Source organism: Pseudohongiella nitratireducens (genome assembly GCF_001642735.1).
GTDB classification, from domain to species: Bacteria; Pseudomonadota; Gammaproteobacteria; order Pseudomonadales; family Pseudohongiellaceae; genus Pseudohongiella; species Pseudohongiella nitratireducens.
Genome location: NZ_LWHM01000031.1, coordinates 115,343 through 173,013, shown reverse-complemented (window position 1 = coordinate 173,013; position 57,671 = coordinate 115,343). Strand labels below are relative to the sequence as shown.

Below are 57,671 nucleotides of genomic sequence, written 5' to 3'. Positions count from 1 at the left end.
CGCCGCTGGAAGGCGTGGTTGTCAGCGATCACTGTCACGGCGACTGCGGCGACCATGTGCCATTGATTAACTCCCCCTGGCTTGCCGGAACCGGCCTTGCTTTACTGGTGATTGTGGTTGTGGCGCTTGCGATCCATTTCTCTGCTGCATTGTTCCGGGGTATCAAAATGCGTCGTCGACTCAAAATGCTGACGACACCGGACAAAGGTTTTCAACGGGTGAATACCGGTGTTGCGGCTGTGTTCACGTTAGGCTGGTGGCGGCCAGAGGTCTATGTCAGCAGTGCGCTGTTATCGCATTGTCAGGAACAGGACTTGTCGGTCATCCTCGCGCACGAAAAGGCACATTTAATGCGTCGTGATAATCTGGCTCTGCTATTGGTCAGAGTGTTCACGCTAATGTTGCCAAGGCGCTGGCAGTCGGATGTTCTGGCGGATATGCACCTGCTTTGTGAGCAGGCTTGTGACTTTGTTTCAGCCAGGCGCCATAAGCCTGTGCAGGTCGCCGAGACACTGGTGCGCATTGGCCGGTTGCTGAAATCGCAAAGCTCCCGATACGAAGCGCTGACCAGTCATTTTGATGGTAGTGATCTGGAGCTTCGGGTGCAGGCGTTGCTGGATATTTCTCAGCGCAAGCGACTTGCCAACTGGCAGCTGGGTATGCTGCTCGGCCTGACAGCGATCCTGCTTTACTGTGCACTCAGTCCCTTACATCATGGTGTTGAATGGCTCATCGAGCTGCTGGAAACGTATGGGAGCTAGTGCAAATTTTCCCTGAAATCTGGATATTTGCGGTATCGCGCATTGGCCCGGCATTTTACTTTGTCGATGTGACCATGGCGGTATTGGAGAATTGTGTGATGTCTTTCAGGTCAAAACTGCTTTTTCTGATGTTAGCAGCCGGTGTTACTTTGCATTCGGCTGTGGCTCAGGATATGCAGTCCCAGCCTGAAGGCGAAACGGCTCCTACTTTTGACAGCATTTTTCAACGTACAGTCGAGCAGATTGAACTGGATCGAACTTTTCGCTGGCTGGAAGAGCAGCGGGATGATATGTCGCGTCGCGTTTCTCTGGTAGGTCGCAACCTGGATGACTGGCTGGCAGGAGAGGTTGTCGGTGAACGGACTAATGAGAGTTATGTCCGATTGAAACTGAATCAGCGGGTCGGACACAAAGATACCTATTATTCGAATGTGCGAATCAGTGGCAGGGTGGATCTGCCCCGGGCGTCAGAGCGCTGGAAACTGATTTTCGAGTCGGAAACACAGGAGAATAATTCGCTGCGTGATCAGCGTCTGAGTAACATCAATGCATCATCGTTTACAGGGGGCTTCAGCTATGAGCACCCTGAACGTAATGGCTGGCGTTTCAACCATGATGTCGGATTGAAAGCCAGAATACCGCTGGATCCATTTTATCGTTTCCGAATCCGTTTTGACCGGGATATCAGCGAAGAGTGGTATGCCGGAATTAATACCAAGCTATTTTACTTTCATAACGACGGTTGGGGGCAGGACTCGCGCTTTTATCTGAACCGTATTTTCAACCCTTCGCTCAATCTCAGAATTCAGACTGAGGTCAATTACCGGCATAAAGAGCGTTTGACTGAATTTGGACAGTCGCTTTCTCTGCATCATCAGCTAGGAGATCTGGAGACGTTGACTTATGAGATGGGTTTGATCGGTCAGAACAGGCCGATCTCAAAAGTCGATAACTACTACATGCAGATGGTGTATCGTCGGGCTGTGTATGAAGACTGGCTGGTGATGGAGCTGGTGCCGCAGCTGATCAGTGAGGAGCACCATAACTGGGATATTGATCCGCGTGTTCAGTTAAACCTGGAAGTTTACTTTTTTGATCCCTCCCAGGCTTCAAACCGGGTTTCTCAATAACGCACCCCGGTTATTCGCAATCATCAGTGATGATTCAGCAGCTATCTTGCAGCAATGTTTATGTTGCAGTTATGTTAGAGGGCGTCGTTACCAGATTCGCCGGTGCGGATACGAATGCTTTGCTCCAGGGCTGTGACGAAGATTTTACCATCGCCAATATGGCCAGTGTTTGCAGCTTTGCAAATAGCTTCGATAGCCATCTCTACCTGATCATCAGCGACAGCAACCTCCACCTTGGATTTGGGCAGGAAATCGACAACATACTCAGCGCCGCGATACAGTTCAGTATGCCCTTTCTGACGGCCGAACCCTTTCACTTCTGTCATTGTCATGCCATTGACGCCGATTTCAGATAACGCTTCACGCACGTCGTCGGATTTGAATGGTTTAATAATGGCGGTAATCAGTTTCATCCTGCATCTCCGGCGAGGCAATAATTGCTTTCAAGGGTGCGAACTTTAGCATGAACAGCCAGATTAGACCAAGCAAGTCATCGTTGCGGTCAAGGAATATACTCAAGGGCAGGGGCGGATAGTGGAACCTTGAGAGAGTCGAGCCAGCGTCCCAGGTCCTGCCAGTCCAGCTGGAAGACATGACTGCCGTTATTGATGAGTTCTGCGTCCACGTTGGCGTTGGCGCGAGTCAGCCGTAGCATCATGCCCGGCAGTTGCTCATCCCAGTTAAAGGTGTCGCCCTCTGCAATGCGCAGATAGATAGGAAGATCGTGCAGGTTGTCAAACTCAAGTCCTGGTCGTAGCACGCCGGGGGCCGCAATCACGCCAAGGTACTGAGTTGGCTCTTGCGTGGCAATTTCCAGGGCGGCAGAGCCGCCCGATGACACCCCGACCAGCAGGGATTTGCCATACATCACTTTTTCGTCTTTTTGTAATTTGGCAATTACCTTGGGGATGCGCTTGGCATTTTCTCCCGTGAAAGGTTTGCTGTCTGGTGAGACGGGTACTGCGATAGCCCAGCCGTGCTCAGCCAGTTTGCGCCCGAGCCAGAACTGGGCGCGGGCAATGTACTCGTTGCCCGTGCCCCCGGAAATCAGAATAGTCAGTGGCCATGGCCCGTCACCGTGATCGTCAGGTTCAAACAAAAAAACCTTTATGTCACTGCCGTCATCCAGCGTGATGTTCAACAGCCTTTCGGTAGCACTGGCTGGTGATGAATAGATCAGCGTGAGCAGTGCTATTGAAAAAAGTGCTGTCAGTATTTGTTTCGGTACGACTTTCATGAAAATTGGTATCACACGGTACGCTGTAAATTGAAGAAACGAATTACTCAGTAAAAAAAGCAAAATAAATAAAAAAAATATCAAGTCGTCATGCTATAAAATTCATAAATCACAACATGTGTCACATGGCGTAGCCGTGTATCAGGCCTGAAACTAAGCCATGACTTGCAAACTTAGATTAACAGATCAGAATTGCATAGACAGGGCAGAAACGACCAATCACACTCGACATTCGATAGCCGACCGGATTTTGCCTATAGGCCGATGACTTCCATGCGTTCACTTTGTGAGACGACGACACGAACGCCATCTGTCGTGATAAAGAAGTCGTCGTGCAGATCTTTTCGTCTGACCCGGTAGACCACTGGAGAGGCACTGCCTGAATCGTGCAGTAAAATGGTGAGTTCTTGTTGTTGTTCTCGCCAGCTCCAAAGCGTCCATGCCATGGCGCTGACCAAAATTGTTGTCATGACGATCCAAAACAGGATGGTAAGCCGGTTCTTGCGACTGGCCTGTTTCTGCGTCATTTGTTCGGCCTGGCCCAGGAAAGCGGTGACTTTGGTGCTGCCTGAAGCCTGTTCCGATTGTCTGCCCGATGCAGCAGAATGATTTGCTGCTCTTCGGCGATAACGCAGGTAAATAACAGCGACCACCATGACGAGCAGGGTAATCAGCAATTTGCTTAGCATAACTGTTTCGCTGTCTGATTCGAAGGGCGCATCATACCTTTGTCAACGCCCTGGCGCCAGTCTGCAGGATTGTCGCCAGCCGGTCATGCTGACATAATCTCAGGAAAAACAGGTCATAGGGGTGCAGGTGTATGCAGGAACATCAAACCGGTGTCTGGCGGAAGTTGCTGGGAGGGCTCTGTTTACTGGGCAGTCTGTGCTGTCTGCTGGCAGCGCTGGCGACAGTAATTAACCTGGGCTTTATATTCATGCGCCCTGATTCCATTTCAGTGGCCAATACCTTTGTTGGCCAGTTTGTCGTCATTGTGGCTGCGTTAGTCCTGTCCCGCTGGCTTTTCCGCACGGGTCGACAGCTGCTTAGCAGTGGTGGGAACATGGGCGGAGACGCGTTATAATCGCCGTTTTTTACGGCGCCGATGCAATGACCTCTGGCAAGCAACTGAAGACACTCGATGGTTTCCGTGAAACCTATGGCGGTTGTGTGGCCAGTATTGGCAAGTTTGACGGGGTTCATCGTGGGCATTTGCAGATTGTCAGACAGCTAAATGCGCATGCGCAACAATATAATGTGCCTTCGCTGGTCATTGTGATTGAACCGCACCCGGAAGAGTTTTTTGCTGAAGACGTCCGCGATTGCCCGCCCCGGTTGAGTGAGGCTGCTGAGAAGGTAGATTTACTTAAGAACGCCGAGGCCGACCTGATTTATCTGCTGCGCTTTGACGAGGCCTTGTGTCAGCTTTCGCCGGAGGCCTATGTTACTGAGATACTGGCAGAAACGCTTAATGTTCAGTGTTTGATTATCGGCAATGATTTCCGTTTTGGGCATCAGCGTCGGGGCGACTATGCACTCCTGCAGGTGATGGGAGAACAGCATGGCTTCTCGGTGGTGGAGACCGAGAGCGTACAGCTCGGTGAACAGCGGATCAGCAGTACGTTTATCCGCGAATGCCTGGCGAAGGCCGACTTCCGGACTGTCGAAGCGGCCCTGGGCCGAGCCTACAGTATTGGTGGGCGTGTCATGAAAGGGCGCCAGTTAGGCCGACAGCTCGGTTTTCCGACTGCCAACCTGGCATTGAATCGACGTAATATTCCGCTGCACGGGGTCTATGCCTGCTGCTGCGAGATCCGCACAGCAACGGGTCAGGAACAGTCTGTGCGCGGAGTTGCAAATATCGGCTACCGGCCGACGGTGGAAAAGCAGGGCGAAGCCATGCTGGAAGTTCACCTGCTGGATTTTGAACAGGATATATATGATGCCGATATGACGGTGACGTTTTGTCATCTGGTCAGACCGGAACAGAAATTTGACTCTCTCGAGCAGTTGCAGGCTCAGATTGCCCGTGACATTGAGGCTGCTAAAGCCTGGTTTGCCACACAATCGGCCGATGCTGACTCTGAACCAACAAGTGATGTGAAATGAGTGACTATAAACAGACCCTGAATTTGCCCAATACCGACTTTCCGATGAAAGCCAGCCTGTCTCAACGTGAGCCGGGTATGCTGAAGCGCTGGCAGGACATGAACCTGTACCAGGAAATTCGTCGCGTCAGTAAAGGTCGTCCCTCTTTCATTCTTCATGATGGCCCTCCTTACGCCAACGGTGATCTTCACTTGGGTCATTCAGTAAACAAAACGCTGAAAGACATCATCGTCAAGGCCCGAACGCTGGCTGGTTATGACGCGCCTTATGTGCCGGGCTGGGACTGTCATGGTCTGCCGATCGAGCACAACGTCGAGAAAAAGAAAGGCAAAGCTGGCCAGAAGATCTCTTATGCCGATTTCCGCAAGGCCTGCCGTGATTATGCCAGTCGCCAGGTAGATAACCAGATGAAAGATTTCGTGCGTCTGGGCGTAATTGGTGACTGGGAAAACCCCTACCTGACCATGAACTTTGATACCGAGGCGAACATCGTTCGCGCTCTGGGTCGAATCGTCGAAAACGGTCACCTGGTGAAAGGGTTCAAACCGGTTTACTGGAGTGTGGTCGGCGCGTCGGCGCTGGCCGAGGCCGAGGTTGAGTACCAGGATAAAACATCCTTTGCCATAGATGTGCGTTTTCCACTGGTGGATGCGGCTGCCTGGCTGTCTGCATTTGGCGCTGACAGCAATACCCTGGCAGCGCTGCCATCATCGCTGGTTATCTGGACGACAACACCGTGGACATTGCCCTCCAACCAGGCTGTCAGCCTTAATGCAGACCTGGAATACAGCCTGGTCAAAGTGAACGTGCCGCCCAGTGCGGGTGATGACAGTGAAGGCGCTGAACCGGATACCTCTGTCGCCTTGCAGAATGCCGGGCAGGGCGATGAGTTGCTGGTTCTGGCTACAGATATGGTCGAATCAGTTATGCAGCGCTACGGCATCGAGAGCTGGGAAACGATTGGTATTGCCCGTGGTAATGCGCTGGAAAGCAAGTTGCTGCAACACCCCTTTGTCGACAAGCAGGTTCCCGTGCTGCTGGGCGACCATGTGACAACCGATGCCGGTACCGGTGCCGTACATACGGCTCCCGATCACGGTATGGAAGACTTTGTTGTCGGCCAGGCCTATGGGCTGAAGACACTGAACTTGGTTGATGAAAACGGTGTTTTTGCCGACGCGGCAGGTGAGCTGGCCGGTGTGCATGTCTACAAGGCGGATGAGCAGGTGCTGGATATTCTGCGCCGCGAATCAGCACTGGTGCACATGGAAAAAATCCACCATAGCTATCCGCACTGCTGGCGCACCAAAACACCGCTGATCTATCGGGCAACACCGCAGTGGTTCATCAGCATGACAGAGAATGGTCTGCTGGATAAATCACTGGCAGCTGTCGAGGGCGTGCAATGGATTCCAGATTGGGGTAAAGCCCGTATTGAACTGATGCTCAAAGGCAGCCCTGACTGGTGTGTATCGCGTCAGCGCACCTGGGGCGTGCCGATCACGCTGTTTGTTGCCAAAGCCGATGGCAGTCTGCACCCGGAAACTCCCCGTTTAATCGAGGAAGTCGCCAAACGCATTGAAGCGGAAGGTATTGAAGCCTGGTTTGAGCTGGATGCTGCCGAGTTACTGGGTGATGAGGCGGATCAGTACAACAAAGTCAGCGATACTCTGGATGTCTGGTTTGATTCGGGTGTGACGCACTTTTCAGTACTGGCACAGCGGGAAGAGTTGTCGTTCCCGGCCGATCTGTACCTGGAAGGGTCCGATCAGCACCGCGGCTGGTTTCAGTCCTCGCTGAAAACCTCGATCGCAATGAACGGTGTGGCACCTTACCGCCAGGTATTGACGCACGGTTTTACGGTGGACTCCAAGGGCTACAAAATGTCCAAGTCGCTGGGAAATACGATTTCTCCCCAGGAAATCTTTAACCAGTATGGCGCGGATATCCTGCGACTCTGGGTGGCGGCGACGGATTACCGTGGTGAGATCCCCATGTCCCAGGAGATCCTCAAGCGTATTGCCGATGCCTATCGACGTATCCGCAACACCGCACGGTTTATGCTCGCCAACATGAGTGGTTTTGAACCGACCCAGGATGTGGTGGCAGCTGAAGACATGCTGGCACTGGATCACTGGATCTGCCGGCGTGCCCAGCAGCTTCGCGACGAAGTCATGGCCGAATATGAGCAATATCAGTTCCTCAACTTGTACCAGAAAATACACCATTTCTGTGTCATCGAACTGGGCAGTTTCTACCTGGATATCGTTAAGGATCGCCAGTACACCACCAAGGGTGACAGTCTGGCGCGACGCTCTACACAGACAGCGATGTATCACGTTAGCGAAATACTGGTGCGTCTGATCGCTCCTGTGCTGAGTTTCACAGCTGACGAAATCTGGCAGTCGTTACCGGGCGAGCGTCCGGCATCGGTATTCTTGTCACTGTTTGCTGACGGCTTGCCGACACTGGCGCCTCACGGTGAGTTTGATGATGCTTACTGGACCAAGGTGATGGCGGTGAAAACCGCGGTAAACAAAGAACTTGAGCGTCAGCGTGCCGAGAAACGTGTCGGTGCGGCGTTGTCTGCGGAAGTGGTATTGTACTGTGATGAAAGCCTGAAAGCCGAATTGACCCGGCTCGGTGATGAGCTGCGCTTTGTGCTGATTGTCTCCGCTGCCACGGTTGAAGATGCCGCAACCGCTAACGGTGCCGATGCAGTGGCAACGGAAGTGGAAGGGCTGACAATCCGTGTGACAGCCAGCGACAGCGAGAAATGCGTACGTTGCTGGCATCACCGTCCCGATGTGGGCAGTGATGAAGCTCATCCTGAGCTGTGCCAGCGCTGTGTTACCAATATTGATGGTGACGGGGAAGAACGTCTCTATGCCTGAACAAACGCAACTGGCTGAAATTTCTGCTGGCGCCCGGGTTACCCTGAATTTTGAGCTGGCGCTGACAGATGGCGAAGTCATCGATAGTAACTACGGCCGTGATCCGGTTACTTTTGTGATTGGTGACGGCAATATGCTGCCGGGGTTTGAAGCCGCCCTGGAGGGACTTTCCCAGGGCGACAGCGTGGAAATCACGCTGGCCCCGGAAATGGCTTTTGGTGCCGTTAATCCGGAAAACGTACAAAGCATGCCAAGACAACGCTTTTCGGGCCTGCTGGCCAATACCACAGACCCTGTACAGGAAGGCACGGTGCTGTCCTTTACCGATGCCAATGGCAATGACATGCCGGGTATTGTCAGGCAGATCGGTGAACTGAATATCGTCATCGATTTTAATCATCCGCTGGCCGGACATGATATTGTGTTTAAAGCGGATATCCATGCGGTCATTCCGCCGGGTACGCAAACAGTCAATATCCAGTCCGTCTGACGGCAGGAGCAAGCAGGTTTTATGTCCGATATGGCTAATGAATCGACAGTGTCAGCAGTTTCTCATCACACACCCGGACAGCAACCGTCCGGCGATGCACAAATTCGCCTGGCCAACCCGCGTGGTTTTTGTGCCGGTGTGGATCGTGCCATTGATATTGTGAATCGGGCGCTGGATGTTTATGGCGCGCCAATCTATGTACGGCATGAAGTGGTTCACAACAAGTTTGTGGTCGATACCTTGCGCAAGCGCGGTGCCATCTTTGTGGATGAGCTTGAAGACGTCCCGGTGACAGATGAGCGTGGTCGCCAGCCTATCGTGATATTCAGTGCCCATGGGGTGTCCAAAGCGGTTGTGCTGGAGGCAGAAAGTCGCGGCTTTAAGATCTTCGATGCTACCTGCCCGCTGGTCACCAAAGTCCACCTTGAAGTGGCCAAGTTCAGTAAAGAAGGGCGTGAATGCATCCTGATCGGTCATGCCCGTCATCCGGAAGTGGAGGGCACCATGGGGCAGTATGATCGTTCCAATGGTGGTGAGATCTATCTGGTCGAGTCCGTGGAAGATGTGCAAACACTGGCGGTCAAAGATGCCTCAAAACTGGCTTATGTCACGCAGACCACTCTGTCGATGGACGATACGGCAAAAGTGATTGATGCACTGCGTGATCGCTTCCCGTTGATTGAAGGGCCGCGCAAAAAAGATATCTGTTACGCCACGCAAAACCGTCAGGATGCGGTCAAACAGCTGGCGCTGGAATGCGAGCTGTTGCTGGTGGTCGGTTCCCCCAATAGTTCCAACTCCAATCGTCTGCGCGAACTGGCTGAACGGATGGGGTGTGAATCCTACCTGATTGACCGTGTGGGTGATTTGAAGACGGAGTGGTTTGCAGGAAAATCCCGCTTTGGTATTACCGCCGGCGCTTCCGCACCCGAAGTACTGGTCAAAGAAGTCGTTGAGAAATTGCATGAGATCACCGGTACAGCCCCTAAAGAGCTGCCCGGTGTCGAGGAAAATATCGTTTTCCGTATGCCGCGTGAGCTGGCCCACTCCCCGCAAAGCTAATCCCTCACAGCTAAGCCAGCTCAGCGATGAACTGACCTGGACGAGGGCGAGTGTCCGGTCCGGGGATCAGTCACTGCCCTGGGCTGCCTGCTTGGCTTCCTCCGCGCGGGCACCTGACAGAATTCCCATCAGTGCATAGTTGCCTTCATGACAGGCGTACTCAAATATCGGGCCGTCACTGGCTGTGTAGTTGATGATGGCCGTCCAGGGGCGCTCCCATGTGGTTGGATCTTCGACGGTAAACTGGTACTGCAGTACATCATCCGAGGTTCGGGTGTAGCGCTCGGTAAAGACTCGGTTCTTGCCGGCACCACGAAACAGGCTGTCATCGGAAAAATTTTTCGTTTCCACCACCAGGGTGTCACCTTCCCACCAGCCGCGTGAGTCCCCGTGCCAGAGCTCAATCCGCTCATCCAGTGCCGGTTTTTCCGTTAGGGGAATCACACGCACATCGTGGATCATCTCCTGGATGATAGCGACAGTGTCTTCGCTTTGAATGACTTGATAATAACTGTTGTAGCCCGCCATGATGTAGGGCATGCCCCATGTGATACAACGTTCCTGCAAGGGGCGCCCCTGGTATGAGTCGGTTGGACTGATGCGGCCACTGCGACGTTCAGCCGCCCTGGCTTTGCCTTCTTCCGTCAACGGTGGAATGCGTCCATTCGGTGGATCGACAATCAGGGAGGTTCGGTTTTCCAGATTTCGGTCTGCCATCCAGGCGGCATCGTAATTGCCTGTTGCCGGGTCATAGGACTCGACTTCTCCACTGATAACAGCATTTAAAAAACCATCACCAAACAGGGCATCACCGCCGCTGTCCAGAATTTCCTGAGCCTGTTGCTGCAGGTCTTCAAACTCTTCCGGAGACAGTGTGGCCTTGTTACCAAATATCTCCGGGCGCTCCAGAGGCGTACTGCTGTTGTTCGCCCACACACCTTGCAGGTCTGGATGGCCATGGGGTGTACGTGGTACTTCATAATTTTCCTGCGCCCAGGCTGTTGCCCCGAGTGTCAGCGTCATTGCTGTTACGGTCACTAGCGTCGATAGTGACTTCCTGTCGTTATGACAGGTCTTATTGGTAGCGTTCACATCCTGCATGATCAACCTCCTCTGCGGCTTAAGGTGCCGGGTTGATGTTGTCGATGGAAAAGGGCAGCCCTTTTGGTGCTCTGCGATCTTCAGGGGCATCTTTGTTGAGGTAGCCATAGATAAGCTCCTCGGAAAATTCGACGCACTTGAATTCCAGCAATTGTGCATTGGCTTCCTGGCGACGATACAGCGGAAAACTCATTGTCCAGGGACGGGTATAGGTCACCGGGTCACGAATTTCCGCCTCGTACATAATCAGGTGTTCACCCTGTGGTGTGTAACGTTCGATGACTTCCAGTTGATCACTGTGGTGATTGCCGGCATGGTCGAACCAGGTGTAGGGCATAAAATCAGTCACACGAATGACCAGTGTGTCACCTTCCCAGTGTCCTCGGGAGTGTCCCATCCAGGCCGGAACCGGGCCATCAAAATCCGGCTGATCCATATAGACGATACGCATGGCGCTGGCAAACTCGTAGGCCATGGCAATATGGTCATCTGACTGAACAATCTGAAACGGGAAGGGCAGGTAATTGGCGCGTGGTACGCCTGGCATATAGCATTTAACCAGTGGGTCCAGGGCCAACCAGTCTGCCTGGTTGGCATTCCGTGTTGCCAGGCCCTCTTCGGTATATGGCAGTGGGCCGCCCTCAACAACACCCAGTGAAGCGGGGGCGGCGCCCCAGGCTCCCATTTGCCAGTCTGGTGGTGCTTTCGCAGCTGAGGGTTCAATGTTCCAGTGCGCCCGGCTCATGGATTGCCAGAGTCCGCTCAAGTCGGGTTTGCCATCCGGGGTGCGTGGGATGTCATCAGCAAAGGAGTGCGCTGAGGTGCCTGAAACGGTGCCTATACAGCAGATGAAGGCCAGGTTGGCCAGCAATCGGGGCATATTGTCTCTCCGGTCGTATCTACCGGGGTTAAAACGATCAGCGCCGTTGCTGTGGCAACTCATGGCGGTGAGGTTTTAAGTACTTCCGGCAATTTGATTTAATTATTAGTGTTTATAGCCGATCGGATCCTGCATTAATCACTATCACACGAGACTGGTGTGAAATCAATATGGATCGGTTCGGCTGCAAGTAGCGGCCGACAAATTGCCAAGTCGTAGCACCTGTCGTGTAATGGCGCGCAGGAAGATTCCATTGTCACGATCGATCAGGGTGAAGCGTCTGGACGCCCTCGTGATGGCCGTATAGATAAGCTCGCGGGTCATGACCGGGTTATCGGCACCTGGCAGAATGAGTGCGGTATGAGCAAACTCGGACCCCTGGGATTTATGCACGGTCATGGCAAATACGGTGTCCACCTGGGGCAGTCGGTTGGGCGACACCCAGCGAACACCCTGGGGGCGCTTCGGATCAGGGAAGGCCACACTCAGGCGTGCCGGTGAGTGACGCGTAGCCGGGTACCAGAGGGTGATACCAATATCACCGTTCATCAGGCCAAGGCTGTAATCATTGCGGGTCATCATGACGGGGCGCCCCGCATACCAGCGACTGGGTTGCCCGGTATTGTCCAGGTGCAATCGCTGAATCAGGTGACGAGATGCCAGGTGTGCTTCGATGCGGGTATTCAACCCGGCAACGCCGGTCGGCCCCTGTCGCAATACGGCGAGTAACTGAAATCGGGAGTAGGCATCCAGCACCTGCTGCGCCCAGTGATCGATTTCTGCCTGATCAGGACTGCGGTTATCAGAGCTGACTGGCTGCCCGCTCTGCATCACGCCCAGGTAATATCCAAAGCCTTGCTCGGTATCAGTGACCAGCCGGGCCAGGACAGCGTCCTGACTATCACGGGAAACCACCAGCCGAGTCAGTTCAGGGTACCTGCCGTCGAAGCAGGTTAACGATGACGGATCGCCATGGTTCACTTTTATGGCTACCTCACCGATGCCCGGAATCCTGCCAAAGCGGTGACTGAAACGCAGCATGGTGATGGCCTGGTCCAGTGGGTAGCCCTGCTGGTCCAGTCCTGCATCAGGAATGGTTTGCCGCGTTGCCTGGTAAAGCCATTGCGCTGTGGCAGGCAGGTAATGCATCTGCATGGCACGCTGGCAGAGGCTGCCCAGTACCGCGCCGGCTTCCACGGATGCCAACTGATCCTTGTCGCCGAGTAGCACCAGGCGACAGCTTGGCAGCAGGGCGGATATCAGCCGGGCCATCATTTCGACATCCACCATGGAGGCTTCATCAATCACCACCACATCAGCAGGTAAGGGGTGTGCTGCATGGTACTTAAACTCCCGGCTGCCAGCTTTAGGGCCAAGCAACTGGTGAATGGTGGTGACCCGTCCCGGAATGGCTTCGGCGTTAGCCAGCTTGCTGCGCTGGGCGTTGATGGAATCACTGAGCCGCACAGCAGCTTTGCCAGTGGGGGCTGCCAGTTTGATACGCAACGGGTTGCCTTTTTCCTGCAGGTCAGTCAGGGCAGCCAACAGCCTGACCACAGTTGTTGTCTTGCCTGTGCCCGGACCGCCGGTAATGATAGAGAAGGGCACGCGTATCGACTGGGCGCAGGCAATCTTTTGCCAGTCGACGGAAGTATTTGCTGAAGTGTCGGTGGTTGTATTGTCCGGAAAGAGGTCGTTCAGTACCTGCAGAATCTGAGTGGTATCCGGGGCAGCATTATCCGCTGAGAGCCTCTGGCTGATGCCGGTAATAATGTCCTGTTCGTACTGCCACATCCGTCGCAGGTATAGCAGGGGGCGCTCAGGTTCGGTGGTATTCAGTACAAGGGGGGAACCTGGCTCTTCAAGTCCGGATAATGACGACAGCGATAACGCCTCTACCCATTCAGCCAGTTGTAGTCCTGACAGCAGCGCGGCGGGGTTGGGCTGGTACTCCGGTAAAGATGGGTTGCTGTCCACCGGGGAAAGCAAAATGCCTTCAGGTGCTTTCAGGCATCGTGCCAGATCCAGGCAGACATGCCCCTGGCCGGCATAAAGACTGACCAGTGCCACACTCAAAAAAATCAGCGCTTTATTCTGATCCTCATTGCCATGACCCTCAACGTCGGGCAGATTCTGGCAGACAAACCGGGCCAGCTCCAAGTCAAGTCGGCGCAGCCAGCCGGCTGCTGTCCACTCGACCAGTAAGGTGTCCACAGACGTGAGAGTCAGGTGATTATGCTGTGCTGACACAATGCTCATGAGGCAGATTCCCCTTTCTCGCTTTGCTCCGCAGGCTCCCTTTGCTTTCCAGACACTTCATGTTTCTCAGGCTGCGTGCGCTGTGACAGTGATTGCCCCAGGAAGACGGCGTTCAGTTTCTCGATGAACCTGTTGTCAGGCTTGTCAGCAAAGAGCCCCTGTGTGTCTGATTGCCAGCCACGCAGGAAAAAATACAGTGCGCCACCGATGTCAGACTCATAGTCATAATCCGCTTTGCGGTAACTGAGCAAACGATGCAGGGCAAGCAGGTACAGGGCGTACTGCACATCATAACGTTTATCTAATATTTCTCTGGCCATGGAGTCTGAGTGATAATCCGTGTTTTGGCCACCCAGCCAGTTGGATTTCCAGTCCACTACAAAGTATTTTTCCTGATAGCTGAATACCAGGTCAATAAAGCCTTTCATCATGCCATTAAGATCGATTGCTGACAGTGCGGGCCTGGGCTGACCCGGTAGCAGATATTGTTGGCATAGCTGATCAATATCCTGCGTGCTGACGTTATCAACGGGAAATAAAAACTCCAGTTCGACCTGAAAGGTATCGATATCAGCCATGCTCAAAGGCAGTTTCTCTCCAGGCAAGGTGAACGGCATCTGCAGGAAGCCATTAAGCCAGGTGTCTACTCGATCCAGTTCGTCCTGCCAGCCGTGCCTTGCCAGCCTTTGCTCAAGGTAGGTACGGCGTGGGTCCGATTCCGTTAAGGCGTTGCTTATACCGTAATCAAACGACCACTCCAATAATTCGTGAAGCAACGTGCCGGCTTCAGCGCCGCGGTGCATGCCATGCAAGCCCGGCAAGGTGGTCGTAAATGTGTTGCCTGCTTTCTCCTCTGACCTTTCGCGTAACGCCAGATCTTGCTGGGCTTCCTGCTCTTCGCGTTGCTGGTCAATCATTGCCTGCTCGGGCTCCGGTTGTGTCTTACCGCCTTTCTTTAAGGCAGAGTAGCTGGCAATCCACCAGTGATCGGCAATTGGTCGGCTGACACGTCTGGCTTTTTTAAGTGGTGCCGAGGCCTTGTGCCACGCCTGTAATGTTGTATGCTCTCCGCTGCCATCTGTCAGGCCTTCAGCATTCAGGCTTTCAGGTGTCGGATTCTCTGCAGCAAAACTTTCCACAACAATACCTGGGTGCCTGCTCGCCAGTTGCTGGAGAGCCTGGTTAAGCAGAGTGTCATCACTGACCAGCTGTGCACCCTTAATGTCGAGCTGACTCTTGAACAAGTAACCCAAAGCGGTACCGGGCAAGGATGAGGTTTTGGCATTCGCTTGTTGCCCAACGGAGCCGCAACCCAGCCAGAGAGCATGTTCAGCACGCGTCAGGGCTACGTAGAGCAGGCGCAGGTCTTCAGCCAGCTGTTCTCGCTGCATGATGTCGGTTGCTTCTTCACTGTTTCTCGCATCAAGCTCGATTCTGCGCGCCGCACCTGGTTCGCCAGGAATCTGTGCGATATGCGCCCTTGGGCTTCTGGTACCCTGAAAAGGCGGCGAGCAGATAAAGGGTAAAAACACCAGGGGGTATTGCAGGCCTTTTGATTTGTGGATAGTGATGATGCGGATCAAATCATCATCACTTTCCAGTCTTAGCAGTTCCTCTTTCGTGTGGTTTTGCAGGACATCGCTGTAATGACGGATAAGTGCCTGGGTACCCTGGTGCTGTCGACTGGCTTTTTGCAGGTATTCGGCCAGGTGGAGCAGGTTGGTCAGCGTGCGGGCGCCATTCAAGGGGTCTTCAAGCTGGCGCCGGTCGATGGCGTAGTCATGAATGAAGCGTCGGAGCATTGCCAGCACTCCCTGCGTTTGCCAGATACGCTCAAATTCCCTGAAGCGCTCCATCTGGGATTCCCACTGAATCTCGTCAGTCAGCAGCTGCTGCATTTCCTTGAGGCTGAGCCGTAATGTGCTGGTCGCTAATGCTGCACGCACCCGGGATTCGTTGCCTGGCTGCGCACAGGCACGCAGCCAGTGCCAGACATCTTCCGCTTCCTGCGTGCTGAAGACACTGTCCTGGATAGACAGGAAGACCGATGCCAGCCCTGCTTGTTGTAATGCCTCCTGGATCAGCCGGGCTTCGTTGCGGTTTCTGACCAGCAAGGCAATGTCACGCGGCTGAATGGCCCGTCGGGATTTAGTGCTAACGTCAACGTCAGATTGTCTGGTCGCATCTTCGGCAAAGTGGCAACGAGCTTCGTCCAGTAAAAGCGTCTTGATCGTGGCGACGCAGCGCTGTGCCATCGCCTCCTGGTACAGCGATCGGCTTAGCACGCCTTTTTCCTGTTGGTCAGCCCGAGCATGCCAGAATGTCAGGACGGCAGGTGCTTTGGGGTGAACCAGTGTCTCTTGCAAACCGTTGGCCCTGACCGGGTGAAAGGGCAGCGGATTGTCAGTGGGCTGCCGGAACAAAAACGCACCCTGGGGGCTGTCTTCTGCCGACTCAAACAGGCAGTTAACACTGTCTACCAGCGACTGGCTGGAGCGAAAGTTAGTGCCCAGGCTATACAGCCTGTCGCCACAAAGCTGCTTGGCGTAAAGGTAGGTATGGATGTCCGCGTTTCGGAAAGAGTAAATCGCCTGTTTAGGGTCGCCAATCAGCACCAGAGAGGTATCAGCCGCGTTTTGATCCATGCGATAAATACATTGAATAATCCGGAACTGTACTGGATCGGTATCCTGGAATTCGTCGATCATGGCTGCGGGTAAACGCCGCCGGAGCTGCTCTGCCAGCAGACCACCATGTGGGCCCTGCAAGGCGCGATCCAGCTGCAGCAGCAAGTCGTCATAGCCCATTTCACCCTGGCTCTGCATATGTTCCAGGCGTGCCTGATTCAGCCACTTGGCGGCGTGCAGTGACACACTGCTGCGCACATCGCGTTTGATGTTCTCGGGTGAGTATTGGGATTTAACAGCCAGCCAGTCTGCCAGGAGATCAAACACCTTGTGGCAAGGTGGATCTCCCTGGTTTTTATTCAGGTTCCAGTTGCCGGTGGCAAAGCGGAACAGCACATTAGGGGCTTCGCTGCCGGTGCTTGCCCAGTCATGTATTTCCTGCATGCGGGCAGCAAAGGTGTCATCGTTTTTAAAGCCCCGGTAAGTGGTGCCACTGAGTTTGTGCCGGTAAGGCGCAATCAGTTCAACCAGTGAGTCATGTTGAGCAAGCCAGGCCTTGCGTGCTGTGTTTTCGGCATCGATGATGTGCTGCAGCATGCTGGATAGCGTTTTCAGTTCCTCGGCAATTGATAGCGCTGGCGTTACCGGGATGCCATCGAGGGTAACGTGATTAAGGTTCTGATTCAGTAATGGTTCCACATACGACTTCAGGTCTTCCGGAGAGGTGAAAACACGGCTGACCAGGGCAGCACTGTTATCATCCAGGTGATAGAAAACCTGGCGCCAGTAATCCTTGCAAAGCGCCAGGTTCAGTTCAGCGATATCGGTTAACAGTGTCTGCTGAAAAAGGCTTTGAGTGCGAAACGCATACTCTTTCAGAATGCGCAGGCACCAGCTGTGAATGGTGCTGATAAACGACTGATCCATGTTCTGCGCCGCCAGCGACAAACGCTGTGCATACTCTTGCCAATGCGTCTGGTCATACTGGCTGCGTAAGCTGACCAGCATGCTGTCATCATTCAGGTTGTCATCAGCAAAGTAGCGTGCCGCTTCAGTCAATCTGGCGCGGACACGGTCCCGAAGTTCCTCAGCCGCGGCATCAGTGAACGTCATCACCAGAATCTGGTCGGTGGCCAGTGGTATGCGCTCTGGCTCATCAGTGCCATTGCCAAGGATCAAACGGGTATAAAGCAGAGCGATAGTGAAAGTTTTACCCGTGCCCGCACTGGCTTCAATCAGGCTGCTGCCACGTAGTGGAAAAGCAAAGACATCCAGTGTCTGCATCAGGGTACCTCTGCCTTGTTCAGTTGTGCCCGGCTGTGGTGCCAGTGTTCACACATAGCCCGGTACAGTGACTGACTGTGGGCATACAGCAGGCTGTCTTCAACCGGCAGTATATCAGTTGCCGGGCCTGATGCTTCCTCGGCACGATAGGGTGTGGTGGCAGCCAGTAAACTGTCAAAATCAGGCCAGAGCCGTTGTAATGCGTAGCTGTTTTGTACGGCTGGAAAACTGCGGTCGTTTCCGGCATTGCCTTCATAGGCGATTCTGGCATCGTATGTGGATAGGCTCTCTGTGCTCTTCTCTGACCCGGCATCTGTCCCTGCATCTTTCTTTGCATCTGTTGCCGTACCGTCAATCAGGGCACAGCTGGCAATCAGGGCACAGCTGGTTGCTGGCTCAGCAACGAGTGGTGCCTGAAGGTTGCTGGCATAGAGCATCATTAATGTCTGCAGCTCTTGTCTGGCTTGTTCCGGGGTTAGCGGTAGCAGTGCCGAGCTGGATTCGGCAGATACCAGCCAGGTTGTCACGGGGCCATTGAGCTGGCAAGCCAGATGGTATGGCCAGTGCCGGGCAATATAGTGCCACTTGGGCTTGCCTTTGTTGCCTTGTTTCCCTGCCCAGATGCTACTGCCCGTGTTGACCAGTCGAATAGCTGTAGCGGTATCATCACTGGCAGCCCAGACATCAGCAATACTGTCTTCAAGTTGAATATGGCCTTGTTCAGCTTGCACAGAGACTGTCAGGGAGAGTCTGCGACTATGTCTGGACAGCAGTTCATGTATCTGCTCAAGCGTATGGCTGATGGTGTGAGCGATCTGCTGTTTAACTTCCCGGTCAAATGGTGGCAGCGGTAAGGTGCCACTTGCCTGAATCTGATCCATCATGCGGTTGAGTGTACTCGCTGATTGCGTTGCTGACTCAGCCAGACGGTAGATGCTTTGTTCGAGTATTGACTGGTTTACCTGCCACCTTTCCAGATTGCTGAGAGAGAAGGGTTCATCTATCGATTGCTCTTCGTCTGGTTTGGCAAAGTTAACGTGCAGACACTGCCGGAAAAATTCCTGGGCAGGGTTACGCATCATTTGACTGAGCTCGGCCAGTCCAATGGAAATGGGCTCCTGGGCCTGGGTGCTGCTTTCAGCTGAAGCTGACTCGTCCTGCGCCGGTTGATGCACTGCGTCGCTGGCTATTTCAGGTGGTTCCCATTCCCGGGCAAAGGTGCTCAGTTGACTGTCGAGGTCAAAGTAGCGGGCACTGAATGGCTGCAAGGGGTAACTGTGGGTCACTGCTTCCAACAGCCGCTGGCCGCGCGTGTCTGTTAAATAGTCCCGTAACTGGGCGACCAGCACCGAAGGAGGGCAGAATGCATTGTCGGTAATGCTATAGGCACTCCAGGAAATATACAGGTGCTCGCGTGCTGAGAGCATGGCCTCAAGAAACAGATACCGGTCATCTTCACGCCGTGAGCGATCCCCTGGCCGGTAATCGTCCCGCATCAAGTCAAAATCAGAATAAGTGACCTGTCGTGGGTAATCCGCATCATTCATCCCCAGCAGACAGATACGGCGGAAGGGGATGGCACGCATGGGCATCAGGGAGGCGAAGTTAAGTGACCCACTCAAAAAGCGTTGACTGAGTTCGCGTTGTTCAAACAGGTCCTGCAGGTGGTCATGAACAATGCTGACTTCAATGGCGTCGTCGAAGGCTGCCAGCTCAGAGGTTGCCTGCCATTGCTCCAGGCGTTTAGCGATACGGTTAAGAGCGGCCTGATCCGCGTCATCGCTGACTGTGAAGAAAGTCTGCATCAGCTGATGGATACGCTCAACCCAGGTCGTGACCTGAGCAGGCTGAAGAAATAACTGCCAGAGGTGCTCTAGTTCACTGATCAGGTGGGCCAGTTTGCCGACAGATGCGGCACCCAGTCCCCCAACTTCTGTATAGGGTTCAACGCTCTGCCAGCTTTCCCGGCTGCCACTGGCGTAACCGAGCAGCATACGTTTAAGTCCGAACAGCCAGGTGTTCAGCGTCAGGGTATCGGGGTTGTATTCCGCTGCGAAGCCGTGAGTGATGCGATGCTCGGCGTTGAAGCCCCAGCGCACTCCAGCGCCTTCAATCCACTGGTTGAGCAGGGCGATATCTTCTTCGCTCAGCCCAAAGGCCTGACGCAATGCCGGTACATCGAGAAGGTCCAGGACGTCGGTAACGGGTAGCCGTGAATGGGCAATGTTGAGCAGCATTTCGAATGCTTGCATCAGCAATGACTGACTGCGCTGCCCCTGGTCGCTGATGGAAAATGGGATATAACGCTCGTCATGGTGATCTATGCCAGCAAATACGGCCTGAATGTGAGGTGCAAACTCATTGATATCAGGCACCATCACCAGAATGTCCCGGGGTTTCAGGGTTGGGTCTGCTTCCAGCCAGCTTAGCAACTGGTCCTGCAGGACCTCCACCTCACGTTGTTTGCCGTGAGCCAGGTGAAAGCTCAGGCCTGCTTCGCTGTGAGGGCTTTGCGCCAGCGTCATTGCCTCGGTGACTGAGCGCAGGTGATAAATATCCGATTGGACCTGACCGAGTAATGTGGACTCTTCAGGTGGTTCGAATACATCAATGGACAGCTCGTTCTCGTGAAACATTGACTCGTAGTGTTTGCGTTCGTCGTGCTCATCGAGAAGCCGTATGTAATCCCGCCCTTGCTTGCCCCAACTGGCCAGTAACGGGTTACTTTGCAGATACTGTGTGTCCTGGCTCAACAGATCACTGGTCTGATATTGCTGTTTGTGTGCCTGGCGGCGAAAAGGTTTGGCAAACCAGCGTTGGGCCTGCACCGGGTCAATGATATCTCCCCAGTAAAACTGACAGGGGTTGTGCACGAAGAGCAGTACCTGGGTAAACGCGGACAATGCAGACAGCACCTCAAGGCTTTGCCGGGGCAACGAGGACAGGCCAAACACCACGATGCGCCGGGGCAGACCCTGGGGGCGGTTGCCCTGTTCAGCCAGTTGCTTGCAGACATTCAAAAAATGCTGATGGATTTGGGCGCGGCTGCTGAGCGCGTCAATTGTCTTGTCATCGTTAGCAACCCCTGAAGCACTGCCGTGAATATCGTTAACAATGCTTCGCCATAATGCTGGCTGCCAGGATTCGCTCTCGGGAATGGCCTGCCAGGTTTCCCGGCGGGTGTACTGGTCATCTCCGGCGGACCATTCGCTCAGCCAGTCAGCACGATAGACCTGGTACTGATCCAGCAGGTCAGCCAGTCGTCCGGCAAGCTGGAAGCGTTTGCGGCCATCCGAGCTATCTGCCAGGAAGTACTTGAGTGCGGCAAATGTCGGCTCTGTCAGCAGATCGGGCAATAAGCGGAAAATACGCCAGGTCAGTTGATCTTTGTCATAAGGGGATTGCGCGGGCAGGTTGCCTAACACTGATCTATAGGCCTGCCAGTGATATCGGCCGGGCAGGGTGATCTCCATGGCGGCAGCAATACCACAGCCGGGTTGGTCTGCATCCGGGTTCTTAGCCAGAGACAGCTGCAGCCACTGGGCAATGCCGTTACTCTGAACCAGCATTACCTCATTTTCCAAGGGTTCAAGTGGATGTTTACGTAACCAGTCCACCAGCAGGCTGCGCAGGCTTTCGATGCGGTTGCTGTGCAGCACCATGAAGCCAGATTCAATGTTGTTTGCGTCGTCTACAGCCATGCGATGTGATCGTCCTTAATACCAGCGGGTTGCCGAGGTTAAATATCCCTGACAACCCGCCCCAGTATAAAGACTTTATCGCCATTTGTGTGCAGAAGCTTACTGACTGGCCTCGTCGCGGCGGGCCCCCGCAAGGACACCTGGCAGAGCATAGTTGCCTTCATGACAGGCATACTCATAGATTGGCTCATCGTCCGGGCGCGCATTCATCACCAGTTCCCCTTGCCAGGGTTCGCTGAAGACAGTGGGATCCTCAACAGTAAACTGATAAAGAATCTGGTCTTCGGAGGTTCGAGTCAAACGCTCAGTGACAGACAGTTCCGCATTGGCGCCATAAATACGGTGTTGTGGGTGGAAACCCTGCGTTTCAATGACCAGGGTATCGCCTTCCCAGTGCCCCACTGAATCGCCCATCCACTTGTCCAGTTCAGGCCGGTGCTCTCCGTGTAGCCTGATGATACGGGCATCATGGATCATTTCAGCCAGAATCATCACATAGTCGTCCGTCTGCACGATCTGATAGTTATTGTTATACATCACCGGCAGCATGGGAGGACCGGAATGGGTACCAAAGGAAATCAGGCAACGTTCAGACAAAGGGCGTCCTTCCGGGCCATCGTTACGGGAGACACCTTCGGGCAGGTTGCCAAACATGGCACTGCGAGCCCCTTCAGCAAAAGGAATCTGACCACTGGCCGGACTGACAATAATAGAGGAGCGGTATTCGCCGTTGATTTGCAGCAACTGGCTGCCGACGTCTTTCCAGAACTCATTGTAACCGTCATCGGTGTCTCCGTCGTTGCTGCCCTGAGCGCCGGCCCCGGCTTCCCGGTCTGGATCGCTGGGCGCATATTCTGAATCAATGAATTCGGCATGATCGCTTTCCCAGGCACGGGCCTCAGCCTCTGAGAGAATCAGCGTCTCACCCAGTTCCCGGTCGCGGGTCAGTGGTGTCAGCGTGCGGTTGCTCCAGACACCTTGCAGGTCTGGCTGCCCGTTACCAAGCCTGGGAATGCCTTCATCTGCCGTTGCCATACCGGGCAGCAGTACAGCCAGGCTGATGCTTGATGTTATTGCAAGCTTTTGAAAACTATCAAATATGCTTGTTGTTTTTATCTCTGCTACGTCATTGTTATTATGAAACACCTTACCTCCCTCCATGGGATAGTTGTGATTTATACCGAGCGGTAAGTCAGATCTTGGTCTTTATGACAAAAGTTGTCAAATTATCAGCAGTCTCGTTACGTTTCAGACAAACTTTGCTGCAATTGCGGGCGGCGCCCCCTTGACAATATCTGTATACTCGCTCGGTTGTCATCAGAACATATAATATAAAAAGGGGATTGCTGTTTTGTCTTTACCGTTCCGTGTATCGCTGGCAGGCATGCTGGCATTAACGGTCGCACAGGCCGTTAATGCGCAAAATGCTGACAGTCAGGCGAACGAACCCGTTGCCAGAGTCGGCCAGGAGCTGCGCATATCACTGACCCGCGCACCTGATAATGTAGACATCGACCTGGATGGTCGCCTTAATGATGCGGTATGGAATACCGCGACGTCTTATGGCGGTATGGGCACGGTTGAGCCGGAAACATTGCTGCCATCTCCTTACGATACGCAAATCAAGACGTTCTATACCGATGATGGAATCTATATTGGTGTTGAGATGGAGCAGCCGTCTGAAACCTTGATTCGACGTATTACGGGCCGTGATAACCGGAATGTAAACCGGGACAGAATCTCCATTACCCTCGATAGTTCAGGTGAAGGCCAATACGGATACTGGGTGAGCCTGGCACTGGGTGATAATCAGCTAGACGGTACTATCCTCCCGGAGCGACAGTACAACAGTCAGTGGGACGGGGCCTGGTTTGGCGCCACCGCTGAAACTGAGAATGGCTGGTCAGCAGAGTTCTATGTCCCCTGGGGGCAACTGGCAATGCCATCGCGTGAAGGTGCCCGACAGATCGGTTTTTATGCAGAGCGGGTTATTGCCCACCTGAACCAGAATTCTTCCTGGCCGACTATTGCCAAATCAGACCCGATTTTTCTGAGTAATTTTCCGCTACTGGAACTGGAAGGGGTGAACCCTCAGCAACAGTGGAGTTTATTCCCTTCAGTGGCTTCTACCTATGACGAAGTGGATTCAAGCTGGAAGCACAGAGCCGGTGCGGACGTTTTCTGGCGTCCATCGAGCAACTTCCAGCTCACCGCCACCTTGAATCCTGACTTTGGTTCCGCCGAAGCGGATGACGTGGATGTTAACCTGACCGCGAATGAAACCTTTTTCCCGGATAAACGTCTGTTTTTCCAGGAAGGCCAGGAAATCTTTAACGTCACATCACGGGCCAATGGCAGTTCCGGTAAGCGTTTTACCATTCTCAACACGCGCCGCATCGGTGGGCGACCCAGACAACCGGATGACCTGCCACCGGGTACTGGATTATCGCAGCGTCAACGAACCGTCAATGCGGATCTGTTAGGTGCCGTCAAAGCAACCGGGCAGGCCGGCAGTTTCCGCTATGGTGTGCTGGCGGCCTCTGAAGATGATACTAATTTTGATGTGGCTGGTCAGACTGTTGAACAAACCGGTCGTGATTTTACTGCCTTTCGTATGCTGTATGAAGATAACGGCAACAATACGGGCGCAGCGTATCGCAGTCTGGGTTACATTGGCACGCTGGTTGGGCATGAGGAGTCAGATGCAGAAGTTCATGCCGTGGATTACCGCTACCTGACCCAGGGCGGTATCTGGAGTTTTGATGGTGCCGTTGTTAACTCCGACTCCGGTGATCATGGTGAAGGCTATGGTGCCTATACGGATATTGTGTATACCCCTCGTCAGGGTTTCACTCACACGCTGAACCTGACTTATCTCGATGACACCATTGATGTGAACGACTTTGGTTACCAGGAAAGAAACAATGTCTGGGAAGCCTGGTATCGTTTTTCCTGGGTCAAAACCGGTTTGACGCGAGTCCGCGATATTCGGGTAAGCCCATTCCTGCGTTATGAAGAAAACCTCGATGGTGATCGCACCAATAATGCGATTCCTGTGGTGAGTACAACGGTTACCCTGAATAACCTGGATAAGGTCGACTTCAGTTTCATGTACTTCCCCAAGCGATACGATGATCGTAACAGCTTTGGTAATGGAACGTTTGCAACACGTGAGCGTGTAAATTCAAATATCAGCTACAGCACAAACACGGCATTGCCGTTTAGCTGGAAAGTTGGTGTCGGACGTTCTGAAGAGCTGGCGGGCGGTAACAGCGAGAAATATGACGCATCGTTCAACTGGCGTGCTATGGATAATCTCAATTTTTCTGTTGAGGGTACCTATCAGGATCGGGATGGCTGGTTACTGCACCAGGGTGATCAACGCTTCACGGCCTTTAAAACCAGTCAGTGGGAAACCGGTTTGCGCATGGAGTATTATCTGACTGCGAAACAGCAGTTCAGTGCCGGTATGCAGTGGGTAGGCATTAAAGCCCTGGGGGATCGCTACTTCATATTACCTGCTGATGCACCTACCCGGAACCGTGACTTGATCGAAGTGCCTCAGCACGCTTCTACGCCAGGTGATTTCTCAATCTCGCAAATGAACTTCCAGATGCGATATCGTTGGGAAATCGCGCCGTTGTCTGATCTGTTTATTGTCTATACAAGAAATGCTAACCGACGTGAAGGTGTGTATGACTTCAGTGATCAGTTTGATGATGCCTGGCAGAACCCCTTGCTGAGTCAGTTGGTAATAAAACTTCGGTACAGACTAGGTACTTGATGTATTAGGTATTTGATGAAAGAGATCTGATCGATTGGATTGCTCTTAAAAAAGGCCAGTGACGAAAAGTGTCAGCTGGCCTTTTTTTGTTTGCCGTGGTTTGGATCGAGGGCGTTATAGTGCCTTGATCTCTGCAAGTTTGTCTTGTAACGCTGCCATAGCACGTTCAGTAGATTCTTTTCTTTCTCTTTCTTTTTCAACCAGTTCGGCCGGCGCTTTGGCAACAAATTTTTCATTGCCGAGCTTGCTGCTGATACCCTGCATGGTTTTTTCCAGCTTGGCAATTTCCTTGTTCAGACGCGCAATTTCCTCGTCTTTATCAATCAGGTCAGCCAGTGGTACCAGAATTTCCATGTCCTGGTGAAGCTGGGTGGCGCTTGCCGGCACTGTTTCTCCGTCTTCAACAGCCCGTAGCTCGGTGAGCTTGGCCAGTTTCAACAAGGTTGCCTGGTTTTCTGCCAGTCGGCGACGATCCGCTTCACTGGTGTTGCGTAACAGGGCAGCAAAAGCCTTGCCGGGTGGAATGTTCATTTCACCACGGATGTTACGAATACCAACGATGACGCCTTTGACCCATTCGATATCCGCTTCAGCACTTTCGTTGATTAATGCCTCGTTGGCCATGGGGTAGGGCTGCAGCATGATGCTGTCGCCATCCTGGCGCTGTCCGGTCAGCGTGGCGATCTTCTGCCAGATCTCTTCGGTGATGAACGGCATCAGCGGGTGCACCATGCGCAGGCTGCTTTCCAGAACCGTCAGCAGCGTTAAGCGAGCGGCACGAGCGCGCTCTGGCTGGTTGTCAGCATCCCAGAGAACCGGCTTGGACAGTTCAACGTACCAGTCGCAGTACTCGTTCCAGAAGAAGTCGTAGATCGCCTGTGACATCAAATCAAATCGGTAGCTGGCCATGTGCTCATGAGCCTGGGTCACAGTCTGTTGCAAGCGTGACAGGATCCAGCGATCCGCCAGGCTGAGGTTCGGGTCTGACTGTAGTGACTGAACGTCTTGCGGTGTGAACTGAATGCCTTTTTCTTCGGTATTCATGATCACATAGCGCGAGGCATTCCAGATCTTGTTGCAGAAGTTACGGAAACCTTCCATGCGGCCGACGTCAAATTTGATGTCGCGCCCTGTCGACGCCAGTGAATAATAGGTATAGCGCAGTGCATCGGTGCCATATCCCACAATCCCGTCCGGGAATTCATCGCGAGTCGCTTTTTCGATTTTCTTCTGCAGTTGTGGCTGCATCAGACCTTCGGTGCGTTTCGCGATCAGGTCGTCCAGGCTGATACCGTCGATCAGGTCGATCGGGTCGAGTACATTACCTTTGGACTTGGACATCTTCTGACCTTGTCCATCACGAATCAGGCCGTGGATGTACACCTTTTTGAAAGGGATCTCGCCGGTAAACTTCAGGGTCATCATGATCATCCGGGCCACCCAGAAGAAAATGATGTCGAAGCCAGTCACCAGCACGTCCGTGGAATGGAATGTTTTCAGAGTTTCCGGATCATCTGGCCAGCCCAGCGTCGAAAAGGTCCACAACGCTGACGAGAACCAGGTGTCCAGAACGTCTTCGTCCTGTTCCAGTGCCAGGTCATCTGCCAGCTTGTATTTGCTGCGTACTTCCGCCTCGCTGCGCCCGACATAGATATTGCCGTCTGCGTCATACCAGGCCGGAATACGGTGCCCCCACCACAACTGCCGGGAAATACACCAGTCCTGCAGGTCACGCATCCATGAGAAATAGGTGTTCTCCCAGTTTTTGGGAACAAACTCGATATCACCGTCTTCCACGGCTTTGATGGCAGGTTTGGCCAGTTCCTGAACAGCAACGTACCACTGATTGGTCAGGTAAGGCTCAATCACCACGCCACTGCGATCACCGCGAGGCACTTTCAGCTTGTGAGGCTCGACTTTGACCAGCAGGCCAGCGGCTTCCATATCAGCGACCAGTTTTTTACGGGCATCAAAACGGTCCAGGTCGCGGTAGGCCTCCGGGGCGTTGTCATTGATAGCCGCATCAATGGTGAAGATGTTGATCATGGGCAGATCATGGCGCTTGCCAACTTCATAATCGTTGAAGTCGTGGGCCGGGGTGATTTTTACACAGCCGGTACCAAACTCCGGGTCGACGTAATCATCACCTACAATTGGGATACGTCGGTCACACAAGGGCAGGTCAACAAACTTGCCGATCAGTGACTTGAAACGGGGATCTTCGGGGCTGACAGCAACCGCTGTGTCACCCAGCAGGGTTTCCGGACGAGTGGTGGCTATTTCAATATAGTCTTTGCCATCGTCAGTGGTGGCACCATCAGCCAGTGGGTATTTGAAGTACCAGAAATGCCCGTCTTCTTCTTCGTTGATGACTTCCAGGTCGGAAACGGCGGTGTGCAGTTTCGGGTCCCAGTTCACCAGGCGGTTGCCGCGATAAATCAGGCCTTCGTCAAACAGGCGAACAAACACTTCTTCCACGGCTGCAGACAGACCCTCGTCCATGGTGAAGCGCTCACGTGACCAGTCAATGGAGCCACCCAGGCGACGGATTTGCTGAGTAATGATACCGCCGGACTGCTCTTTCCACTTCCAGACTTCGTCGTTGAACGTTTCTCGGCCCAGATCGGTGCGCTTGACGCCGTCTTTTTCCAGGCGCCGCTCCACCACCATTTGCGTGGCAATGCCGGCATGGTCAGTACCGACCTGCCAGAGGGTGTTCTTGCCCATCATGCGCTGGTAGCGGATCAGGGCGTCCATGATGGCATTCTGAAAACCATGCCCCATGTGCAAACGACCGGTGACATTGGGTGGGGGAATCACGATGCTGTAGGATTCACCCTGGCCGCTGGGGGTGAAGTAGCCACCTTTTTCCCAGGTCTCATACCATTGTTGTTCAATTTGCTGGGGTTGATACGTCTTATCCATGGTCCTGTCTGATCAGCTCCGTCGGCTTTGTTAGTGGCCCCTGCGCTAGAGCCACTAAGCTTTACGCAAGACCCACCAGGTCGGGAAGAAAGTGATGCCACCACGACCATTAACAGGCGCGGTTCAACAACATTCCGGGAAATCCGTCAAGTATACCCGATGAGCCGCCATGGTGCATGTATGCTGCGAGGTTCAGCTGTCCTGGAGATTAATGATTCTGCCGTCAGCTGCATCCGCATCAGCCTGGTCATGGGTGACCAGCACGGCCGGCAACCCGGCTTTTGTCAGCGCATCAAAAACCAGCTTGCGGATTTCTTGTCGCAAGTCAGTATCCAGGCTGCTGAAAGGTTCGTCCAGCAACACGGCTTGCGGTTGCGAAAATAACAGCCGCTGCAGTGCAACACGCGTTTTCTGGCCACCTGATAAGGTTTCCGGGTCGCGTTGCTCATAGCCTGCCAAACCCAGCTGCATTAATGCGGCGCTGACTTTTTCCTGTTTATCCCTGGTGCTGGCAGGCATGGCAAATACCAGGTTCTGGGCAATAGACAGATGGGGGAAGAGCAGGGGATCCTGAAAAAGCAGGCCGGCGCCGCGCTGCTCAGGAGGGAGCTGGTCAATGCGCCGGTTGCCCAGATGGACCTGGCCCTCGAGTTTAAATTCGGGCGTGAGAAAGCCGGCAATGGCAGCGAGCAGACTGGATTTGCCGGAGCCGGATGGCCCCATCACGGTCAGTATCTCCCCCGGGGCAATCTGCGTATCCAGTTTCAGCAGACATTTCTGTTGCAGATACAGCGTCAGCTGCTTTAGCTGTAGAGACTGCATGGTCATTGCATAAACCCTTTCATGCCGCGGCGGTTTTTCCAAATCAGCCTGGGGAGTAATAACGCTGTGGCAAAGCCTAGCACAGGTAACGCCGCCTGGATCAGTGCCCAGACAGCGATGGTACTGCGGCTGCCACCTGCTGCCATGGTCATCGCTTCGGTGGTGATTGTGTTGACACGGCCGCCCCCGGCCAACAGTGTCGGTAAATAAAGTCCGTTGCTGACAGCAAAACCAATGGCCAGAGAACTGAGCAAAGCAGCGATCAGCATCGGTAATTTGATACGCAGGAAAAAACGTGCGGGTGTGATGCGTAACGATGCCGCCAGCATGGGCCAGCGTTTGTCCAGCCCCCGGTAAGCGTCAGCCAGTGACAAATACATGTATGGAATAACAAAAACCAGGTGAGCCAGGACAACCGTCAGCAAACCGGGTGGGATCTGCATCTTCTCCAGCCACACGGTGTAACCAAACAGAAAAGCGATCTGCGGCGTTAACAAAGGCAGATAAAGCAAGCGGCTGATGATGTGGTGGTGATTTACTCTGGTAAGAGCATTCCCATGAGTACCGGTGCCGATATGAACCCGGGCAGAGCTCACCTGCTGTTCCAGGGTGAGCACGATCAGAACAAAAGCAATAAGGACAGTGGTCACAGCGATGGTCACTGTCGTTGCCAGCGAATCCCATAACAAGGGCAGCTGCGCACGCCAGTGTCCAAGAGTCAGACTGTCAGGAAAGCTGTCGGGAAATCGCCAGCGCCCCGCAAAAGCCTGAATGATCAGTATGACTAATGCCAGGGTCAGCATGGAAAACGTGACAATAAATCCGGTACGCCCCAGCAATGCCAGTGGGCGAGCCCCAAAGTCACGCTGCCCTGATTGCTGGTAATACGCCAGAACCCGGCTGATCATTCGCTCCCCAAGTATCCAGAGGCCGATCGTAGCGGCTGTGATAGCCACTTGCAGCAAGGCGCCTGCCGAGGCCAGGTTACGTAGTGACAGGTCCGGGTCATTAAACCATGACAGGGTGCGTACACTGAGTGGCGCCGGCAATGATGGCCCAAGTATCAGGGCAACTTCCACGGAAGTGGAGGCGTAGGCAATGACAGCAAAAATCGGCAGTCTCAAGGCCGGGTACAGTGCGGGCGCAACGGTCCACAGCCAGGCCGTAGAGCGTTGATATCCCAACGAGCGCGCCACGGCCAGTCGTTGGTCGGCCTGGATCGCCGGCAGGGCAGCCAATGCCATTAATAGCAGAAACGGCACTTCCTTCATGATCAGTGCCAGCGTCATGGTGAGTGCCCAGGGGTCATTGATTATCAGCAAGTCGGGTGGTCGCTCCCAGCCGCTGACGAGGGGAGAAACCAGCCGGAATAAAAAACCCGAAGGAGTCAGCAGGAAGGCGATGCCAAATGCTGCTGCGACATGCGGAAATGCCAGCAGAGGGGCTGTCATCCGGCGTATCCAGTTCAATGTTCTGCCACCGCTGGTGGTAGCCAGAAAACTGAACACAATGATAAAGGCGATCAAGGCAGACAAGAGGCCCGGTATCACACTGAGCAGTACACTGTGAAAAAGGCCGGGTGTACTAAATAAGGATTGCCATGCTTGCAGCGACAACGCCTGCTGATCAGCAGCAGAGGAGTACCCGATGCTGGGGAGTAATACACCGGCGAGTCCGACCAGCACCGGTATCGCCAGAAAAATGAGTAAAAGCCAGGGAGCCAATGCCTGCGCAGCTTTCAGGTCTTTAGTTGACACCATAACGCCGCATCCATGCAGTCTCCAGTGCAGGCATCCAGTCCGGGTGTGGCTCCGACAATACGTTGCCTCTTTCACCTTCCGGCAGTGCAGCCGGATGTGATTGTGTCATTGCCGCGAAAGCCTGGCGTTGTCTGGCTGTCAGCATCTTGGGATCAAGCACACTGGTGCTGCCCAGATGCTCGGGGTCCTGCGCGCGAAGCTGGGCTTGCGGAGACAGCAGGAAATTGGCGACCACCATAGCGGCCTCCGGGTTGGTCGCATTGAAAGGAATGGCAACAAAACTGACATTGGCCAGGGTGCCGGTACGCATTGTATAGCTGCGAATGCTGTCAGGCAGCTCTCCCCGCTGAACGCGGTTGACCGGATCATTCGGGTTAAAGCTGAAAGCCAGCAAGGTTTCCCCATCGGCTAACAGACGTCTCATTTCAGGACCATTGGCAGGAAAGGTTCGACCACGGCGCAATAAATGCGGATGCAATTGATCGAGGAATGCCCACAGCGGTGCAGTGACTGCGTCAAAGTCAGTCTCGGTAACTGGCTGCTGTAGTGCCTCCGGCTGCGTGCTGAGTTCTGCCAGCGCCTGTTTCAGAAAGGTTGAGCCGAGAAAATCCGGTGGTTTTGGATAGGTGAATTCACCCGGGTTTGCCCTGGCCCAGCGCAGCAGTTCCTGCATGTTGCGGGGAGGAACCTCCAGGTAGTCGCTGTCATAATAAAATACCAGGTGTGCACGTAACCAGGGTGATTCGTATCCTTCGACCGGTACAGAAAAGTCGTGTCGCATTTCCGGGTTTGCGTCGGCATTGACCAGTCGAAAGTTGGGCAACTGCTCCGCCCAGGGGCCATACAGCAGGTTGTTGGTTTTCATGCTGGCAAAATTTTCGCCATTGATCCACAGCAGGTCGACTGCGCCGTTTTCTGTGTTACCGGCTTCCTTCTCTGCCAGGACACGAGAAACGGACGTGGCGGTATCACGGATTTTTACGTGGTTAAGAACAATGTCGAACTCTGCCTCAACCTGCTCAGCGACCCATGCCAGGTAAGCATTGTTGCGCTGTTCACCACCCCAGGCGTGGAAGTAGACAGACTGTCCCTGAGCTCGACTGACTGTGTTTTGCCAGGTTGCGTTTTCGTCTGCAAACACCCTCGGCATCGTTGCCCAGAAAATTATCGCGGCGATCGTTGCTATCGTAACTATGGCAGCCAGCGTCGCTTTTGCAACGACAGTAGCAATGGCTGCTTGTGTGCAACGCTGGTGGTTCATGCCGGCTGGCCTGTGCTGGCGATGACGCCAAGGCGTTTGGCGCGTCGCTGTGACTGCAGTTGATTGAGTTGAGGCCCAAGTACCGTTTGATGAAACTTGTCGCAGCCGATGCACAGGTTTGCATACTCATTGCCTGTCGGGGTTTGCGTATGACAGGCATTCAGGAAATCGTTTTCCTGCCAGCCGTCATCCAGTCCCATCAATTGTGGCTGTCCCTGGTTGATGGCCTGAATAGCAGGCAGCTCAGCGACGCTGTAGAGGATCTCTGTCAATGGCTCTTCGGCGAGGTTGCCCAGTGGTGTGGCAGTCTTGATACAACAGGGGTAGACATTGCCGTCCGGGTCGATTGAAACCTCAGAGCCGCTTTTGCCCTGCTGCAGAAAGCCCAGACCGCCTGACCAGGCGTTACAGAAATTATCTGCCATAGTCGCCTTAGACAGGTCATTGCGCCAGGCACGCCCTCTGGGCCAGAGCTTGCCAATCCAGCTTTCGTCGGTGGCGCCGAATAAAGTATAGACGGGTGTTGAATCTGCATCACTGAGGCGTCGCTGAGCATGTTCCGCCATACTGATCATGCCCGCAGATTCAAACATATCACGGAGCTTTTCGATCAGGGGCTGGCGTTTTTCACCCTGCATGCCAACATGATAATCATCCATACCGGCTGCTGAGACTGACCAGACACCCCGGTCGAGCAGTTCAGCAAGGATTTTTTCAGTCAGCAGGTCGCCAGTGGTCTGAACGATGACTTTAACGCCGCCTTTGTCCCTATATTTATCTTGAATCGCTTCCAGCGTGGGGTAAAGCACATTTTCCCGGACAGGGTCAGTCAGCACATCACCACCAGAAAGAATAATCCGGCCTGTGCGATATACTGCTTCATCACCTGATGCCTCCGCATCCAGAAAACGCATGCTGTCAGGTAAGTTGGCAATAATCCTGGGGGCATTGTCCCGTGCTTCGCTGACAACCTGATCAAGTTCATCCCGGACGTAAGGGTGAAAGCGATCGTCATAGCAGTGTTTGCAGCGGCGGTGACAGTGCCAGCAAAGCACGTAATATATGGATTCCATCTGTATCAGGACCTTGTTGTGATTTTTGCAGGTGACCGCAGCAATACCCGCATTCTTTCAGTATGGCTGGTATTTATGTTGCCGAAAGCTCAATGCGACCAACGGTACTACAATCATGGCACTGCCCAGCAGGAAACCCAAGCCCGGTGTTTCAGCAAAAGCCAGCCAGCCGATCAGTATCGCCCAGATCAGACCAGTGTACTCGGCGCTGGTCACTGCGTTGGCGGCAACATGGCGGTATGCCAGTAGTACGGTCCAGTTATAGCAAATGATCAGCACACCTGAAGTCAAGGCAAAGATGGCCAGGTCGGGGCGGAACCCGGGGGCTGTCAATTGCCATTCGATTCCGAAAAATATGGCTGACAAGGGCAGCATCAGGAGTGCATTAATCAGCAATTGCTGCACAGAGGTCTGGTTATCCGGCAACAGGCGAACCAGCACGGAATTAAGCGCCATTGATAGGGCGCCACCCAGCGCCGCCAGAGCGCCCCAGCCGAAATTCAACGGCTGCAGTATCACCAGGGTACCGATCAAACCGCTGGCGACTGCGCTGATGCTGAGCAGGGTCAGGCGCTCTTTGAAGCCGAGCCAGGCAAACAGCATGATCAGCAGGGGTGCCAGGTAGAATACAGCATTGGCTGTTGCCAGGGGTAAAGTCGTCAGGGCAATGACCATACAAAACACCCCGAGCAGACTCAGAGCCGCCCGTATCAGGTGAATACCAAACCCCTGTGGCAATGAACGCCAGCTAAAATGCCTGGAAAAAGGCAGTAACACACCAACAGTCAGTACCGTTCGCAAGAACATGAACTGAAAAACCGGGACGCCTGCCCCCATTATCTTGATGACGACATCGGAAAGGACCGCCAGCGCGTTTCCCACAATAAGCAGGATGATGGCACTGCGCAGCGTATGACCGGTCATACTGTAAACCCTCGCTGTCCGGCAGACAGCTGCTGCACAGTGCCTGGTCGGTCAGTTCAGTTGCTTTGTCGTTTAAGGTACTCGACCAATAATGGTACCGGGCGTCCAGTGGCTCCTTTTTGTGCGCCACTGTTCCAGGCTGTGCCGGCAATATCGAGGTGGGCCCAGTTGAAGTTTTCCGTGAACCGTGACAGGAAACACGCCGCAGTGATGGTGCCGGCGCGTGGGCCGCCAATATTGGCAATATCGGCAAAGTTGGAATCCAGCAACGATTGATACTCATCATCCAGTGGCAGCTGCCATACCGTATCGCGGACGTCCTGGCCCAGGGCAAACAGTTCCTGTGCCAGGGCTTCGTTATTACTCAGCATGGCGGTGTTCACATTACCGAAGGTAGCCACGGCAGCGCCGGTCAGGGTGGCGACATCAATAACGGATTTTGGCTTGAAACGCTCAGCGTATGTCAGGGCATCACACAGTACCAGGCGACCTTCGGCATCAGTGTTGAGCACCTCGATGGTTTTGCCTGACATGCTGGTGACCACGTCACCGGGTTTGGTTGCCTGGTTGCCGGGCATATTCTCAGCGGCAGCTACAACAGCCACCACATTGATTGGCAGGTTCAGTTCTGCGACAGCATTCATGGTGCCAATGACGGATGCGGCGCCACACATGTCAAACTTCATCTCATCCATGCCAGCGCCGGGTTTCAGGCTGATGCCGCCAGTATCGAAGGTAATGCCTTTGCCCACCAGGCAGTATGGCTTTTCGGTCGTGCTCTTGGCACCTTTGTGTTCGATGACGATTAATCTGGATTCTTCTTTCGAGCCATGACCCACTGAGAGCAGTGAACCCATGCCTAAACGTTCCATCTGTTTTTCGGTCAGGGCTTTGACTTTCAGTGATTTGTACTTAAGACCCATTTCCGTGGCAGTTTGGGCCAGAAAAGAAGGCGTACAGATGTTGCCAGGCAGATTCCCCAGTTCCCGGGCTGTCGACATACCCAGGCTGATGGCTTCACCAAGATCAATGGCCGCGCTTTGTGCTTTGCGTGGCATCTGGTCACAGGGCATCACCTGAACAGTGGTGAGTTTGGCTGGTGTGGCCTTTTTGCTTTTGGTGCGGTCGTACTGATAGGCAGTATTACCTGCTTCCTGGACCAAACGGGTGATGGTCCAGTCAATTTCACGATCTGTCGGTTGAAATCCGCTGGCAGACACAGTCGCTGTTTTGGCGGCAGTTTTCGCCAGAGCTGACACTGCGGCGCGGATCGCTTTGATACTGCTTTTTGCGTCGAACTTATCAGGCGCTCCACCGCCGACCAGCAATAAGCGGCTGGCAAACAGGTCATCGGTGAGGCTGATGACTGCAGTTTCTGCGAGTTTGCCAGAGAAGTCACCGGACTTGCGTACTTTGTCGACCACTGTCTGGATACCAGCCACGGCTTTAAGCGTGGTATCAGCCAGTGAACCGTCATCCAGCACGTTAACGATGAGGCAGTCGGTTTTCTTGTGGCGGTTTTTTTCAGTGAGCAACTGAAACTTCATAGCAATTGGCCTTCTTAAGTCTATCTACTGAAACGAATAAATTACTGTCATGCTAGATAAAAATGCCTGCCAAGGCAATACAGGCACCGGTTGGTGTACTTTGCGACGCGGGACGATTAAAATTGGCGGCTCATTTTGCCGTCAATGGTGTGGAGAGATCATGGCACGCGTAAAAGTCAGTATGCCGGAAGAGTTTCTGTTCAGTATGGAATATGCCGTACGGTTCAGTGATCTCGATTATGCACGGCATCTCAACAGTGTTGCCATGGTGCATATCCTGCACGAAGCGCGTTTGCAGTTCCTGGCCAGTCTGGGCCTGACAGAGGCCAATATCTTTGGTCTGGGTATGGTTGTTACCGATCTGGGTATTGATTACCGCTCCGAGTCCTTTGCCAATGACGTGCTGGTCATAGAGGTAGGGGTTCATCGTTTCAACAAATACGGATGCGATATCTGCTTTCAGGTGACCAACTCGGCCCTGGAGCGGGTGGTGTGTAACGCGAAACAGGGCGTTGTATTCTTCGATTTCGATAAACACAAAATAGCGGCTGTGCCGCCAGCGTTTAAAAGCCTGGTTGGCGAGTCGGAAGAATAAGTGAGCCATTCCAGGTGATTTTATTTCGCTATTTTGCCCGCCAACTGCTGCAGGTCACTGCTGCAGTGACTTTGATATTACTCGTGGTTTCTTTTACCTCACGTTTTCTGCAATACCTGGCAGATGCGGTCGCAGGACAAATGACCACGGATATCCTGCTGATGCTCATGCTGTTCCGGTTGCCTGAATTCCTGATGATCATTGTCCCGTTTGCCTGGTTTCTCGCCATCCTGCTGGCTTATGGACGGATGTATGCAGAGAACGAGCTGGTGGTTCTGCATGCCTGTGGCTTTAGCCGCAAGTCGCTGTTGTCCTTGACGTTGGGTATAGCCACCATACTGACGATAGTGATGGCCATTGTCAGTTTGTATGTCGCGCCTACGGGACTGCAGGAAACGGAACGCTTACGGCAATCGCAGGAAGAGTTGACCGAGATTGATCTGATTGTTGCCGGACAGTTTCAGGCATTTGCCAGAGGCAGCCGGGTCACTTATGCAGAAGCGATCACGGAAACAGAGCAGGGACGGCAATTGAATAATGCCTTTGTCGTGCTGCGTGACGGGTCAACCGCACAGGAAGGTGAAGGCGGTTTGCGCGTGATGGTGGCTGATACCGCCCGGCCAGTGATGGATGAAGAAAGCGGGCGCCGTTACATGCTGCTTGAGAATGGCCATTTTTATGATGGGCAGCCCGGGCAGGGCAATTACGCGGTGACAGAGTTCGACGTGCAAGGTGTTTTATTGCCCGAAGCGACCTCGATTGCACCCATATTGCGTGAAAAAGCGATGCCTACCACCCAACTGATTGGCAGCTCTGACCTGGCTCATACCGCCGAGTTACAGTGGCGTATTTCCGTGATTTGTCTGCTGCCGGTGCTGACTTTGCTGGGGGTACCGCTAAGTAAAGTGGATCCGCGTCAGGGGCGATTTGCCCGCCTGGTGCCTGCTGCGCTGTTGTATGGCCTGTACTTTATGTTGCTGCAAGTGTCCCGGGATGCCCTGGAAGATGGTGATATCCCGGCTGTGATAGGCCTGTGGTGGGTGCATGCCGTGTTCTTTATTGCGGGTTTGTACCTGGTTGCCAAAGAGCGTGCTTCCTTCCGCCGGGCAGCCAATCATTCAGCCAAACTGGCAGGGGGACACTGATGCCACGTCTGGCCCGATACATTGCCCGAACCGTTTTCTTTGCCATGCTGGTAGTGCTGGGAGTGATTGTTACCATCGACCTGGTTTTTTCCATGGCCGATGAGCTGGCTGATACCAACCAGTTTTACACCGCAATCGATGCTGTTCTGTATGTGCTCAGAACGTTGCCCACCAGTATTTATGAACTGCTGCCTTATGTGGCGCTGGGCGGTGCCCTGATTGGCCTGGGGGTGCTTGCTTCCAGTCATGAGCTGCTGATCATGCAGGCGGCAGGCATTCATACCTGGAAGCTGGTGACCTGGGTACTCTGGCCGGTCTGGGCCGTCATGTTATTCAGCCTGGTGCTGGGGCAGTGGATTGCTCCAGCAATGCAGCAAACGGCACAAAGTGAACGCGCCATGATCCGTAGTGGTGGGGAAGTGATTGCCGAAGATGGTGGTGACTGGCGCAAAATTGGCAACCAGTTTATTCATATCAATGCCATCGCACCGGGCGGCACTGAGCTGTTTGGTATTACGATTTACGAGTTGAATGAAAATCGCGAAATGAATCGTGCCTTGTTTGCCCGTCAGGGTAACTATGTGGAGCGTACCCGGTCTGATGGAGCAGTGGAGCAGTACTGGGTGCTCAGCGATATTGATGAAACGCAGTTTGGCAGTACGCACCTGGTGGCCGATTCCTACCCTTCCATGCGCTGGGATGTGGATATGTCGCCCTCGCTATTGAGTGTGTTGCTGGTGCGCCCGGACCGGCAGTCGATCAGTGGGCTGTATCAACTGGCACGTTACTTCGATAGCGAAGGGCTGGACAGCAGCAGCTACTACCTGGCGTTCTGGAAAAAGCTGCTGCAACCGCTGGCAACCTTGAGCCTGGTGATTCTGGCTGTGTCTTTTGTGTTCGGGCCGTTGCGTGAAGCAACGATGGGGTACCGGGTGTTTGTTGCCATCGGGATATCGCTGGCTTTCACCATTTTTCAGCGCACGATGGGGCCAGCCACCGTGCTTTACGGCATCAGCCCCTCCGTCGCCGTGCTGATACCCATCGTGATTTCAGCCGGGATAGGTTTGTTGCTGCTGCGCCGAGTATAGCTCTGGTAACGCAGAAAGATCAGGCTTCTGGACGCTGTGAGGCAATCAGCATGTTGATCATGCGCAAAGTCGCCTTGACGCCTGCCAGGACCTGGTTGGCATCGATGCCCCGGGTTTTCAGCTCTTTCTCTTCTACCTGCCAGGTGATGATACATTCGGTCAAGGCATTGATCTGGCCGCCGCGCGGAATATGGACTTCATAATCGAGCAAAGCCGGCATGGCAAATTGCTGAGGATCAAGTACCCGGGTGATGGCATCCATGAATGCGGCAAATCCGCCATTGCCTGTGCCGGTAGCGGTGCGGATTTCGTCCTGTATTTTCAGGCGAATGCTGGCGGTGCTGTCGACATCAAGGCCACTGCCGATATAGCAGTTGAGCAATTCAACATCACGCAGCTCCCTGCTCTCCAGCACATCAGCGATAATAAAAGGTAAGTCCTCGGGCGTGATAACCGCCTTGGAATCACCCAGTTTGACAATCTTGTCCAGCACCTTCTTCTGATCTTCTTCGGAAAGCTCCAGTCCCAGCTCTTCCAGGTTGTTCTGCAAGGATGCCTTGCCGCTCATTTTGCCCAGCGCGTAACTGCGTTTGCGGTTAAAGCGCTCCGGGCCCAATGCCGTGATGTAAAGTCCACCTTTGAGGTCACCGTCTGCATGGATACCTGCTGTCTGGGTGAAGACATCAGCGCCGACAATCGGCGTATTGGCAGCTACCCATTTGCCGGAAAAGTTTTCTACCATGCGGCTGATCATGGCAATGCGGGTTTCATCGATACCCAGGGTGACATTCATCTTGTCCTTCAGAACGACGGCGACTTCAGCCAGTGAAGCATTGCCGGCCCGTTCTCCCAGGCAGTTGATGGTGCAATGGACGGTGTCGATGCCTGCTTTGACGGCAGCCATGACATTGGCAGTGGCCAGTCCGTAGTCATTATGCGGGTGAAAGTCGAAACGCTGTGCCGGGAAACGGCTGGTCATGTCTGACAGGGCAGTGTAGACCTCATCAGGCGTCATCACGCCCAGCGTGTCAGGCAGCATGAAGTGACCAATACCGAGGTCGGACACCAGTTCGATCAGTTGGTACACATACTCAGGGCTGTCTTTATAGCCGTTTGACCAGTCTTCCAGGTACATGTTGACGTACAGGCCATTAGCCTGGGCATACTCAACGGTCTTTTTGATGTCAGCGACATGGGCTTCCAGCGTTCTGCCTAACTGTTCACGACAGTGTTTTTCGCTGCCCTTGGCCAGCAGGTTAATGACCTTGCCGCCGGCCTGCAGAATCCAGTCGGCACTGCGGTGGTGGTCGACAAACCCCAGAACTTCAACCCGGTCGGCCAGCTTTTCTTGTGCCGCCCACTCGATAATGTCAGCGACTGCCTTTTGCTCGCCCGCAGAAACACGTGCTGAAGCCACTTCGATGCGATCCACTTTCAGGGATTGCAACAAGGCACGGGCTATCTGCAGTTTCTCTTTGGGAGTGAAAGACACGCCCTGGGTTTGCTCACCATCGCGCAGGGTAGTATCCAGCAGGTGGATGGTTGGCGACGATTGCGTCACAGTCTGACTCATGAAATCAATTACCTGAGAGGTCAAAGACAAGGGTGGCGATTCTAACAGAGTTTAAGATTGTCGCGAAATGGACGATATAAATGATGTGAACAGCGTAATCCATTAAGCGAGATCTGGCAGTAGGAAGCAGCATGAAAATCACCCGGGCATTTTTGGCACTCATGAGTCTGTTGTGCAGCATGCAGGTCACGGCGCAGACAGAAAGTGGGGCTACATTGCCAACCGGTGGAAATGGCAATGATGCACTGTCTGCAGAGCAGGGTGTCACAGTGGAGCTGGAAGAGGAACGTATTCCGAAACAGCCTTTGCGCGAAAGCCGGCTCTGGCTTCCTCCCAGCCTAGATAGCCTGCAACCTTTTCTGATAACAGCCGCATTGCGTGCGATGGAAAACCCGGATTGCCGTGATGTGTTGTACGGCAGCGTCAATGAGTTCAGAACTGAGAATGATGAGCCGACCTTTACGATTTTGTGTATGCAAAATCCCCGGCACACGTTTAATCTGATTTTTCCTCAGTCCATTCTTATGCCGTCTGTGCCTGAGGAGGTACAGGCTGAGACCAGAGAGGCGGAAGCGCAACTGGATCGCCTGCGTAACCTGTTGCAATCGGAGGCGACTACACCAGATAATAGCGCCCAGCCAGCGGTGCCGGAGCCTGTTGATACGCATCAGCCGCCACCGGAAGTTTTCTGATCAATACATTATTGCCGTTCCTTTGAATTTCACACAGATGTCTAGTTTGACCAACTATCCAACAGACAGACGAATCAAAGTCGCACAGCACAGTCGCAAACCGGATTATCATGTCTTCAACTGCCAATTCCGCCCCCGAGGGTAACAACGTCAACAGCAAAGCCGGTAAACAGGAAAAACGCCTGATATCAGACGAAGAGCTGGCTGCATTGCCTCGAGCCGGGTTGCTGCGGCGCCTGGCGGCACTGCTGTATGACATGTTTCTGGTGGGAGGCATCTGGGTGACCTGTGGTTTCATTTTGCTGATGCTGTACGGACTGGTGGGTGACAATACCAGCGAGGTGGTTGATGGCGCCATTCAGACCAGTCCGGTATTGTCCTTTTTGCAACTCATCATGATGGTCAGTACGGTCACAGCGTTTTACCTCTGGTTCTGGCGCCGTACCGGTCAGACGCTGGGTATGATTGCCTGGCGGATCCGGGTCATTAATACTGATAACCAGCCGGTCACGGTGCGGCAGGGGCTGATTCGTTTTTATCTGGCCTGGCCTGCGTTCTGGTTGGCGGGACTGGGCTATTTGTGGATGTATATTGATAAGCAGGGCGATGCCATCCACGAGAAGCTCTCCGAAACGAAAACGGTCCTGCTGCCGAAGCATACAAGACCGTTTTAAGCGCTGCTGACCACCATCAGGTTGTCAGCAGCGGAAGTATCGTGTTGAGGCGGTTGTGCCTTTAAGCTCAGGCCCTGGCCGGCACTGGCTGTTTTTTCAGTGCTGCAATGACCCGGTCACCAAACGCTTCAGTGTCGATCATTTTCACATCGCTGCCGGGCTTGGACAGGTCAGGTGTTGAGTAGCCATCAGCGAACACGCTTTGCATGGCGTGCCAGACGTTACGTGCTTCCTCTTCCATGCCCAGGCTGAACTCCAGCATCATCGCTACTGAACCTATCATTGAGTAGGGGTTAGCGACGTTCTTGCCTGCGATATCAGGAGCAGAGCCGTGTGAAGGCTCATAGTAGGCTTTGTCGTCGCCGATACAGGCCGAAGGCATCAGACCCAGCGAACCGAGAATACCGCCGCCCTGGTCACTGAGGATATCGCCGAACATGTTTTCCATCACCATGACATCAAAGCGTCCGGGATTCAGGCAAAGGTAAGTCGCGGCAGCATCAACCAGGATGTGTTCGATTTTAACGTCCGGGTAATCTTTACCCACTTCTTCGATCACTTCATTCCACAGTACGCTGGATTTCAGCACGTTGCTCTTGTGGATGTTATGCAGCACCTTCTTACGCTTGCTGGCCGTATCAAAAGCCACCTTGGCGATGCGGCGGATTTGTTCTTCGTCATATTCCAGCGTTTCGCGAACGTATCGCACGCCGTCTTCGGTGGTGCCGGTTTCTTTCTCACCGAAATACAGGCCACCGACCAGTTCACGAATGATCATGATGTCGACACCATCACCGATGATTTCTTTTTTCAGTGGTGAAAAGTGTGCCAGCCCCTGTGGCAAAAACACCGGGCGGAAGTTGGCGTAAGTATTGTATCGACGACGCAGTGGCAACAAAGCGCCACGCTCTGGTTGCAGATCAACCGGAATCTTTTTTGAGTCTTCGTGATTCAGGCCAATAGGGCCTTTGAGGATGGCATCAGCCTCGTCACAAACTTTCTGGGTTTGTTCGGGGAAGGGGTGGCCACACTCGAAATAGGCACTGGCACCAAAAGGGGTATGTTGCAGATCAAAGGTAACCTGGTTTCTTTCGGCAACCAGGTTCAGCACTTTGACTGCTTCACGCATGATTTCAGGCCCGATGCCATCGCCATCAAGCAGAGCAATTTTGTAATGACTCATGAGAATTCCCGTCGTTTAACGCTAACTTACCCGGCTCGCCGCCGGGAGCAGATATGTGATCTGCAATGCGTCTTGGACAGGCGACCGGCATGGTAATGCCCCGGCCCGAGTGGGCGAAGGGGTTCAGAAAGAGGCGTAATGTACCATGTGACGGGTCAGAAGAGTACCCATACCTGACGTATGAAAATTACGAAAAGCACTGCGATCACGATATAAGTTACAGTATCGCTGACCTCAAAGCCGAAAAATTTTTTCGGTTTATTGGGATTATCGTCTTTCATGAGCTTTATCGTACTCCTTGTTGATGCTAATGATGTTCCATACTTCAGGCGTCGCGCTTCGACTTGCAGCCAACCTGCTACGATGGCCGTATTATAGCGTAAAGCGAAAAGGTACAAACATCCCTGATCGGGGGATGTAGACAGCTTTTTTTGCATGATGACGTAAAAAGCAATCAACTGACAAGATAATAAAGCGTTTTTGAGTCGAAATGTTGTCAAAAGAGCAGATGTCATCATTTTTTTGTCCTATGTCAAGAACCAGATTTTTCATCAGGTGGTTCCTGCTGACAATGACTAACGGTAATTTTGGTAACTTGTTGTCAATTGTGGGCAATATGGACGCGCAAAGTGGAGAATTTGTGGGTATAATGCCGCGCTGATCGTCTTGATCGCTCTGACGTCCGGTTTCAATTGCTAGTCGCGCATCCTGCCGGGCACCTGATGTTACCTAATGGAGTTGATATGAAGCAGTTTTATATTCCCGGTTTGGCCTTTCTGGCAGCCGCGGTTTTGCTGGCTATTGGATATTCAGGTCTGGACCTGCCTAATCAGGCGCGTGTCCACGACTGTAGTGGTGAGTGCTATGAGCAATATGTTGCTGAAAATGGCACTATTCTGGAACAGCAGCGTGCCGCTGCCGAGGCCGCAGCATCTGCTAGCCCGGCGGAACTGGGTCGCGAAGCCTTTGGTGCCTGCCAGGCCTGTCACGGCGCTGATGGCAGTGGTGGTGTTGGCCCAAGCCTGGTTGGCCAGTCACAAGAATTTGTTGTAGAAGCACTGACCGCTTATAAAAACCGTGAGACTCGCGGTCCGCAAAGCAGTGTGATGTATGCGACTGCTGGTGGCTTGTCTGAAACAGACATGAGCAATCTGGGCGCTTACGTAGAAACGTTATAATAGCAACGTGACAAGATAAGATCGCAAGTCTCAGTACTTACTCCCTTATTTAAAAAGCCAGGCCTTGTCGGCTCAGCCATGAAATGATGGCTGTTGCACTCAAGGCCTGGCTTTTTACATTCCGTTTGCCTTCTTTTCGGTGCAGCTCTGGCCCGCCTCGATACCGTTCAAGCCATCGGTAACTCATCGACTGTCGCGATCATGCGCTGGCGCATTGCCTGGTCCGGCAAACGTCCTATCATGGCACCAATATTATCTTCCATATTGGTCGGGCGACTGGTAGACGGTGTTGCCGCCGTGATAGCCGGGTGGCTGATGACAAATTTCAGGAAGAACTGGCCCCAGGTGTGCGCATCAAATTCAGCGGCATAACCGGGTACCGGGCGATCACCAACTCGCGACCAGAGCCGTGTGCGACCAAAGGGGGCATAGGCGAGGACGGCGATACCCTGTTCTTGAGCCAGGGGCAGAATTTCCTGCTCAACATTTCGGTTATCAACCGCGTAATCAATGCCAATAAAATCCAGTGGATACTGTCTCATCACCTGCATCAGCTCTGCGTACTGACTTTCCCGTGTGGTGGTGATACCGATATGTTGTATTCGGCCTGCTTCCTTATATTCCTGCAGAATACCCAACTGGACGTCAGGGTCACCCATATTATGAACCTGTACCAGGTCGATGGTCGGTTTGCCGACTCTGGCGAAAGAGGTTTCCAATTGTTCGCGAGCCGCCGCAGGATCGGCTGGGCCATTGCGGGCGACATTGAGTTTGGTTGCCCAGAACAAGTCATCTTCTATACCCAGGTTCTGAGCAACCTGACCTGCAACCTCTTCAGAGGCGCCATACCCTGGTGCTGTATCAAATACCCGACCACCTAAACGGTGTAAAGTCGACATCACACCCCTGACTGCTTCAATGTCTTCTTCTCTGGCTACTTGTGAAAACGTTGCCGAACTCCCGAGGCCTATGGCAGGGATTTGCCGGCCTGTTGACGGGATGGTTCGCATGATGGGGCTGCTGTCCTGAGCCCACGAAAGCTGGCTTCCCAGTGCCAGGGCTGTCGTAGCAAACAGGGATTGACCGAGAAACTGGCGACGGTTGAGCTTGCTCGACTCCCGGCGATCTTTATCTTTGGCGTTTGGCATGGTGTATGTCTCCGGTGGATGAGTAACACGTGAAACGTCAATATCCAAATCAGTTTACTGATAATGGCGAGTAAAACTCAATATCATTCAATCGACTTCTATTCAGCGACTGAAGACAACACTCAGGTTATTGGCAGGCATGGTGTGGGAATCGAGAAAGGTCAGGCCATGAGAGTGCGCCAACGCAATAACATCTTCCAGTTTACGCAAGCCCCAGGCTGGGTCGCGACTTTTCAGACTTTCATCAAAGGCCAGGTTGTTGGCTGCAGCTGGCTGCTCTGCCTGGAAGTATGGGCCGTACAGGAATAATAGTCCGGCAGGTTTCAGTAATTTCGCCGCGTGTTTCATTAAGCCCTGACAGGCTTCCCAGGGAGAGATGTGAATCATGTTGATGCAGGTGATGAGGTCATAGGCCTCAGGTGCACCGGCTTGTTTTAAAACGCTTTGCAACTTGGCTGAGGAGGCGGTCATATCCAGCTGCAAAGGAGGGCGGATGGTATCTGTCAGGCTGCTGTAGTAGCGCCAGGCGTCTATGCTCTTCAGTGCTGAAGGGTTAAGGTCGCTGGGCTGCCAGGTTTTCACAGCCAGTGCTGGCGCCAGAAATACAGCATGTTCACCACTGCCGGCAGCGATCTCCAGCACGGCTGCCCCGGGGGGCAGGCTGGGTTTGATGATGTCCAGAATCGGTTGCCGGTTGCGAGCGACCGATGGTGCTATCTGGCGAAGATCGTTGCTCACACGATCAGGCCCATGACAATGTAGATGAGTGTTACCAGGGCCATAGCCAGCGAAGGCAGAATCGTCAGAGCAAAACCCAGGCTTCGTGTTTTTGGGTCTTTGACGTACGAGCGTTGATACAGAAAACGGCCGATCAGGTAAATGACGCCTGCTCCGGCAGCGATAAGAGGGCTGACATATTCCGCAAACAGGTAAAGCGTGGGCAGGAAAAATACCAGCATTTCCAGCGTATTCATTTGCACACGGTAATAACGTTCAAATTCCGGGTGACCACTGACAGCCGGGGCGTCGATTTTGTATTTCCCCCGTGCCTTGCCAACCAGAATGCCAAAATAGATAAATTGCAGTAATGCCAGAATAGCGATCAGATTGACCCAGTGCATGTTGACCCTCCAGGGGGAAATGTCGTGTTGTTATGAATTAACTCAGCCACTGGGTGAGTTTATGCCACACTCGAAGCAGCGGGTAAACATTCACCACACTATAATGGAATGGTTTTTTGACCGGTGCTTCGCAGTCAATGAAGTGTTCGGCCACTGGTAATTGATTCAAATCCCGTTGTTTGAAACGTTCCACCTCGGCTTCATTCATATCACGAAACGCTTTGGGATCTGTGCCCGCCCAGCGCTCAGCCAGCGCTACCGCAGTTGTCTTGTGCTTGCCGCGATAGACAGGCACTTCAGGCAGGAACATTGCCAAAGGATAAGGCCAGATGCCCATTTTACCGAACAGGCCGGCAGCCTGGTCAGCGTTAGCTGCTTCTCCTTCAACAAACTGCCAGTTGGCCGCTTTTAGCCGGCCAGCATGTGCAATCACGCCATCCACGTAGCTGAGGTCCCGCCAGTTTTTCTTTTCCGGCTGTTCGCGAAAGTAAACCGGAAAATCGGGGGCCAGTTTGGTAATGCGACGATCCCGGCGATTTCGCCGACCACGCAGAAACATAGGATGCAGGAATGCCGCTTTATCGTAATGAGTGAAGAAGGCATCAATGTACTGCCTGTCATCGCTGGTGAAATCTCTGACTAATTGCATGTCATCCTGGATAAAAAAGATGGTGACATCTTCGGCGGCGGCATCCAGGGCCAGTTGCATATTGGGATACAGGCCGCCATGGCGGGCTTCACTGGCCTGTGGAACTGGCATCAGTTCAATCTCTGCTGGTAATGCAGCCAGGTAGGCCTGGGTGTCCGGACAGGTACTGTTATCGTCTACTACACAGATTCGACAGCCTTCGGTGTGGCGAAGCAGGGAATCAATGCAGTTCTTCAGAAAAGCACCCCGGTTGTATGAGAAGACAAATATTTCCATGAATCACTTATGTACTGCGTAACAGACCCTAGTGTAACCTAGAAATCACCGCACAGGACACCAGACAGTCGCAAACAGGTAAGGAGAAACGAATGATCAACTGGGACCTGGAACGCCCTTTTTTATGGCAAACCAGCGTTACCAGCACGCACATAGACGGGCTCGGGCACGTTAACAATGCCGTGTACTTACAATGGCTGGAACAGTGCGCCTGGCGACACTCTGAAAGTCTGGGATTGTCACTGGCATCCTATCAGGCGCTGGATCGTGCCATGGTCATTCGGCGCCATGAACTGGATTATCTGCAAGCAGCATTCGCAGGTGATGAAATTGTGGTCGCCACCTGGATAACGCAAATGCACAAGCGCACCCGCCTGACCCGTTCATTTCAACTGGTCCGCAAGCATGATGAGGTGACCTTGTTACGTGCTCAGAGTTACTTTGTCTGTATGGCGCTATCAGACGGGCGACCGAAACGAATGCCGGATAGCTTCGTGGACGGATATGGCCAGGCGCTGGTGACAACAGGCTTGCCACAGCGATAATTAACCGCAAGAATAACAGGCAGGTCCGTAGTGCAAGCATCCAGTCCCCATTTACTGTCTTCCAATAAGAAGAGGCCATGACCCATGATCCAGCGTATATGTCTGACTTTCTTACTCGTTATCACACCCGCTTTGGCTCAGGCCGCGACGACTCTCATTCATGCAGGCCAGTTTTGGGACGGTAGCGGCAATGGCTTGCAAAGCAACGTGACAGTCACTGTGGTAGATGATCGCATCGAGTCCGTAACCGAAGGGTTTGTCTCAGCTGCCGAAGGTGAGACCGTGATTGATCTTCGTAATCGTACGGTTTTACCTGGCCTGATTGACCTGCATGTGCATATCGAAAGTGAAACCAGCCCCGGTGGTGCCCTGAACCGCTTCACTCTCAACCCTGCTGACATTGCTTTCAATGCGGCGGTTAATGCCAAAAAGACACTGGAGGCGGGTTTTACGACTATTCGGGAGTTAGGCGGTAGTGGCGTCAATATTGCGCTGCGCGATGCCATTAATCAGGGTAAGGTGCCAGGTCCACGCATACTGACTGTCGGGAAAAGCCTGGCGACAACCGGTGGGCATGCTGACCCGACTAACGGTTGGCGTGATGACTTAATGGGAGCACCCGGTCCGGAAGACGGTGTGGTTAACAGCCCGGAACAGGCGCGGGAGGCGGTCAGGCAGCAATACAAAAACGGCGCAGATCATATCAAGATAACAGCCACAGGTGGTGTGCTCAGCATTGCAGCATCTGGTCAGAACCCTCAGTTTATGGGAGATGAGTTGGCCGCAGTGGTAGAAACAGCAAACGATTACGGTATGCATGTTGCGGCTCACGCGCATGGTAAAGAAGGCATGCTGCGTGCCGTGGAAGCAGGCGTGCTGACCATTGAACATGGTACTTACATGGATGAAGAAGTCATGGCTGCAATGGTGGAACATGGTACCTGGTATATTCCAACCATTTCTGCCGGCAAGTATGTTGCCGAACAGGCAGATGTCGAAGGGTATTATCATCCACTGGTGGTTCCAAAGGCGCGAGAAATCGGCCCGCTTATTCAGGACACTTTTGCCCGGGCTTATGAATACGGCGTCAACATTGCGTTTGGTACCGATGCCAGTGTATTTCCGCATGCTGATAATGCGGAAGAATTTCAGTTCATGGTCGAAGCGGGTATGCCTGAGGAAGAGGCCCTGGCAACGGCGACCCGGCTGGCAGCAGAGGTACTGGGCATGAGTAGTGAAATTGGCACAATTGAGCCTGGCAAATCAGCAGATCTTATTGCTGTTAATGGCAACCCGCTGGACGATATCGCTGTCATGATGGATGTTCGTTTTGTGATGAAACAAGGCAGCATCTTTCGACAAGATGCGGAATAAGGCAAAGATGAGCAGAAACGAGGTGAACGATTCAGGTCAGGTAAACGACGCGAAGGACAGGCCTGCAAGTGCTAGGCCTGGCCTTGATGGACGACGCATCCGTCTTGCGGATTTACAGGGACAGGTGACACAACCTGCGGCCGGCGAGGTTTCAGAATCCCGGAAACACTGGTTAAAACGCTGCTGGGCGGCATGCAATGATTTTCTTGCCGGCATGTACACCGGGGAAAGCTGTGCCGGTACGCCTCATAGTGAACGTGGCACATCAGTAAAAGAAAAGAACAGTTGATTTACGCATGAACTTACCCAGACGTCAGGCCCGTGTCATTGCTTTTTATTTGCCGCAATATCATCCCACTGAATTAAACAGTCAGCATTACGGCAAGAACTTTACCGAGTGGGACAATGTGCGGGCAGCGAAGAAGCTGTTTCCTGAACATGACTGGCCAATTGAACCGGGTGAACTGGGATATTATGACCTGCGTGACCCCGCTGCCCGGGAAGCTCAGGCAGAGCTGGCTAAGGCACACGGGATTGAAGGGTTCTGCTATTACCATTACTGGTTCGGCGATGGGCGCATGGAACTGGAAAAACCCTTTCAAGAGGTTTTGCAAAGCAAAGTACCAGATTTCCCGTTTTGCTTGTGCTGGGCAAATCAGCCTTGGCATAAAAAATTCTGGAGTCGCGATGGCAGCAGCCGGAATGAGTTACTGGTGGATCAGAGCTACCCTGGTGATGCCGATGTTGATGCGCATTTCTTTTATTGTCTTCCTGCTTTTCAGGATGAGCGCTACATCCGTGTCGATGACAAGCCGGTGTTTATGATCTATCGGGCACTGGAGCACCCTGATGCCGCGGGTTTTATGGCGCGCTGGCAACAGCTGGCGCAGGAGCATGGTCTGCCCGGTATCTTTTTCATTGGGCAGACCACCCGGCTGGATCTTGAGGGTGAGAAATTACGCAGCCTGGGTCTCGATGGTATCAATACGGTCCGGCTGTTCGACTATTACCGGTTCGGGCAAAACCGGTGGCGGCGGCAATGGCGCAAGTTCAACTGGTGGCTCAGGCGAACGCCCAGAATCGTGCCCTACAAAGAAGCTTCGCGCTGTTTTGTCAGCGAGGCCGACAAAGAGACAGATATTTATCCTTCTATCATACCCAACTGGGATCATTCACCGCGCAGTGGTCTGGGTGGCACGGTGTTGTACGGTTCTACTCCGACGCTGTTTAAAGAACATGTTCAGGAAGTCGTCGCGACGGTAGTAAAGAAACCGGAGGAGCACAGGCTGGTTTTTGTGAAATCCTGGAATGAATGGGGGGAGGGTAACTACCTTGAGCCAGACAAGCGCTATGGTCGCGCCTATCTTGACGTTATGCTTGAAGTGATACTTGAGGATTGAAGTGATGCTTGAGGGGCGCTGTCGAAATCGCCCCGGCCCGTTCGACTAACCTTACCAGGGGTAAAATCCTGGCACTGTTATTTGTGGTGTGAATCATACGGAGGGTTGGTGAATGTCTGATACGATTTTACTGGGTACCCGCAAGGGTACGGTTATTATTGAGCGCAGCCCGGCAGGCTGGCGTCCGCGTCCTATTGCCCACCAGGGCATTCCGGTTTGTTATGCAGCTCGGGATCCGCGCGATGGTACCTTGTGGGCATCCCTGGATCATGGTCACTGGGGGCCAAAGTTGTCGCATTCGCGTGATGGCGGCGCAACCTGGCAAGATGTGTTGTCGCTCAAGTACCCCGAAGGTGCACGCCATATTATTCAGTATTTGCCGACCCCGGATTTTGATCCGGAGGCCCCGTCAGGGGAGCCTGAATACCGCGATGCCACTGTTTACAAAATCTGGAACGTTACGTTTGGTTCTGCAGCACAGCCAGGACGGCTGTATGCAGGCACGATTCCCGGCGGTCTGTTTGTCAGTGATGACGGGGGTGAGTCCTGGGAGTTGAACCGAGCGCTGTGGAACCATGCCAGCCGCGGTGGTGACCTGTTCAGTGGCGAGGCTACCAGCGAGACTCAGTGGGGAGGCACACCGGCGAGTATTGACTACGGGGTTTTCGAGCCAGGCATCCATTCCATCGTGGTCGATCCGCGCGACCCTGACCATGTTTACGTGGCAGCCTCTTCAGCAGGAGTGCTGGAAACAAGGGATGGGGGTAAAACCTGGGCGGGACGAAACCGGGGTATGCTCATGGACTACTTGCCGAATCCCCTGGCAGAGTGGGGGCATGACCCGCACTTTGTCACAGCCTGCCCCAGCCAGCCTGACCATCTGTGGCAGCAAAATCATTGCGGTGTCTTTTACAGTGACGATGGTGCACAAAACTGGACTAAAGTCAGTGAACCAGCGAATGGTGTGCATTTTGGCTTTCCCATTGTGGCGGATGCGCAGGATGGGCGTACAGCCTGGGTGGTACCGGCCCGCGCAGATTCAGAGCGCATGGCCATTGATGGAGGTCTGTTTGTGGCCCGAACCACAGATGGCGGACAGTCCTGGCAGGCATTGCGCAAGGGTTTGCCGCAGGATAACGCTTACGATATTGTGTTGCGCCATGCCCTGGATGCAGCAGGTGACTGTCTGTGCTTTGGCAGCAGCACTGGCAATGTCTATTTGTCTGAGGATCGCGGTGACAGCTGGCAGTGTCTTGGTAGTAACTTCCCGCCTGTCTATTCGGTAAGATTCGGGTGACCCTATGCCGACAGTGGAAATGACTTCGCATCTTTACCGGTTTTTCCCGGTACTTGAAGACCGGGAACTGGTAGTGCCAACCGGTTCCGTTGCCAGTGTGTTAGCGGAGATCAATAACCTGGCTCCAGGATTCCTGGACTACATTCTCGATGAGCGTGGGGCATTGCGTCGGCATGTCAATATCAGCGTCAATGACACAATAGTGATTGATAAGAAAACGCTTTCGGATCGTGTGCCGGATGATGGCACTGTTTATATTTTCCAGGCGTTAAGCGGCGGGTGATTGCGGAATAACAAAGTCTGTTTTATCTGTCCGCAAGCGGCGCCAGGATATGTGTCTCAACCAGGTCGTAAATGCCTCGCAGCTGCATGTAGCGACCGTCGCCCGGTTGGCTGTCTGCCGTGGCTACAACCACCAGGTCAAAGGGCTCGACCACAAAGATCAGTTGGCCGCCGTAACCCCAGGCGACTGGCACCTGCATGCCGGCCAGGTCGCGAAGCCACCAGCCATAGCCGTAGTGACGTCCTTGACCGCGTGGAGAATCGGCATGTGGGCTATGCGATTGTTCCACCCATTCACGTGACAGCAATTGGCGCCCACCCCATTCACCACCATTGAGGTAGAGTTGACCGAATTTGAGCATGTCGCGTGGGCGCATCTCCAAGTTATTACCGCCGAAGTACACCCCTTGTGGGTCCTGACTCCAGTAAGTGATATTCATCCCTGTGGGGCCGGTGAGATGCCGTTCGGCGTATTCCAGTGTACTAATGCCAGATGCGCGTTCGATAATCGCTGATAACAGGTGCGTGCTGCCGGTGCTATAGATCATGTCGCTGCCTGGCGTGCCGACCATGGGCTGTTCAAGCACGAACCGCACCCAGTCATCGCTTACTGCCCAGCGACCATAATTGCGGTTGCTGGTCGATTCCAGGCCAGCTTCCATGGTCAGCAGGTTCTCAATAGTGATAGCTCGCTTGGCTGGTGCCGCGTCTGCCAGTATGTCCGGGAAATAGTCGCTGACAGGCTGGTCAAGGCTGGCAATATCACCACGCGCAATGGCGATACCCACCAGGGCTGAGATCACGCTTTTGGAAGCTGACTTCATGTTCGCGGCCTGAGAGGCGTCTCGACCATTGAAATATTGCTCGTACACCATGTCACCGTGTTGGTGTATTAGCAGGCTGTGCAGGCGTGGCAAATTGTTGGCTGCCCGCTCGATGGCAACAAGGTCAAGGTCGTGCTGGCTGGTGTCACTCGCGTTGACAAGTGGCGCCAGAAAAGTCATACAGCTCAAAGCCAGGCACATCAGGTACGGGACAACGCGACGTAAGGGCATGTGGTCTCCAGCAGGGGCGACTGAATTACTGTTAACTGGTTCGAGCCAACCTTAGCACATTTTCGGGGGGCTGAAATGTCGCGCTGTAACCGGTTGCTGGCGTATAGGTAGTTAGGCGGAAACGGCGCTTTCCTGATTGGGTTTCTCTTTGCGCAGGAAAAATACCAGCGGGGCAGCTGCTATGACGATCCACATCATCAGTCGGAAATCATTGACGTAGGCGATGGTCGCCGCCTGCCGCGACACTTCAGCATCGAGCATTTGCAGGACTGATCCAGCCTGCTGTTCCAGTGCACCCGGAACCTGGTTCAGTGACACCCGGGTTGAAAAGGGGGTGACAAATTCACTCAGGTAGGCGTGATTGATCTGCATGTTGCGACTTAACACGGTCATTACCATTGAGATACCGATACTACTGCCCATGTTGCGTATCAGGCTGAAAAAACCGGCCGCCTCAGCACGGTATTGAGGCGCCAGTGTGGCATAGGCAACAGTGCTTAGCGGCACGAAAATGAAGCCCAGCCCAAACCCTTGTATAACCCCGGTGCCGACGATCAGACTCGGGGGCACGTAGGTAGTAAAAAGGCTCATCTCATAGAGCGATAATGCGGTCAGGCTCAACCCGGTGAGAATCAGCAGGCGTGGATCGACACGGTTGGCCAGACGGCCAACGATCATCATGGCGACCATGGTTCCCATGCCACGTGGCGCCATTAATGTGCCCACATCAAGCACAGGGTAGCCCATCAGGTTTTGCATGTAGGGTGGCAGCAGCGCCATGGTTGCCAGCAAAATGATCCCGACAAAGAAAATAAACACCAGGCTGGTGACCAGGTTTCGGTCACGGAAAAGGGCAGGTGACAGGAAGGGATTCTTCGACATTTTTGCGTGAACCCCATACATCCAGGCTGCCGATGCCACGACTGCACAGTAAAACAAGATTTCCCGCGAAGAGAACCATTCAACTGTTTCACCGCGATCAAGAATCAGCTGCAGGCTGCCGATTACCAGCATCAGGGTAAAGAAGCCGAAGGCATCAAATGGTCGGTCAGAACGCTTGCTGTCAGGCATAAAGAAAAACAGGCCAGCAAAGGTAATGATACCCAGTGGCAGGTTGATCAGAAACACCCAGCGCCAGCTGTAATACTCTGTCAGGTAGCCGCCAAGGGTTGGGCCCAGAATCGGACCAATCATCACACCGACACCCCAGAGTGCCATGGCGCTGCCATGCTTCTCTTTGGGGTTGATATCCAGCAGTGTCGATTGCGCAAGAGGTACTAGCGCGGCACCGAAACATCCCTGTAAAATGCGGAACAGCACCATGGTCTCAATACTGTTGGCCATGCCGCAAAGAGCTGATGTCACGGTGAAGCCGGCAGTGCTGACAAGGAATACGCGGCGACTGCCATACCGTCCTGCCAGCCACCCGGTTGGCAGTGTCATTATTGCTGATGCGACGATATAAGAGGTCAGCACCCAGGTAATCTGATCCTGCGTTGCCGAAAGGTTGCCCTGCATGTGAGGCAAGGCGACATTGGCAATCGTGGTATCGAGTACCTGCATGATGGTCGCCAGCATGATCGAAATGGCGATCAGGCCACGAAAGGGAACAGAGGCAGTGGTCATTTCATATCCATAGCTGATGGTGACAGGTCGTTGAGGCTTACAGGCTGCTGATAAAAGGCAGCGTGCGCTGTTGTTCTGTATCCACTTCTACCAGGGCACTCATACCGGCAACCAATGCTGCCGGAGGCTCACTACCTTCAAACTCAATGCGAACCGCGACTCGCTGTACGACCTTGACCCAGTTGCCTGAACTGTTTTGAGCGGGCAGCAATGAGAACTCAGACCCTGTTGCCGGAGTGATACTGGATACACGGCCCTGCCAGTGTCGATCTGGGTAGGTGTCCACACCAACGCTGACATGCTGGCCAGGGTGCATATTGGTGAGGTCGGTTTCCTTGAAATTGGCTTCTATCCACAAATGCTGAGTGTCGACCACGCTCATCAGTGGTGAGCCAGCAACAATATTCTCACCTTCGTTGGCAGAGACATTGACGGCGATGCCGTTTGTCGGGGCATACACTTCGACATTGGCCAGGTCCAGCCGGGCGCTATCGAGTTGCGCCAGCGCCTGCTTGACCAGTGGGTGTTCATCAACCGGCAGGTCCGGATCAATCAGTCTGGCCTTGACCACTTGCAGCGCCTGCAGTTTGTCCTGATGATTGTTTTGCGCATCGGTCCACTGGTATTCGGCTTCGTCAAAAGCAGATACCGAGATGGAGCCTCGATTCAGCAATGACCTTACCCGCTCAAGCTCCTTGTCAAGATAAGCAAGGCGAGTGTCCGCATTCTGGATGGCGATTTCACTGTTATGATATTCCTGTTTCAGGCTGGCGATGTTGCTGCGCACCTCGGCCAGTTGAGCTTCCGCTTTATGCAGAGCGATCTGGTAAGGGCGGTCATCAATCGTGAACAGCAATTCACCTTTGGCAACGGGCTGGTTATCGTCTACGTTGACCGACATCACCCGGCCAGAAATTTCGCTGCTGACATCAATGATGTCGGCTTTGATATAGGCATTGTCAGTGCTGACAATTCGTCCGCCGTGCAGGTACAGCCAGGCACTGACGGCTGCGATTGCCAGGGGGCCGAGCAAAAGAAGAAATAAACGTTTGAATACTGTTTTAGTCATGATGTTACTGTCCTGAATGCGATGTAAAACTGCTGATTAAAATCCGCTCTGCCAATACCCGGTTCCTAGCTGTCGTCTGTAGACGAGGTGCCCAGGTTTTGCCGTAAACGGAGTAACAGGGTGAGTAACTGCTCTTCTTCTTCTGTGTTAATGCCTGTTAATGCTTGCTGCCGAACTTCCTGGCCCACACTCTGTAACTCGCCAAGAATCTCCTGTCCTTTCTCGGTCAGGTAAACGCGCTTGGCACGACGGTCTTCGACATCATCCTCCCGGCGTACCCAACCGTTCTGCTCCAGTCTGTCAATATGGCGTGCAAGTGTGATCGGTGTTACCTCTAGCAGGTCGGCGAGCGTTTTCTGCTGGGCACCAGGGCAGCGGGTCAGATTTGCCAACACGCCCCATTGTGCTCGTGTCAGTTCCAGGTTCTGAGCGCGGCGATCAAAGTTCCAGCGCATAAGGCGGGCAATATCCTGGATAACGAAGCCCAGTTTGTCGTTGCTGTCTTTATGATTTGACATGATGTTGTCGCCTTAATAGCTGGCTGATAGGTAGCTTGCTAATTGTATGTATAGTTATTATAAGCAAGCTTACTAATTAGGTCAATCAACGCGATGCGCATAAAATGACGCTGACTTGAACCAGGGCGGGAAAGCTTGATGCTGTATTACACAGGAACCTGGTCGTTGCAGCCATCGGCAACGATTTGTTTGCGGAATTCGGACGGGGTTACACCAAATCGCTTCTTGAACACTTTGTTAAATGTTGAAGGGGAAGAGTAGCCAAGATCCCAGGCAATGGCAGAGATCAGGACTTTGTCGTTCGGTGGCAGGCTCAATTTTTCACAAGCCAGCTCCAGCCGAAAAGCATTTACAAACTGATTAAAGTTGCGGTATCCCAGCGTCTTGTTAATAAACTCCCGAAGCCGGTATTCACGCATTGGCAGGGCATCAGCAACATGTCGTAGCGTTAGACCCGGGCGGGCGTAGAGCCGTTCTTTTCGCATGGTATCCATAATACGCTGGTACTGCTGCTGGTCTTTGGGGTTGAGAGAAGTGGGCGATTTGACTGAGCTGCCATGAATAAACAGCTGCGCCAGTACCGGTTCCAGACGAAGCAGCTGTGTATTAAAGGCAAATGCAGCGAGAAAGATAGCAAAATAATACAGGGCTTTGGTCAGGTCAGACACCATGCCGAGGGCACTGGTACTGACGACCATGAAAATAATGGCGCCCAGTGTCAGGATAAAAATGATATGTGATTTTGGCAAACTGTGAGTGTCTTCATGATCTTTTTCGTGAATCTGCTGCAGTGCTGTCAGGCAGGCATGTGAGACCAGGCCGATCATGATTAACTGCGGAAAATAAATGAAAACGGCGAGCATGGCAGGTTGCTGGCGCAACAACTGATCATCAAAAACACTGATTCCGGTCATTCGCAAGGTGAGGTAAGTTCCCACCAGAATGACGACCAAGATTGGCATCTGAGTGTTGGTTTGCGGTTGAAACAGTTCGCGGGACAGCATCCAGAACAAGGCCGGGCTGGATATTGAGAGCAGGTTGATAACAAATAATGGCGCCGGGTGGGCCGACTGCATGATGGGGATGCCGGTCAGCATGTACGCGGAGATGCCAATGCTTAATGCAATCATCAGGCGCGATGCGCACTGAATGGGTTTGCGTTGCGCAAAAGTGGCACTGGTAATGAGCAGCTGTGAGAATGCCAGCGCAGCAAACAGGCACAGCCAGTGGTGAACCGTTATAGTGTCCGGGTCCATAGTACCTCGCTGATGTTTCGTTATTGTTATTTTCTACGATATTTTATTTCAGCGTACCTGCTTACTATGACACAAATTCATGTTGTTGACAGCCGCGACCTGGCCAATTGTGATCCAGGTCGCGGCTGTTGCTGGTTTACGCTTGATTCACTGACATTTAAAACTGATAGTCAATGCGGGCATAAACAGAACGCCCGGTGACATCCTGCAGTTCTGCAAATGCTCCGGCGATCATGCCCGTTTTCTGTGCTTCACGGTCGAAAACGTTGCGTGAACCCACTGTCAGGGACAACTCC

At 53.4% G+C, this 57,671-nt stretch carries 49 protein-coding genes (2 of these 49 running past the window's edge); 20 read left to right on the top strand and 29 right to left on the bottom strand.

From position 1 onward, the window contains the following. Positions 1-761, top strand: the 3' portion of a protein-coding gene (locus PSCS_RS11230; RefSeq protein WP_068812185.1) for a M56 family metallopeptidase. 199 nt of this gene lie to the left of the window's left edge; the window shows 761 of its 960 coding nt (coding positions 200-960); its start codon lies off the left edge, out of view; its stop codon occupies positions 759-761. Next, on the top strand, positions 725-1,891 hold the full coding sequence (locus PSCS_RS11225; RefSeq protein ID WP_158662858.1) for a hypothetical protein: 1,167 nt from the start codon (positions 725-727) through the stop codon (positions 1,889-1,891). The genes PSCS_RS11230 and PSCS_RS11225 overlap by 37 nt, the downstream gene beginning before the upstream one ends. A 74-nt stretch (positions 1,892-1,965) precedes the next feature. On the opposite strand, the gene PSCS_RS11220 is transcribed toward PSCS_RS11225, so the two are convergent. From PSCS_RS11220 to PSCS_RS11210, 3 genes are all read right to left on the bottom strand, one after another. Then, positions 1,966-2,304: a P-II family nitrogen regulator gene (locus PSCS_RS11220; protein ID WP_068812183.1), complete on the bottom strand. Its 339-nt coding sequence runs from the start codon at positions 2,302-2,304 to the stop codon at positions 1,966-1,968. 89 nt (positions 2,305-2,393) lie between these two features. Then, a complete protein-coding gene (locus tag PSCS_RS11215) occupies positions 2,394-3,128 on the bottom strand; it encodes a dienelactone hydrolase family protein (protein ID WP_068812182.1) in 735 nt (244 codons plus the stop codon). 254 nt (positions 3,129-3,382) lie between these two features. After that, positions 3,383-3,817: a hypothetical protein gene (locus PSCS_RS11210; RefSeq protein WP_068812181.1), complete on the bottom strand. Its 435-nt coding sequence runs from the start codon at positions 3,815-3,817 to the stop codon at positions 3,383-3,385. A 131-nt stretch (positions 3,818-3,948) separates the two neighbouring features. Between PSCS_RS11210 and PSCS_RS11205 the strand changes: the two genes are divergently transcribed. The 5 genes from PSCS_RS11205 to ispH are packed head-to-tail and all read left to right on the top strand — an operon-like array spanning position 3,949 to position 9,683. After that, positions 3,949-4,212 carry a hypothetical protein gene (locus PSCS_RS11205; RefSeq protein WP_068812180.1) on the top strand — a complete coding sequence of 88 codons (264 nt, stop codon included), beginning with the start codon at positions 3,949-3,951 and terminating at the stop codon, positions 4,210-4,212. Positions 4,213-4,238: 26 nt separating this feature from the next. Next, complete coding sequence (gene ribF, locus PSCS_RS11200) at positions 4,239-5,237, top strand: bifunctional riboflavin kinase/FAD synthetase (RefSeq protein ID WP_068812179.1); 999 nt, start codon at positions 4,239-4,241, stop codon at positions 5,235-5,237. Next, complete coding sequence (gene ileS, locus PSCS_RS11195; protein ID WP_068812178.1) at positions 5,234-8,131, top strand: isoleucine--tRNA ligase; 2,898 nt, start codon at positions 5,234-5,236, stop codon at positions 8,129-8,131. The genes ribF and ileS overlap by 4 nt, the downstream gene beginning before the upstream one ends. Then, on the top strand, positions 8,124-8,621 hold the full coding sequence (locus PSCS_RS11190) for an FKBP-type peptidyl-prolyl cis-trans isomerase (RefSeq protein ID WP_068812177.1): 498 nt from the start codon (positions 8,124-8,126) through the stop codon (positions 8,619-8,621). Before ileS ends, PSCS_RS11190 begins: the two co-directional genes overlap by 8 nt. 21 nt (positions 8,622-8,642) lie before the next feature. Beyond that, a complete protein-coding gene (gene ispH, locus PSCS_RS11185; RefSeq protein WP_229694609.1) occupies positions 8,643-9,683 on the top strand; it encodes a 4-hydroxy-3-methylbut-2-enyl diphosphate reductase in 1,041 nt (346 codons plus the stop codon). A gap of 66 nt (positions 9,684-9,749) precedes the next feature. On the opposite strand, the gene PSCS_RS11180 is transcribed toward ispH, so the two are convergent. From PSCS_RS11180 to PSCS_RS11155, 6 genes are all read right to left on the bottom strand, one after another. After that, positions 9,750-10,784, bottom strand: a complete 1,035-nt coding sequence (locus PSCS_RS11180; RefSeq protein WP_157885699.1) for a hypothetical protein — start codon at positions 10,782-10,784, stop codon at positions 9,750-9,752. A gap of 19 nt (positions 10,785-10,803) precedes the next feature. Continuing rightward, positions 10,804-11,664, bottom strand: a complete 861-nt coding sequence (locus PSCS_RS11175) for a hypothetical protein (protein ID WP_068812175.1) — start codon at positions 11,662-11,664, stop codon at positions 10,804-10,806. A gap of 165 nt (positions 11,665-11,829) precedes the next feature. Then, positions 11,830-13,923, bottom strand: a complete 2,094-nt coding sequence (gene recD / locus PSCS_RS11170; protein WP_068812174.1) for an exodeoxyribonuclease V subunit alpha — start codon at positions 13,921-13,923, stop codon at positions 11,830-11,832. After that, positions 13,920-17,834: an exodeoxyribonuclease V subunit beta gene (gene recB, locus PSCS_RS11165; RefSeq protein WP_068812173.1), complete on the bottom strand. Its 3,915-nt coding sequence runs from the start codon at positions 17,832-17,834 to the stop codon at positions 13,920-13,922. The genes recD and recB overlap by 4 nt, the downstream gene beginning before the upstream one ends. Continuing rightward, positions 17,834-21,535, bottom strand: a complete 3,702-nt coding sequence (gene recC / locus PSCS_RS11160) for an exodeoxyribonuclease V subunit gamma (RefSeq protein ID WP_068812172.1) — start codon at positions 21,533-21,535, stop codon at positions 17,834-17,836. The genes recB and recC overlap by 1 nt, the downstream gene beginning before the upstream one ends. Positions 21,536-21,634: 99 nt before the next feature. Then, entirely contained in the window at positions 21,635-22,681 is a 1,047-nt protein-coding gene (locus PSCS_RS11155; RefSeq protein WP_068893731.1) for a hypothetical protein, read from the bottom strand. Between the two features lie 205 nt (positions 22,682-22,886). On the opposite strand from PSCS_RS11155, the gene PSCS_RS11150 reads away from it, so the two are divergent. Further along, entirely contained in the window at positions 22,887-25,319 is a 2,433-nt protein-coding gene (locus PSCS_RS11150) for a DUF5916 domain-containing protein (RefSeq protein ID WP_068812170.1), read from the top strand. 114 nt (positions 25,320-25,433) lie between these two features. Here PSCS_RS11150 and PSCS_RS11145 read toward each other — a convergent pair whose 3' ends face one another. The 7 genes from PSCS_RS11145 to PSCS_RS11115 form a co-directional block, all read right to left on the bottom strand. Continuing rightward, positions 25,434-28,244, bottom strand: coding sequence for a valine--tRNA ligase (locus PSCS_RS11145; RefSeq protein WP_068812169.1), 2,811 nt, complete (start codon positions 28,242-28,244; stop codon positions 25,434-25,436). Between the two features lie 192 nt (positions 28,245-28,436). Further along, a complete protein-coding gene (locus PSCS_RS11140) occupies positions 28,437-29,072 on the bottom strand; it encodes an ATP-binding cassette domain-containing protein (RefSeq protein ID WP_068812168.1) in 636 nt (211 codons plus the stop codon). Then, positions 29,069-30,826 carry an ABC transporter permease gene (locus PSCS_RS11135; RefSeq protein WP_068812167.1) on the bottom strand — a complete coding sequence of 586 codons (1,758 nt, stop codon included), beginning with the start codon at positions 30,824-30,826 and terminating at the stop codon, positions 29,069-29,071. The genes PSCS_RS11140 and PSCS_RS11135 overlap by 4 nt, the downstream gene beginning before the upstream one ends. Next, positions 30,813-32,087, bottom strand: coding sequence for an ABC transporter substrate-binding protein (locus PSCS_RS11130; RefSeq protein WP_082866329.1), 1,275 nt, complete (start codon positions 32,085-32,087; stop codon positions 30,813-30,815). Before PSCS_RS11130 ends, PSCS_RS11135 begins: the two co-directional genes overlap by 14 nt. Next, entirely contained in the window at positions 32,084-33,160 is a 1,077-nt protein-coding gene (locus PSCS_RS11125; RefSeq protein WP_068812166.1) for a radical SAM/SPASM domain-containing protein, read from the bottom strand. The genes PSCS_RS11130 and PSCS_RS11125 overlap by 4 nt, the downstream gene beginning before the upstream one ends. A gap of 57 nt (positions 33,161-33,217) precedes the next feature. Continuing rightward, complete coding sequence (locus PSCS_RS11120) at positions 33,218-34,084, bottom strand: DMT family transporter (protein WP_068812165.1); 867 nt, start codon at positions 34,082-34,084, stop codon at positions 33,218-33,220. Positions 34,085-34,140: 56 nt separating this feature from the next. After that, positions 34,141-35,631, bottom strand: a complete 1,491-nt coding sequence (locus tag PSCS_RS11115) for a leucyl aminopeptidase (protein WP_068812164.1) — start codon at positions 35,629-35,631, stop codon at positions 34,141-34,143. A gap of 160 nt (positions 35,632-35,791) precedes the next feature. Between PSCS_RS11115 and PSCS_RS11110 the strand changes: the two genes are divergently transcribed. Genes PSCS_RS11110 through lptG form a run of 3 tightly spaced genes read left to right on the top strand, consistent with a single transcriptional unit; the run spans position 35,792 to position 38,459 of the window. Next, positions 35,792-36,226: an acyl-CoA thioesterase gene (locus tag PSCS_RS11110; protein ID WP_068812163.1), complete on the top strand. Its 435-nt coding sequence runs from the start codon at positions 35,792-35,794 to the stop codon at positions 36,224-36,226. 14 nt (positions 36,227-36,240) lie between these two features. Then, positions 36,241-37,371 (top strand): LPS export ABC transporter permease LptF, encoded by a 1,131-nt coding sequence (lptF, locus tag PSCS_RS11105; protein WP_068812162.1) that lies wholly within the window; start codon positions 36,241-36,243, stop codon positions 37,369-37,371. Further along, positions 37,371-38,459: an LPS export ABC transporter permease LptG gene (lptG, locus tag PSCS_RS11100; protein WP_068812161.1), complete on the top strand. Its 1,089-nt coding sequence runs from the start codon at positions 37,371-37,373 to the stop codon at positions 38,457-38,459. Before lptF ends, lptG begins: the two co-directional genes overlap by 1 nt. Positions 38,460-38,478: 19 nt before the next feature. Here the strand turns inward: lptG and PSCS_RS11095 are convergent, their stop codons facing one another. After that, entirely contained in the window at positions 38,479-40,032 is a 1,554-nt protein-coding gene (locus PSCS_RS11095; RefSeq protein WP_068812160.1) for an alpha-isopropylmalate synthase regulatory domain-containing protein, read from the bottom strand. Positions 40,033-40,163: 131 nt separating this feature from the next. Between PSCS_RS11095 and PSCS_RS11090 the strand changes: the two genes are divergently transcribed. Both PSCS_RS11090 and PSCS_RS11085 read left to right on the top strand, forming a co-directional pair. Further along, on the top strand, positions 40,164-40,724 hold the full coding sequence (locus tag PSCS_RS11090) for a hypothetical protein (protein ID WP_068812159.1): 561 nt from the start codon (positions 40,164-40,166) through the stop codon (positions 40,722-40,724). A gap of 110 nt (positions 40,725-40,834) precedes the next feature. Beyond that, positions 40,835-41,398, top strand: coding sequence for an RDD family protein (locus PSCS_RS11085; RefSeq protein WP_082866332.1), 564 nt, complete (start codon positions 40,835-40,837; stop codon positions 41,396-41,398). A gap of 67 nt (positions 41,399-41,465) precedes the next feature. Here the strand turns inward: PSCS_RS11085 and leuB are convergent, their stop codons facing one another. Beyond that, entirely contained in the window at positions 41,466-42,581 is a 1,116-nt protein-coding gene (leuB, locus tag PSCS_RS11080; protein ID WP_068812158.1) for a 3-isopropylmalate dehydrogenase, read from the bottom strand. A 155-nt stretch (positions 42,582-42,736) separates the two neighbouring features. Beyond that, positions 42,737-43,099, bottom strand: a complete 363-nt coding sequence (locus PSCS_RS11075) for a hypothetical protein (protein WP_068812157.1) — start codon at positions 43,097-43,099, stop codon at positions 42,737-42,739. Between the two features lie 225 nt (positions 43,100-43,324). Between PSCS_RS11075 and PSCS_RS11070 the strand changes: the two genes are divergently transcribed. Continuing rightward, complete coding sequence (locus PSCS_RS11070) at positions 43,325-43,759, top strand: c-type cytochrome (RefSeq protein ID WP_082866333.1); 435 nt, start codon at positions 43,325-43,327, stop codon at positions 43,757-43,759. A gap of 167 nt (positions 43,760-43,926) precedes the next feature. On the opposite strand, the gene PSCS_RS11065 is transcribed toward PSCS_RS11070, so the two are convergent. The 4 genes from PSCS_RS11065 to PSCS_RS11050 form a co-directional block, all read right to left on the bottom strand. Then, on the bottom strand, positions 43,927-44,907 hold the full coding sequence (locus PSCS_RS11065) for an aldo/keto reductase (protein ID WP_082866334.1): 981 nt from the start codon (positions 44,905-44,907) through the stop codon (positions 43,927-43,929). A gap of 102 nt (positions 44,908-45,009) precedes the next feature. After that, positions 45,010-45,645 (bottom strand): DUF938 domain-containing protein, encoded by a 636-nt coding sequence (locus tag PSCS_RS11060; RefSeq protein ID WP_068812156.1) that lies wholly within the window; start codon positions 45,643-45,645, stop codon positions 45,010-45,012. Next, positions 45,642-46,028, bottom strand: coding sequence for an MAPEG family protein (locus PSCS_RS11055; RefSeq protein ID WP_068812155.1), 387 nt, complete (start codon positions 46,026-46,028; stop codon positions 45,642-45,644). Before PSCS_RS11055 ends, PSCS_RS11060 begins: the two co-directional genes overlap by 4 nt. 37 nt (positions 46,029-46,065) lie before the next feature. Further along, on the bottom strand, positions 46,066-46,953 hold the full coding sequence (locus tag PSCS_RS11050; protein WP_068812154.1) for a glycosyltransferase family 2 protein: 888 nt from the start codon (positions 46,951-46,953) through the stop codon (positions 46,066-46,068). A gap of 95 nt (positions 46,954-47,048) precedes the next feature. On the opposite strand from PSCS_RS11050, the gene PSCS_RS11045 reads away from it, so the two are divergent. From PSCS_RS11045 to PSCS_RS11020, 6 genes are all read left to right on the top strand, one after another. Further along, positions 47,049-47,498 carry an acyl-CoA thioesterase gene (locus tag PSCS_RS11045; RefSeq protein WP_068812280.1) on the top strand — a complete coding sequence of 150 codons (450 nt, stop codon included), beginning with the start codon at positions 47,049-47,051 and terminating at the stop codon, positions 47,496-47,498. 84 nt (positions 47,499-47,582) lie between these two features. After that, entirely contained in the window at positions 47,583-48,872 is a 1,290-nt protein-coding gene (locus PSCS_RS11040; RefSeq protein WP_106387109.1) for a metal-dependent hydrolase family protein, read from the top strand. Between the two features lie 7 nt (positions 48,873-48,879). After that, positions 48,880-49,161, top strand: a complete 282-nt coding sequence (locus PSCS_RS11035) for a hypothetical protein (protein WP_157885698.1) — start codon at positions 48,880-48,882, stop codon at positions 49,159-49,161. A gap of 7 nt (positions 49,162-49,168) precedes the next feature. After that, positions 49,169-50,272 (top strand): glycosyltransferase WbsX family protein, encoded by a 1,104-nt coding sequence (locus PSCS_RS11030; RefSeq protein WP_068812152.1) that lies wholly within the window; start codon positions 49,169-49,171, stop codon positions 50,270-50,272. 112 nt (positions 50,273-50,384) lie between these two features. After that, entirely contained in the window at positions 50,385-51,569 is a 1,185-nt protein-coding gene (locus tag PSCS_RS11025; RefSeq protein ID WP_068812151.1) for a WD40/YVTN/BNR-like repeat-containing protein, read from the top strand. 4 nt (positions 51,570-51,573) lie between these two features. Continuing rightward, complete coding sequence (locus PSCS_RS11020; RefSeq protein ID WP_068812150.1) at positions 51,574-51,852, top strand: MoaD/ThiS family protein; 279 nt, start codon at positions 51,574-51,576, stop codon at positions 51,850-51,852. 22 nt (positions 51,853-51,874) lie between these two features. Here the strand turns inward: PSCS_RS11020 and PSCS_RS11015 are convergent, their stop codons facing one another. From PSCS_RS11015 to PSCS_RS10990, 6 genes are all read right to left on the bottom strand, one after another. Next, a complete protein-coding gene (locus PSCS_RS11015) occupies positions 51,875-52,906 on the bottom strand; it encodes a serine hydrolase domain-containing protein (protein WP_082866335.1) in 1,032 nt (343 codons plus the stop codon). Between the two features lie 111 nt (positions 52,907-53,017). Continuing rightward, a complete protein-coding gene (locus tag PSCS_RS11010) occupies positions 53,018-54,532 on the bottom strand; it encodes a DHA2 family efflux MFS transporter permease subunit (RefSeq protein WP_068812149.1) in 1,515 nt (504 codons plus the stop codon). A gap of 37 nt (positions 54,533-54,569) precedes the next feature. Next, complete coding sequence (locus PSCS_RS11005) at positions 54,570-55,601, bottom strand: HlyD family secretion protein (protein ID WP_068812148.1); 1,032 nt, start codon at positions 55,599-55,601, stop codon at positions 54,570-54,572. 65 nt (positions 55,602-55,666) lie between these two features. Beyond that, positions 55,667-56,119 carry a MarR family winged helix-turn-helix transcriptional regulator gene (locus PSCS_RS11000; protein WP_068812147.1) on the bottom strand — a complete coding sequence of 151 codons (453 nt, stop codon included), beginning with the start codon at positions 56,117-56,119 and terminating at the stop codon, positions 55,667-55,669. A 146-nt stretch (positions 56,120-56,265) separates the two neighbouring features. Then, positions 56,266-57,375 (bottom strand): helix-turn-helix domain-containing protein, encoded by a 1,110-nt coding sequence (locus PSCS_RS10995; protein WP_068812146.1) that lies wholly within the window; start codon positions 57,373-57,375, stop codon positions 56,266-56,268. Positions 57,376-57,532: 157 nt separating this feature from the next. Further along, positions 57,533-57,671, bottom strand: partial view of a TonB-dependent receptor plug domain-containing protein gene (locus tag PSCS_RS10990; RefSeq protein ID WP_068812145.1) — the 3' portion only. Its footprint extends 2,870 nt past the window's final position; the window shows 139 of its 3,009 coding nt (coding positions 2,871-3,009); its start codon lies off the right edge, out of view; the stop codon is at positions 57,533-57,535.

Coding starts and splice junctions, on each gene's coding strand:
- PSCS_RS11225 (WP_158662858.1), top strand. CDS start 725: ATGGCTCATCGAGCTGCTGGAAACGTATGGGAGCTAGTGCAAATTTTC.
- PSCS_RS11220 (WP_068812183.1), bottom strand. CDS start 2,304: ATGAAACTGATTACCGCCATTATTAAACCATTCAAATCCGACGACGTG.
- PSCS_RS11215 (WP_068812182.1), bottom strand. CDS start 3,128: ATGAAAGTCGTACCGAAACAAATACTGACAGCACTTTTTTCAATAGCA.
- PSCS_RS11210 (WP_068812181.1), bottom strand. CDS start 3,817: ATGCTAAGCAAATTGCTGATTACCCTGCTCGTCATGGTGGTCGCTGTT.
- PSCS_RS11205 (WP_068812180.1), top strand. CDS start 3,949: ATGCAGGAACATCAAACCGGTGTCTGGCGGAAGTTGCTGGGAGGGCTC.
- ribF (WP_068812179.1), top strand. CDS start 4,239: ATGACCTCTGGCAAGCAACTGAAGACACTCGATGGTTTCCGTGAAACC.
- ileS (WP_068812178.1), top strand. CDS start 5,234: ATGAGTGACTATAAACAGACCCTGAATTTGCCCAATACCGACTTTCCG.
- PSCS_RS11190 (WP_068812177.1), top strand. CDS start 8,124: ATGCCTGAACAAACGCAACTGGCTGAAATTTCTGCTGGCGCCCGGGTT.
- ispH (WP_229694609.1), top strand. CDS start 8,643: ATGTCCGATATGGCTAATGAATCGACAGTGTCAGCAGTTTCTCATCAC.
- PSCS_RS11180 (WP_157885699.1), bottom strand. CDS start 10,784: ATGCAGGATGTGAACGCTACCAATAAGACCTGTCATAACGACAGGAAG.
- PSCS_RS11175 (WP_068812175.1), bottom strand. CDS start 11,664: ATGCCCCGATTGCTGGCCAACCTGGCCTTCATCTGCTGTATAGGCACC.
- recD (WP_068812174.1), bottom strand. CDS start 13,923: ATGAGCATTGTGTCAGCACAGCATAATCACCTGACTCTCACGTCTGTG.
- recB (WP_068812173.1), bottom strand. CDS start 17,834: ATGCAGACACTGGATGTCTTTGCTTTTCCACTACGTGGCAGCAGCCTG.
- recC (WP_068812172.1), bottom strand. CDS start 21,535: ATGGCTGTAGACGACGCAAACAACATTGAATCTGGCTTCATGGTGCTG.
- PSCS_RS11145 (WP_068812169.1), bottom strand. CDS start 28,244: ATGGATAAGACGTATCAACCCCAGCAAATTGAACAACAATGGTATGAG.
- PSCS_RS11140 (WP_068812168.1), bottom strand. CDS start 29,072: ATGACCATGCAGTCTCTACAGCTAAAGCAGCTGACGCTGTATCTGCAA.
- PSCS_RS11135 (WP_068812167.1), bottom strand. CDS start 30,826: ATGGTGTCAACTAAAGACCTGAAAGCTGCGCAGGCATTGGCTCCCTGG.
- PSCS_RS11130 (WP_082866329.1), bottom strand. CDS start 32,087: ATGAACCACCAGCGTTGCACACAAGCAGCCATTGCTACTGTCGTTGCA.
- PSCS_RS11125 (WP_068812166.1), bottom strand. CDS start 33,160: ATGGAATCCATATATTACGTGCTTTGCTGGCACTGTCACCGCCGCTGC.
- PSCS_RS11120 (WP_068812165.1), bottom strand. CDS start 34,084: ATGACCGGTCATACGCTGCGCAGTGCCATCATCCTGCTTATTGTGGGA.
- PSCS_RS11115 (WP_068812164.1), bottom strand. CDS start 35,631: ATGAAGTTTCAGTTGCTCACTGAAAAAAACCGCCACAAGAAAACCGAC.
- PSCS_RS11110 (WP_068812163.1), top strand. CDS start 35,792: ATGGCACGCGTAAAAGTCAGTATGCCGGAAGAGTTTCTGTTCAGTATG.
- lptG (WP_068812161.1), top strand. CDS start 37,371: ATGCCACGTCTGGCCCGATACATTGCCCGAACCGTTTTCTTTGCCATG.
- PSCS_RS11095 (WP_068812160.1), bottom strand. CDS start 40,032: ATGAGTCAGACTGTGACGCAATCGTCGCCAACCATCCACCTGCTGGAT.
- PSCS_RS11090 (WP_068812159.1), top strand. CDS start 40,164: ATGAAAATCACCCGGGCATTTTTGGCACTCATGAGTCTGTTGTGCAGC.
- PSCS_RS11085 (WP_082866332.1), top strand. CDS start 40,835: ATGTCTTCAACTGCCAATTCCGCCCCCGAGGGTAACAACGTCAACAGC.
- leuB (WP_068812158.1), bottom strand. CDS start 42,581: ATGAGTCATTACAAAATTGCTCTGCTTGATGGCGATGGCATCGGGCCT.
- PSCS_RS11075 (WP_068812157.1), bottom strand. CDS start 43,099: ATGATGACATCTGCTCTTTTGACAACATTTCGACTCAAAAACGCTTTA.
- PSCS_RS11070 (WP_082866333.1), top strand. CDS start 43,325: ATGAAGCAGTTTTATATTCCCGGTTTGGCCTTTCTGGCAGCCGCGGTT.
- PSCS_RS11065 (WP_082866334.1), bottom strand. CDS start 44,907: ATGCCAAACGCCAAAGATAAAGATCGCCGGGAGTCGAGCAAGCTCAAC.
- PSCS_RS11055 (WP_068812155.1), bottom strand. CDS start 46,028: ATGCACTGGGTCAATCTGATCGCTATTCTGGCATTACTGCAATTTATC.
- PSCS_RS11050 (WP_068812154.1), bottom strand. CDS start 46,953: ATGGAAATATTTGTCTTCTCATACAACCGGGGTGCTTTTCTGAAGAAC.
- PSCS_RS11040 (WP_106387109.1), top strand. CDS start 47,583: ATGATCCAGCGTATATGTCTGACTTTCTTACTCGTTATCACACCCGCT.
- PSCS_RS11035 (WP_157885698.1), top strand. CDS start 48,880: ATGAGCAGAAACGAGGTGAACGATTCAGGTCAGGTAAACGACGCGAAG.
- PSCS_RS11030 (WP_068812152.1), top strand. CDS start 49,169: ATGAACTTACCCAGACGTCAGGCCCGTGTCATTGCTTTTTATTTGCCG.
- PSCS_RS11025 (WP_068812151.1), top strand. CDS start 50,385: ATGTCTGATACGATTTTACTGGGTACCCGCAAGGGTACGGTTATTATT.
- PSCS_RS11020 (WP_068812150.1), top strand. CDS start 51,574: ATGCCGACAGTGGAAATGACTTCGCATCTTTACCGGTTTTTCCCGGTA.
- PSCS_RS11015 (WP_082866335.1), bottom strand. CDS start 52,906: ATGCCCTTACGTCGCGTTGTCCCGTACCTGATGTGCCTGGCTTTGAGC.
- PSCS_RS11010 (WP_068812149.1), bottom strand. CDS start 54,532: ATGACCACTGCCTCTGTTCCCTTTCGTGGCCTGATCGCCATTTCGATC.
- PSCS_RS11005 (WP_068812148.1), bottom strand. CDS start 55,601: ATGACTAAAACAGTATTCAAACGTTTATTTCTTCTTTTGCTCGGCCCC.
- PSCS_RS11000 (WP_068812147.1), bottom strand. CDS start 56,119: ATGTCAAATCATAAAGACAGCAACGACAAACTGGGCTTCGTTATCCAG.
- PSCS_RS10995 (WP_068812146.1), bottom strand. CDS start 57,375: ATGGACCCGGACACTATAACGGTTCACCACTGGCTGTGCCTGTTTGCT.